We start from the raw sequence: 57,671 nt of genomic DNA, 5'->3' as shown, positions 1-57,671 counted from the left end.
GGCTTCGCCCTGCGTGGGCACGGGATCGAGCTCGGCATGGTTCGGCGATCTGCTCTGCGACACCACCGCGACCTGGGTGCCCGTCCGCTCCTACGCCGGCGCGTGGGAGGAGGTGACCGGAATCCGGGTCACGATCGACTTCACCGCCACGGCGGCCGGGTCGTTCGGCCCTGGCCAGGTGCTGTCGCTGCACTATGAGACGCAGAACGTCCCGGAATCGCCGGAGTATCCGGACCTCGCTCCGATCACCGTCCCCGATGCCGGGGGCTTCGCGTGGAATCAGATGGGCGCGGTGGGCACGGATGCAGGAGGGCGCGAGTACTCCGTGGCCCCCGTGCAGGCCGGGGTCACCCTGCTCGATGGCGACCTCGGGGTGCAGAAGGTGCTGGCCGGCGACACGGGGCGAGCTCCGGACAGCTTCGATTTCCTCGTCGAGTGCACGGTCGCCGGCGTTCCCCTCGTGCTCCCCGCGGGAGGCACCCTCACCGTGTCGAGCGCGGACGACCTTCGCACGCGCCTCGACGGGCTCCCGCTGGGGTCGGTGTGCCGAGTCTCCGAGATCGGCGCGGTCGGTGCCTTCGGAGAGGGGTCGAGGCTCAACGACGGCCAGACCGTCACGATCTCCGCCCCGGCCACCGGAGGCGAGCCGCCGACGTCTCAGAACGCGGCGATCACGAACGTGTACCTGGTTCCACCCCCGGATCCGGCTCCGGACGGCGGCGGCGGCGGCCTCCCGTCCACCGGAGTCGACGGGCCCGCCGTGTCCCTGTTCGCAGGGATCGGGATCCTGCTCATCCTCGCCGGGGGACTCCTGGTCCGCCGTCGACGTCACGCGGTCGCCCTCACCTGACCGTCTCGTCGTCGGGAGGTTCGGTCCGGCTGTTCTGCCGCGGGATCCACACCTTGCGGATGACGATCAGCATCGATGCCGTCAACGGTATGGCGACGAGCGCCCCGAGCAGGCCCAGGAGGGTCGCCCCCACCATCGCACCGATGATCACGAGCACACCGGGCACGGCCGCCGCCTTGCCCATGATCCGCGGCGTGACGATGTAGGCCTCCACCTGGATGTACACGAGGTACGCGACCACGAAGACCACCGCGGCCGTCGGGCTGACGAACAGCGTCGCGACGCCGCCGATGATCAGGAACACGAGAGAGCCGATCATCGGCACCAGAGTGACGAAGAAGGCGATGATCGCCATCACCGCCGGAACCGACGAACCGACCGCGAGTTGGATCACGAAAACGACCAGGGCGTTTATCGCCGACAGGGTGACGCCGCCCGCGACCACGCCGCCGACTGATCGCGTGATCTCCTCCAGCACCTCGGTGAACCGAGCCCGCCGATACAGCGGAACGAGTTGCGCCGCCGCTGCCTTGATGCTCTGCAGCGAGGAGACGAAGTACAGGGTGAGCACGACCACCATGACGAAGCTCGACACGGCTCCGATCACACCGAATCCTGCTTTCAGGACTCCTCCCGAGATCGCCAGGAAGGACGACAGCGTCGTGAGGGAACGAATGCCCTCTGCGATGACGACCGAGAGATCGATCCCGAGGCTCTCCTCGAGGGACAGATACCACCCGCTCTGCTGCACCGCCGCGATGGTCTCCGGGGCCGCCTCGATCGCCGCCGAGATCTGGCGGACCGTCGCCGGTACCAGCAGCAGCAGGATCACCGCGACGACGAGGAGGAAGATCACGGCCACGATCGTCACCCCCGCGGGACGACTCATCCCCCGGCGTTCGAAGGCTCGAACCGACGGGTCGAGACCGAGCGCGAGGAACATCCCGAGGAAGATCGAGATGAGCACGGTCGAGACGCCGGCGACGGTGGCTGCCAGAGCGATCGCGAGAAGGACGCCGACCGCGACGGCGAATCCCGACACCAGCGGCTTCGCGGGCAGCACGAGCTGCAGCCGCGACGACTTCGGTCGGCCCTCTCGTTCCGGATCGGGCGCATCCATGCTCTCGTCCACACGCTGCACGCTACGCGCGCGCAACCGCGCACGCGCGCACCCCTCACCCGTTCCTGATGATCGCCCCGCCCTCTCGCGACGAACCCGTCAGCAGAGCACGGCGTCTTCCGCGATCCTTCACCCCGGCAGGATGAACGAACGCTTCCGTATCCCGCCGGAGAGCACGAGGATCGGGCCATGCCGCAGGAAGCCAGGAAAGAGTCGGTCCGCACGACCCGCGTGCTCGATATCGTGACGGTCGTGCTGCTCTCGGTGACCGCGGTGCTGACGGCGTGGTGCGGGTTCGAGGCCTCGAAATGGGGTGGCGAGATGTCCATCGCGTTCAGCCAGGCGTCCAGCGCCCGTGTGCAAGCCGCCTCCGCGCAGTCGACGGCGCAAGCCGCGCGCCAGTACGACCTCACGCTCTACACCGAGTGGGTGCTCGCCGGGGCCGAGGGACGCGACGACCTGGTCCGGTTCGTCGAGGAACGCTTCACCGAAGAGTTCGCCGTCGCGTTCGACGCGTGGACGGCCGAAGGTCGCACTGCCCGAGGACCCTTCGTGATGAACGAGTACGTCCCGCCGGGTTCGGTCGAGTCCGAAGAGCTGAGCGCCCGCGCCGACGCGAAGTTCGACGAGGCTCTCGCCAACAATCAGCGCGGCGACGACTACTCCCTCCTCACGGTGCTCTTCGCCCTCGTCCTGTTCTTCGCCGCTCTCTCGCAGCACCAGGCGGCTCCATGGCGGCGCTGGGTGTTCCTCGGCTTGAGCGGGGTCATCGTCATCGCGGGGATCGCGACGCTGCTGACCTTCCCCATCAAGATCTGACCTCACGGCCTGAATCTTTGACGAGGGCAACATCACCCAGAACGGGCGACGCCGGCGTTGACGGACCTCGATGCAGCTACCAGCCTCGACGTCGAAGCGACTTGCGTGGGCGGGTCGGAAATCGGAGGCTCAGGTGAGTGCGAACGAGGCAACATCCGCGATTGTGTCGCAGCAGAAGGCACTGCGCGAGCAGCTTCCGTTTGCAGACGAGACTGATTTCGAGAATGCTGACCGAGGGTTCATCGGGACACTCGACGATCCGAAGATTCGGGACGCCGCCGGCAAGGTGGTGTGGGACGCATCGACTTACGACTTTCTCTCCGGGGATGCGCCCGACACAGTGAACCTGAGCCTCTGGCGGCAGTCGAAGCTCGTGACCAAACATGGCTTGTTCGAGGTCGTACCCGGGCTCTATCAGATCCGCGGACTGGACCTCTCCGTGATGTCATTCGTCGAGGGCGACACTGGTGTGATCGTGATCGACCCCCTGATCTCGAAGGAGACCGCTGCAGCGGCGCTCGCTCTCTACCGCAGACACCGCGGGGAGCGACCGGTTACGGCCGTCATCCATACCCACTCACACATCGATCACTTCGGAGGGGTGCAAGGCATCGTTGAGGAGGCCGACGTGGAGGCCGGACGTGTGCAGATCGTCGTGCCGGAAGGCATGGTCGAGCACGCGGTTGCCGAGAACGTGTACGCGGGTACGGCGATGGGGCGCCGGGCCGGGTACATGTACGGCGCAGCGCTCGCGCGTGGCCCCAAAGGCGCAGTGGGTGCGGGGCTCGGCCAGACGACGTCGACCGGAGAAGCGACGTTGATCGCACCCACGCTGGAGATCACGACGACGGGCGAGAAGCACACGATCGACGGGATCGAGATCGAGTTCCAAATGGCGCCCGGCACGGAAGCTCCTAGCGAAATGCACTTCTACTTCGCTAAGTACCGCGCGCTGTGCATGGCAGAGAATGCGACGCACACACTCCACAACCTTCTGACCCTGCGAGGCGCCATCGTGCGCGACCCGCACATCTGGTCCAAGTACCTGACCGAGGCCATCGAGCGGTTTGGCGCTGACGTCGATGTCGTGTTCACTTCCCATCACTGGCCGACCTGGGGCAACGAACAGATTGGGGAGTTCCTCGGCCTGCAACGCGATCTCTACGCGTATCTCCACGATCAGACGCTGCGGCTTCTGAATCAGGGCTTGACCGGAGCGGAGATCGCCGAGGAGATACAGTTGCCCCCGGTTCTGGAGAACGCTTGGCATGCTCGCGGCTACTACGGGTCCGTGAGCCACAACGTGAAAGCCATCTACCAGCGATACATGGGATGGTTCGACGGAAACCCGGCACGCCTGTGGCCGCACCCGCCGAGGGCGCAAGCGATGCGCTACGTCGAAGCGATGGGCGGTATCGAGCAAGTCGTGAACCTGGCGCAGAAGGCGTTCGATGAGGGCGACTTCCGGTGGGCGGCGACGCTGCTCGATCACGCCGTTTTCACTGAACCAGACAACGCTGCTGTGAGGGCTCTGTACGCCGACACATTGGAACAGCTCGGCTATGGCGCGGAGAACGGAACCTGGAGGAACTTCTTCCTCTCAGGAGCAACAGAACTCCGTGAGGGCAATTTCGGCACGCCGACGGTCACGAATGCGCCCGCTATCGTCGCGCAGCTCACTCCCGAACAGCTTTTCGACGCGGTCGCGATCACCATCGATGGTCCCAAGGCGTGGGACCTCGACCTCGTCTTCGACGTGACACTCTCGGATCTGGAGAGGTCCTTCCACGTTTCCCTCCGCAACGGGGTCCTGGTGTACGTGGAGAAAACTCCTGACGGTGAGTCACCGCTACTTACGCTCTCGAAGGAGCGGTTGATCCGACTGGCCGCCGGCGACCGTGATCCCGACGGGATCGAAGGCACAGCCGGGCTCGCTGTCGTTGATCAGCTTCTGGGAGTGCTCTCACCGGGTGACGCGGCCTTCGAGATTGTTATCCCCTAGCGGCAGCCGGTCGAGACGAGTGATTCCACCGATGCACCCGCCGAATGCATGAAGTCCTGAATCCACTTTGCATTCATTTCGAGCGCCCCTCCTCCAAACCTCCACACCACCGCCACCGCCACTGCTCCACCCCCGACGGCGGGGCGGTCCCGGAGGGCGTCGCCGTGAACGTGCGGGGCCGCTCGTTCGCGATCATCGCGGACGTCGAGATCGGCGACGAACCGCAGGTGTGATCTTCGCCCACGGGTCACGGTTCGGCGGCCAGGCGCTTTTCGTCCAGGACGGACGACTACACGAATGTCTGCAACTCCCTCGGCAGCCCGCCGGAGCAGACTTTCGCGCCGGACAGGCTCACCGCAGGGAAACACTCCCTCGGCAGGGATCGCGGAGCAGTCCGCGCGAACCTCTTCGATCCGCGCGGACGATGCTCCCGGTTGCGGGTCGCCCGGCTATCCGAATTCGCGGAGCTCCGATGTCAGCTCACCGCCGGCATCGCCCGTGTTGACGGTGCCCTTCGGCTCGAAGAGGATCGCGTGGACCTCGTGGTCGGCACGCGGGCAGTGCTCGACGCCCTTCGGGACGACGAAGACATCGTTCGGTCCGAGCACGACATCGCGGTCGCGCAGCTGGATCGTCAGCTCTCCCTGCACCACCATGAAGAGCTCGTCGGTATCGGGGTGGGTGTGCCAGACGAACTCGCCGAGCAGTTTGACGACCTTGACGTCGTAGTCGTTGATGCTCGTCAATCGATGGGGCTGCCAGTGCTCGGTGATGCTCGCCAGCGCCGCCTGCACGTTCCGTGTGTCTTCGTCCACCCCGTCAGCCTAGGCCGCCGGGTTTCGCCGGTACTGTCGTCTGAGGGAGAACGGAGCCGGTCATGAACGCGGTCGACGCTGTCGGCACCATCGCCGAGGTCCTCTCGTGGATCGGCCTCGGCATCGGGCTCCCGCTGCTCGCGATCGTGCTCCTGGTGAAACTGCACGACGGCTCCTGGGTGCCGCACGAGGTGGTCATCGTCGAGGACGACGGCGGCCGGGCGCGAGCACGCTGGTTCGCCGCCGGTGACTTCTGGGAGCGTCCGCTGCGCGCGGAGGAATCGGTCCATTGGCACGGGAGGGAAGAAGCCGACGCGTTCCTCAGTGAACGGCACCCGAGCCTGATGCGGTTCGAACCCCGACGGCCCCTGCTGCATGCGTTCCAGGTGCTGGGGATCACGCTGGCCGGGGTCGGCGCGGCCTCCGTCATCCTGTCGATCGTGCTCCTCTTCCTCGGATGAGCGGATGCGGTGTCCGCTGATAGGGATCCCGGGCAGGATGGAGGCATGCCCGAATCCCCGCTCGCCTCCCGACCCTGGCTCGGCTCCTACGCGGAGGGTGTCCCCGCGGAGATCGCGGATCCGTCGCAGACTCTGCCCGAGATGCTGTCGGCGAGTGTGAGGTCGTTCGGGCGGCGCCCGGCGCTGGACTTCTTCGGAGCGGTCACGACCTATCGCGAGCTCGGGGAGCAGGTCGAGCGGGCGGCCGAGGGTCTGCGGCGCCTCGGCGTCGGCCACGGCGACCGGGTGGCGCTGGTGCTGCCCAACTGCCCTCAGCACGTGGTCGCCTTCTACGCGATCCTCCGGCTCGGCGCGATCGTGGTCGAGCACAACCCGCTCTACACCGCGCGCGAGCTGCGGCATCAGTTCGAGGATCACGGCGCCCGCGTCGCGGTCGTGTGGGACAAATCGGTCGACACGGTCGCCGGATTCCCCGCCGATGTCAGGGTCGAGCACATCGTGAGCGTCGACATCACCACGGCGATGCCGCTGTCGAAGCGCCTCGCGCTCCGCCTGCCCCTGCCCCGGGCCCGCGAGGCCAGGGCGAAGCTCACCGGCGCCCCGAAGGCGCGGCACCTGATCGCGTGGAAGAGCCTCGCCGATCACCGACGCCTCTCCCGACGGGTGGCGGGACCGGGCCTGGAAGACATCGCCCTGCTGCAGTACACGAGCGGGACGACGGGTGTCCCGAAGGGAGCGATCCTCACGCACGCGAATCTCCGTGCCAACGCGATGCAGGGGCGGGCGTGGGTGCCGGGTCTCGTCGACGGCGAGGAGACGTTCTACGGCGTGCTGCCGCTGTTCCACGCCTACGGCATGACCCTGTGCCTCACCTTCGCGATGAGCATCGGCGCGCGACTCGTCCTCTTCCCGACGTTCGACCTGGGATTGGTCACCGCGGCGGCGCGTACGACGCCGCCCACGTTCCTTCCCGCCGTGCCGCCGATCTACGACGCGCTCGCACGTGCGGCCGCCCGCGGGACCATCGATCTCTCGACGGTCCGCTTCGCGATCTCCGGCGCCATGAGCCTTCCGGTCGCCACGGTGAAGCGCTGGGAGGAGGCGACCGGCGGTCTGCTCGTCGAGGGCTACGGCATGACCGAGAGCTCACCGGTCGCGCTGGGCAACCCGATGGGCCCGACGCGTCGCCCCGGCACCGTCGGGGTGCCCTTCCCGAGCACGGAGATCCGCGTCGTCGACCCGGCCGACCCTGCGGTCGACCTGCCCGCCGGCGAGCCCGGAGAGCTCCTCATCCGCGGACCGCAGGTCTTCCAGGGGTACTGGGGGCGTCCGGGCGAGACGGCAGATGCCCTGCTGCCGGACGGCTGGCTCCGATCCGGCGACATCGCCCAGGTCTCCTCCGATGGGTTCGTGAGCATCGTCGACCGCCTCAAGGAGCTCATCATCACCGGCGGGTTCAACGTGTCTCCCAGTGAGGTGGAAGACGCGCTGGTCGCCCATCCCGATGTCGTCGCCGCGGCGGTCGTCGGCCTGCCGCGACCCCACGGCGGAGAGGAGGTCGCCGCCGCCGTGGTGCTCCGCGACGGTGCGGCCCTCGACGTGGATGCGCTGCGCGATTTCTGCCGCACCCGGCTCACCCCCTACAAGGTGCCTCGCCGGATCACCGCGGTCGACGACCTCCCCCGGTCGCTCATCGGCAAGGTGCTGCGTCGTCAGGTGCGCGACCGCCTGCTCGCCGACCGCTGACCTCTCGACCCACCCATCAGTTCAGACGTGACGAGCACGAAGCATCTCGGAGCGACGCCCATGTGATCGCCGTTGGTCCTTCAGTTGCCCATCTCCGCCTGGATCCGCCGATCGAGGTCGTCGAGCTCCGCGAGCAGTTCGGCGGCGACCCAGACACGGTCCCGCTTGCGACCGGTGATCTCTTGCACGAATCCTGCCGCTTCGAGCTGGGCGATGGCCTTGTAAGCCTGTTGTTCCGACGAACCTGAGCGCTGCTCGATCTCGCCTGCTGCCATGACGGGGTGATCGTAGAACCCGGGAATCAGCGCGGCGACCGCAGAACCGGCCCGCGGGCGCAGCTCGTTCGCCCACTCGTCCGGAAGACCTTTGATGCGGGCGATGGATTCGCGCGAGCACGAAGCCGCTGCACGAGCCGCCCGGGCGAACAGGGCAATGAGCGGCGACGGCTCACCCAGTCGATAGTCGCCGAGCGCGGCGAAGTACTCGTCCCGTTTGGCGAGAAGCCCGCTCGCCAGGGGAACGACGGCGTTGACGGCAGCGCCACGGCGACGAAGCACGGCTGACACGAGAGCGCGGCCGAGACGACCGTTGCCATCCGTGAACGCATGGATGGACTCGAACTGCGCATGTCCGATCGCCGCCTGCACCATCACCGGGATATCGTCTCGGTTGAGGAAAGTGATCAGGTCGTCCATCAACGCGGCGACTCGTTGCGGCGCCGGTGGCACGTGAAGCGCACCTCGCGGTGAGTGGTCGCTTCCCCCGATCCAGTTCTGCATGTCACGCAAACGACCGGCATACGCCGCTTCGACGGGATCGTCCTTCATCAAGTCGTGATGAGCGATGAGAAGATCCTCGACCGCGAACCGACCTCGGTCGCCGACTCCGGCGACGAGGCCATGCAGCGCCGTGCTCGCCGCCACCATGCTCGTGGCCGACGCGTTCGAACGGTTGCCGGCCAGCGCCCTGGCGTAGTCGGTCGCGCTGGCGGTGATCCGCTCGATCTTCGACGACGCGACGGATTCTGTGTGCATCATGAATCGGCTCAGCGCCGCCGAATGCCCCTCTGCGTCGGTATCCGCTTGCGCGATAGCAAGCAGAGCACCCTCCGAGGCGACGACCGTCGCCGTGGGAGTGGCGAAGTCGAGACCCGCGATCATCGGAGGGATCGTGGCGTCGACGGATGCCAGCGTCCGATCCTCCCGAGTGCCGCCACGGACCTGTTGGCGCCACGGAAGCGTCTCCACGGTATGTGCCGGCCACCCGGTTCCCGGCGTACGTGCATCAGTGTCCACAAAGACGAGTATTGCACTCGTTACTAAGGTTTATATCTATTAAAGACGAGTAATATCGGACTGTTCGCGCTTCTGCTCCCCCCGCCGACGGAAACTTCGTCGCGCGCACCTCCCTGAACCGGGCTCGGCTAACGTCCGGCCGCCGCCGGCCGACAGTCACCCCCGACAGCCCAGGACGGGCCGTCGGGTCCGTGCTCCCCGGAACACGGACGGATCTTTCCAGGATGGAGCCCATGATCGTCCTCACGCGCCTGAACCGTTCGCGGTTCGCGGTGAACCCCGACCTGATCGAACGTGTCCAGGCCACGCCGGACACGACGCTCATCATGGTCGACGGTGCGACCTTCGTCGTCACCGAGACGATGGATGACGTGATCGCGCAGATCACCCGGTTCCGCGCCGGAGTGCTCGCCACGGCCGCCGCTCTGATCAGCACCGCCGGATCGGATTCCGCCGCCCCCGATGCCGAGGTCGGTCTCTGATGGATCCGTCTCTCATCCTCGGACTGGTCCTCGCGTTCGGCGCACTGATCGCCATGATCAACCTCGAGGGCGCCACCATCGGATCGCTGCTGATCCCCGCCCCGATGGTGCTGGTCTTCGGAGCCACGATCGCCGTCGGCATCGCGAGCGGCACGGTGCGCGATGCGCTGCATGCGGTCAAGTCGCTCCCCCGCGCCTTCCGCGGCGAGCGCCGCACCGCGTCGAGCATGATCGACACGGTGGTCGGCTACGCCGAGAAGGCGCGCGCCGAAGGGCTCCTCGCCCTCGAGCAGGGACTCGAGGACGAGAAGGACCCGTTCCTGCGCCAGGCACTGCAGAGCATCGCGGACGGGACCGACGCCGAAGACCTGCGAACACTGCTGGAGGATGAGCTCACCTCGACCGCCGCCCGCAACCGCACCGCCTCACGCTTCTACATGACGCTCGGTGGCTTCGCGCCCACGGTCGGCATCATCGGTACCGTCGTCTCCCTCACGCACGTGCTGGAGAAGCTCGACAAGCCCGACACTCTCGGTCCCATGATCGCGACAGCGTTCGTCGCGACGCTGTGGGGTCTGCTCTCCGCCAACTTCATCTGGCTGCCCATCGGCGGACGCCTCCAGCGTCTCGGCGAGCTCGAGCTCGAACGCATGACCGTGCTCATGGAGGGCATGCTCGCGATCCAGGCCGGCGCACCGCCGCAGTTCGTCGGCGAGCGCCTGCGAGCCCTCGTGTCCGAACGCTCCTCCGCCCGCTCCGGCCGGAAGGCCCGCACCCGAGCAGCCGAGGAGACGGAGCAGGCGTCATGAGCGTCCGTGCCCGTCGCCGCGTGCCGCAGGAGGAGCACAGCGGTCCGGACGAGCGGTGGATGGCGTCCTACATGGACATGGTCACGGTGCTGATGTGCATGTTCATCGTGCTGTTCGCGATGTCGACCGTCGACCAGGAGAAGTTCGAGGCTCTCAGCGCCTCCCTCGCGACCGGCTTCGGGCAGGAGCCCTCGGACGAGATCGACGCCACGACAGGCGTGGTCGTGCCTCCCGAACTGGTCGATGAGAAGGGCGAGGACTTCGCCGACATCGACCTCGCCGCTGCGCAGACCGAATTCAACGAGCTGTCGGCGCTGCGCGAGCGCCTGCGTCAGGTGCTCGCCCAGAACGGTCTCGAAGCCGACGTCACCTTCACGATCGATGAGCGCGGCCTCACGATCGGCCTCGTGAGTGCCGAGACCTTCTTCGACACGAACAGCACGACGCTCAGTGCGAAAGCGCTCCTCGTCCTCGACGCGCTCGGCTCGGTGCTGGTCACCACCGCCAACGAGATCTCGGTCGAGGGTCACGCCGACGTGCGCGGATCGGTCGCCCCGTACCCCACGAACTGGGAGCTGTCCGCCGGACGCTCCACCCAGGTGCTGCGGCACCTCGTCGAGGCCTCGGGGTTGCCGCCCGCGCACCTGAAGTCGGTCGGGTTCGGCGACACGAGGCCGGTCGCCCCAGGCGAATCCCCCGATGCCCTGGCCCAGAACCGACGGGTCGACATCGTCGTCCTCTCCGATGCGAACGAGGAGGTGCGCGCGCTCATCCCCCAGGCACAGGCGGGAAAGCCGTCGTCCTGACCCGCCTTCTCACCTAACGCACGCCGTTCACCGCCCGATAGTCCGGTTCGTGGTGATCGAGGACAGCGTGCGCTCCGACGTGCGCGCGGGAACGGCGACGAAGAGCGCCGACGTCGAGGTGTACGACTTCGGCCGTTCGGCGACCCTCTCGCGCGAGCACACCCGCGCCCTGGAACTGGCCTTCGAGACCTTCTCCCGCCAATGGTCCGCGCAGCTCTCGGCGAAGATCCACGTGCGCGCCACCATCGCGGTCGAGCACGTCGGCATGATGACATACGGCGAGTACGCCCAGTCGCTGCCGACGACGACCACGATGATCGTGTGCGCCCTGCCCGACTCGGAAGAGCGCCTCATCGTGCAGCTGCCGACCTCCGCCGCGACCGCCTGGATCGTGCAGATGGTGGGCGGACGAGCTTCCGCAGCCTCAGAGGACCGCACGTTCACCCCGATCGAGCAGGCCCTGATCCGCTCGCTGATCGTCGACGCGATCGACCACCTCACCGGTGCGCTCGACGGTCTTCTCCCCACCGGGGTCGCCTTCAGCGGCATCCAGTACAGCTCGCAGTTCGCCCAGGTGGCGGCATCCGGCGAACCCGTCATCGTCGCACGGTTCTCGATGCGGCTCGCCGGTCGCACCGTGCCGTCGAGCGTGATGCTGCCGGCCTCCGTGCTCGCCGGTTTCACCGTGCGTCCGTCCGACGACGAGCGCACCGCGGCACCCGCCCGGATCCGTCGCCAGGTCGAGATCGCCCCGGTCGAAATCGCGCTGCGACTCGCACCGCGAGCCGTGCTGCCCCGCGAGGTCCTGGATCTGTCCGTCGGCGACGTCATCGCGTTCCCGCACTCCGCCGATCGTCCGATGGTCCTCTCCGTCGGTGATCAGACCGTCGCCACGGCGGCCGTCGGCAGTGCCGGAGCGCGCCTGGCCTGCGTCGTCACCACCACCGTCCCCGATCCCGCTTTCGCCGAGGAGCCCGCGTGACCAGCACCACCACCTACGAGTCCGCCGTCGCCGCCGCCTTCGCCGCATCGTTGCCGACCGCCTCCCCTCTCGTCGCACGCGCCTCGCAGGTCTCCGGCGACACCGGCGACGCCCTGGTCGTGCAGTTCGTCGGTGAGGCGAGCGCGCAGTTGGCGGTGCAGCTGTTCGAGCCCGAGATCCTGGTCGACGGCCTCGGCGGCACGCCCCTGGCCGACCGGCTGCGCGATGCACTGGAGAGCGCGACCAGCGCGCTCGGTGCCGGTGCCCTCGGCGCAGGCACGGTCGGCGATGCCTCTTCCCTCTTCGCCGACCCGGCCGTGCAGCTCTTCGACCTCCAGGACGACGCCGACCACACGGTCGGCCGGCTCGCCGTCGTCGTGACGCGTGCGCCCGCCGGTGCCTCCTCGTCCTCGCGGCGGCTGCACCGCATCGCGGGCGTCGAGATGGAGCTCACCGTCGAGATCGGGCGCACCAGGATGGCGGTGCGCGATGTGCTCGATCTGGAACCGGGACGCATCGTCGAGCTCGATCGCTCCGCCGGCGCTCCGGCCGACATCAAGCTCAACGGACGCATCATCGCGCACGGCGAGGTCGTCGTCGTCGACCAGGACTATGCGGTGCGGATCACCCGCATCCTCGAGAACGTCGAGGCCTGACCCTGGACGACCTCCTGCTCGGCCTACGGGTCGTGCTCTCGCTCGCCGCAGTGCTCGGGGTGCTGTGGTTCCTGCAGCGACGCGTCGCACGCACGCAGGCGCGTCGCCGCGACAGCGAGGCGATCACGGTGCTCGGGCGCCAGGGGGTCGGCCCGAAGGCGCAGATCGTCGTGATCCAGACGGAGGACGCCCGGTACGTGCTCGGCGTCACCGAGCACGGCGTGAACGTCGTCGACCGGCTGCCGGTCAGACCCGCAGACGAGCCGGAGGAGACCGCACGGTCGACGTGGTCGGCGACGACGTCAGAGGCGGCGTCCGACGCGGAGGAGTTCGACCGCATCCTCGCCGCCACCGCCCTGACCGAATCGGCGGCCGGCCCTCCCGTGACGCCGGCGCCGCAACGCCGGGTGCGTCACCGGAACGACCCGCTGCGTGGCTCCATCCTCTCCCCCGAAACCTGGCGGCAGACCGCCGAGGCCATCCGGCGCACCCGATGAGCATCGCCCGTGGGGTCGTCGACGGGCGCGCGCTGCGGCGAATCGCGCTGATCCTCGCCGCGGCCGCGGTGCTGGTCGTCGTGATGACGCTCCTGTCGGGCACGGCCGCCCACGCACAGGTGACCCCGGACGACCCGGGCGAGGGCGTCACGATCGACATCAACGGCGTCGACGGCGGTCCGTCGGGCTCGATCCTGACCCTGCTGGGCATCACCCTGCTCTCGGTCGCCCCCGCGCTCCTGCTGATGATGTCGTCGTTCACGAAGATCTTCGTGGTGCTGGCGATGACCAGGAACGCCCTCTCGCTGCCGACCATCCCGCCCAACCAGGTGCTGGCCGGCCTGTCGCTCTTCCTGTCGCTGTTCATCATGTGGCCGGTGCTCACCGAGATCAACACGGTGGCGGTGCAGCCCTACATCGACGGCACGCTCACCTTCACGCAGGCCATCGACGTCGGCCAGCTGCCTCTGCAGGAGTGGATGCTCCGCTTCACGCGCGAAGAGGACCTCGCCCTGATGACGCGGATGGCGGGTCAGCCCAACCCCGAGGATCCCTCGAGCGTCCCGATGTACACGCTCATCCCCGCGTTCATGATCTCCGAGCTGCGGGCCGCGTTCATCATCGGCTTCGTGATCTTCGTCCCGTTCCTGGTCATCGACCTCGTCGTGGCCGCGGCGCTGATGTCGATGGGCATGATGATGCTCCCGCCCGTGATGATCTCCCTGCCGTTCAAGATCCTGCTGTTCATCCTCGTCGACGGCTGGGGGCTCATCATCCGGGCGCTGCTCGAGAGTTACGGAGGGGTGGGATGAGTCCCGAAGCCGTCATCGACATCGGAACGCAGGGGCTGCTCATCGCGGCGAAACTCGCCGCGCCCGTGCTGGTCACCGCCCTCGTGGTGGGCTTCGCCATCTCGCTGCTGCAGTCGATCACGCAGGTGCAGGAGGTGACGCTGTCGTTCGTGCCGAAGATCGTCGCCGTCGGGATCGCCCTGCTCATCGCGGGCAACTGGATGATCGCGGAGATGATCGCCTTCACGAACGAGATGTTCGCCCGTATCCCCTCGCTGCTGAGCGGATGACGACGTGTACATCCCTATCGACTTCGCCTGGCTGGAAGCCACGATGCTCACCGCCGTGCGCATCACGGCCTTCATCATGATCGCCCCGCCGTTCTCGTACGGGGCGATTCCGGTGCGGGTGAAGGCGATGCTCGCGATCGGGCTCTCCCTCGCGGTGGGCACGGCCGTGGCCCCCGGCTACGTGAACCTCGACACCGGCCCGTTCCTCGGGGCCCTCGTTCTGCAGCTGGTCACCGGTGCCCTGCTCGGCTTCCTCGTGCTGTTGTGCTTCTCGGCGCTGCAGGCGGCCGGCAGCCTGATCGACGTGTTCGGCGGGTTCCAGCTCGCTCAGGCCTTCGACCCGCACTCGCTCGTGAACGGCGCCCAGTTCACCCGGCTCTTCCACCTGACCGCGCTGACGCTGCTGTTCGCGTCCGGCGGGTATCAGCTGATCCTGGCCGGGCTCGCCCGCAGCTTCGAGGCCGTGCCCGTCGACGGCATGTTCCAGGCGGCGGGACCCGCAGAGCTCCTCGTCGACGGGGTCTCGCAGATGGTGCTCGCCGCCGTGCAGATCGCCGGGCCCCTGGTGCTCGTGCTGTTCCTCGCCGATGTCGGGCTGGGACTCATCACCCGCGTCGCTCCCGCGCTGAACGCGTTCGCGATGGGCTTCCCGGTCAAGATCCTGCTGACGCTGCTGCTCGCGGGCGCCGTCTACGCCGTCCTCCCCGGCATCGTCGATTCCCTCGCCGCGCAGGCCCTGCGCATGATGCAGGGGGTGCACGAATGAGCGGCACGGACAGCGGCGAACGCAGCGAGAAGGCGACGGACAAGCACCTCAGCGAGGCCCGCAAGAAGGGGCGGCTGTCACGCAGCCAGGATCTGACCGCCTGGCTGGGGATCGGCGCGGCGGCCGTCACGATGCCGGCCGCCATCGCCCTGGGGGCTTCGGCGGGAACCGAGCAGCTGCTCACGCTGACGTCCCTGGTCGATGCTCCGACACCGCAGGCGGCTCTGGCGGCCCTCGGGCGCGGTCTCGCCTCCGTGCTCCCGACGCTCACCGTGATGCTGGCCGCGGTCGCGATCGTCACCCTGATCGGCGCGGTCATCCAGGGCGGGGTGCATCTCAAGCCGCTCACCGGCCGTTTCGAACAGTTCAACCTCGTCACCGGGATCCGCCGGGTGTTCGGCATGCAGGCCCTCTGGGAGGGCGCCAAGGCCCTCATGAAGACCGCGGCCATCGGCATCGCCCTCTGGTTCGTGATCGCGAGCCTGATGCCCGTGCTGACCGCGAGCGGCGCGCACTCGATCTCCCGCCTGCTCGGCACCGCGAGCGAGGGCACGACCGCGCTGCTGCAGACCGCGATCGGGGTCGGCCTGGCCCTCGCCGCGATCGACATGTTCGTGGTGATGCGCCGCAACCGCAAGCACACACGCATGACCAAGCGCGAGATCCGCGACGAGAACAAGAACTCCGAAGGCGATCCGCTGATCCGCCAGCAGCGACGTTCGCGTCAGCTCGCCGTCAGCCGCAACCGCATGATCGCGGCCGTCGCCGGCTCCGACGTCGTCGTGGTCAACCCGACGCACATCGCGATCGCCCTGCGTTACGAGCCCGGCCGCGCCGCCCCCAAGGTCGTCGCCAAGGGCAGCGGGGTGATCGCCGAGCGCATCCGCGACGAGGCCGTGCGCGCCGGTGTGCCGCTGGTGCGCGAGATCACCCTCGCCCGGGCCCTGCACGCCGCATGCGAGCTGGGCCAGGAGATCCCCGAAGACCTGTACAACGCCGTGGCACGCGTGCTCGTGTTCGTCGACTCGCTGCGACGACGCGGGGCCGCCCGCGGCATCCACTCCCTTCCCTACCGGAGGACCGCATGAGACAGCTGCTTCCCAAGCTCGGGGTGCCGATCGGCGTCGTGGGCATCATCATGCTCCTCGTCGTGCCGGTGCCGCCGTTCCTGCTCGACATCCTCATCATCCTGAACATCATGTTCGCGCTCGTGATCCTGCTCACGTCGATGTTCGTCAAGAAGCCGCTCGATTTCTCGGTCTTCCCCTCGCTGCTGCTCGTGGCAACGCTGTTCCGGTTGGGACTGAACGTCGCCTCGACCCGTCTGGTGCTCGGCGAGGCGTACGCGGGGCAGGTGATCGAGGCGTTCGGCGCCATCGCGGTCGGCGGCTCGCTCATCATCGGCGCCGTCGTGTTCCTCATCCTGGTCGTCATCCAGTTCGTCGTGGTGACGAAGGGCGCAGAGCGCGTCGCCGAGGTCGGTGCACGATTCACGCTCGATGCGATGCCCGGCAAGCAGATGGCCATCGACGCCGATCTCAACGCCGGACTCATCACCGATGCAGAGGCGCGCGAGCGTCGCGCCGAGGTCGCTGCCGAGGCCGACTTCTACGGAGCGATGGACGGTGCGTCCAAGTTCGTGAAGGGCGACGCGATCGCCGGTCTCGTCATCATCATCATCAACATCGTGGGCGGCATCGCCATCGGCATCGTGCAGCACGGCATGACGATCGACGAGGCCGTGAGCACCTACAGCCTGCTCACGATCGGTGACGGTCTGGTCACGCAGATCCCGGCGCTGCTGATGGCGGTCTCCACCGGCATGATCGTGACCCGTTCCACAGCGGAGGCGGAGATGGGGACGGCGGCATCCGCCCAGCTCGGCCAATCCCGCAACGCGCTCATCATCGCCGGCTGCGCCGCGATCATCATGTCGCTCATCCCGCACATGCCGATGCTGCCGTTCGTCGCGATCGGCGCCCTCCTCCTCCTCATCGCCCAGCGCATCAAGGCGACCCAGAAGCGCGAGGAGGCGGCCGCCGCCGCGCAGAGCCCCTCCGCCGCCCCGGCCGACCAGCCCGAGGAACTCATCGAGAAGATGCGCGTGCATCCGCTCGAGATCCTCCTGGCCCCCGACATCATCGATCTGGTCACCGGCGGACCCGACGATCTGCTCGCGCGTGTGAAGGCCCTCCGACGCCGGATCGCCCTCGATCTCGGGCTCATCGCGCCGCCCGTCCGCACCCGCGACAGCATCGAGCTGCCGCAGGCGACCTACGTCATCCGCATCGCCGGTGTCGAGACCGGCCGCGGCACGGCGCCGGTGGGTTCCGTGCTCGCCCTCGGGCAGGGGCTGGACAGCCTCCCCGGCACCGCGACGCTCGACCCGGTCTTCGGGCTCGAAGGCAAGTGGATCCCGATGGAGATGCGCCACAGCGCCGAGTTCGCCGGTGCGACCGTGATCGACAGGGCGAGCGTGATCATCACGCACCTGTCCAGTGTGATCCACGCCCATGCCGCACGCCTGCTCAGCCGCGAAGACGTGCGCCAGCTCACGGACGCCCTCAAACAGGTCTCCCCCGCTGCCGTCGAGGAGCTCACGCCCGCGCTGATGTCCCTGGCCGAGGTCCAGCGCGTCCTGCAGGGCCTCCTCGCCGAACGGGTGCCGATCAACGACCTCAGCCGCATCTATGAGGCGCTCGCCCTGCGCGCCAGGGTCTCCACCGACCCCGAGGGCCTGATCGAAGCCGCACGGGCCGCGCTCGGCCCCGCGATCGCCGCCCGGTTCGCGGATGCCGGCACCCTGCGCGTGGTGATGATCAACCCGATGCTCGAACAGGCGATGCTCGAGAGCCTGCGCCCGGGCGACGACGGCAGCCAGATCGTGTTCGATCCACAGCGCATGGAGGCGGTGGTGGATTCCGTGAAGCAGGCCGTCGCCTCGGTGCACGAGGGCGGCGAGCCGGTGCTGGTGTGCGCACCGTCGCTGCGGCCGGCCGTGCGACGCCTCGTCTCGGCGCAGACGGACGGCCTCCCTGTGCTCTCGTACACCGAGGCGACCGCGGCCGCCCTCACGATCGAGACCGTCGGTGTCGTACGAGACATCCCCACGCCGTCGGTCGGCGTCGTCCCCGCAGCACTAGGCTGAACGAATGCTGGTTTTGACGAGGCGGATCGGTGAGAGCGTGCGCATCGACGGCGACATCGAGATCACGCTGCTCGAGATCAAGGGCGACAGCGTGCGGATCGGCGTGAAGGCACCGCGCGAGACGCGCATCCAGCGCACCGAGATCATCGAGGCGGTCGTCGCCGAGAACGTGTCCGCGGCCGCGGAGACCGATGCCGAGGCCGAAGGAGCGATCGCCGCCGCCCTCGCCCGCGGCCGGGAATCCCGCCCCGCCTAGCCGGACATCTCCTCAGGCCGACGTGAGATCCGCCGCGGTGGCGCGCTTCCACTGATCGCCGCCGGCATCCCGCGCCCTGACCGCTGCTCTGCCCGCCGCGGCGACGAGGGCGTCGTAGTCGTAACCGACGACCGAGGCGGTCGCCCAGCCGATGCTCGCCGAGGATCGGATCCCGGTGACCGCCGTCTCCCTGTCGATCACCGAGATGCGGGTCAGGATCCCCCGCAGGTGGTGCCGGACCGACTCGTCGCCACCGCGGATGACGACGATCGCGCGACCGTCGGCGACCCGATCGGCGTCGGCCGACGCGGGGAGCCCCTCCTGGATGTCGTGATGGAAACGGTCGACGATCATGGCGAACGCGGAACCCGTCGACGCCTCCCGGAGGTCGGCCGGATCGTCGAGCCGGATGTCGAGGACCGACCACGGCAGGTCGTTCTGCGCCTCGGCCTTGCGGAGCCGGCGACGGGCGCGGTCGGCGATGTCATCGGCGTCCCTCGTCTTCTGCTCCGAACGCACCAGCAGCACCAGGGTGAACGCCGCGCACGTGCTCACCACCACCGTGCCGACGGCATTCATACCGCGCAGTGCGCTCAACTGCGCCTCGGTGCCGGCGCCACCGGAGACCAGGGCGGACACGGCGCTCACGACCGCCACCACGACGAAGCCGCATGAAGCGAGGGCCAGCGGCAGCACGATGTCCCTGACGGCCGGCCTGTCCCGCAGCAGCTCGTAGGCCACCAGGCCTGCGAAGACGGCGCTCCCGAGGAAGACGAGCTGGAACGAGGGCAGATACCAGACGCTGCCGGCCGTGGCCACCAGGAGCGTGGGAGAGACCAGGATGAAGACGACGACCGGCCACCAGCGCGCTCGCCGACCGAGGTGCATCCGCAGGCCGATCCAGACCAGAGGTTCGAAGCAGAGCATCAACGCGGAAGCGGCCCCGCGCAACACCGGTTCTTCGGTCTGCTGGCCCGCGAGCCAGAGGTACGCCGCCAGCATCCCCAGGCCGAAGGCCGCTCCCCAGGTCACCGTCGCCCTGGACGGACGGGCGAGGGTGCACAGGCCCACGACCATCACCGTGAGCACGGTGACGACGGCCACCATGCTCGTCGTGATGTCGACGTTGACGGGGACGAGCGGGTTCATGTCTGCATCTCTTCCGGGGAACGCGGCGGGAAGCGGAGTGTCACCCGGGTGCCGACCCCGATCTCGCTGGAGACGTCGATGCTGCCCTCATGCGCGGCGACGATCTCGCGCACGATCCCCATTCCCAGTCCCGTGCCGCTGATGCCGGCACGCACGGCGCTCTCGGTCCGGAAGTAGGGCTCGAACACACGCGACAGATCCTCCGGGGTCATCCCGAAACCGTCGTCGACGATCGTGACCTCCGCCTGACCCGTCGTGGCCGCCCCGAGACCGATATCGATGCGCCCTCCCGCAGGGGTGTACTTGGCCGCGTTGCTGAGGAGGTTGTCGAGCACCTGCCGCAGCCGGAAGGGATCGCCCGAGATCACCAGGCGTGCGGCGCCGCCGATCCCGAGTTCCTGTCTGTTGCCGGCGATGACGGGTGCGTACGAGGCGGCCGCAGCCTCGACCACCTCGCGCAGATCGACCGGCGCGAACGGCTCCTGCGCGGAGCGGCTCGTCTGCTGCAGGATGCTCGAGACCAGGTCCTGCATCCGCTCACCCGCGTGCGCGATGATCTCGAGCTGCGCCGGCACGCGTCCCGGCAGGTCGTCGCGCTCGCGGAGCAGGTCGACGTGACCGAGGATCGCGGTGAGCGGATTGCGCAGTTCATGGGAGACGACCGCATTGAAGGTGCGTCGTTCCTCGTCGACTTCGAGCAGCGCCGTCACGTCGTCGATCACGACGAGCGTGATGTCCTCGCCCTCTCCCGCGGTGGCCATCGGCTGTGTGCTCACCTCGAGCGCACGCCACTGTCCCGTGCCGTCGAACAGCCACACCCGCTCCGCCTGCAGCCGCTCGCCACCTGCGGCTCGGGCGAGCGAGGTGCGCGATGGCGGAAGCGCCGTGCCACGCCGCGCGTCGTACTCGACCGCGGCCGAGGGCAGAGCAGCACCGAAGCGATCACGACCGTAGAGCGTGCGGTAGGCGTCGTTCATCTGCAGGACGCGCCCACCGGTCGTCACGACCACGAGCGCCACGCTCAGCGCGTCGACGATCTGCGTGACGCGTCGCTGGTTCGCCTCCGCCCGCTCGGCGGCGCGGTTGACCTGCTCGGAGCGTCGCTGCAGGAGGCGGCGCGCGGCGCGGGAGCGCTGTGCGCCGATGCGGACCGTCACCCCGAGGAAGCCCAGAGTGATCACGAGGGTGAGCAGCCGCAGCAGGATGTCGGCCGGGGTGCCGCTCTGATCGGCGAACAGCACGAGTGTGGCGCTGATGAAGGCGATGCCTCCGAGCACCCAGGGCATCGTGAAGTAGCTGGCCAGCCACACGACGGGAAAGACCCAGAGGAACCCGAGGCGGAGGTCGGGCGCGTTGGTCGTGAAGCCCACGGCGAGCGCGTCCAGGAGCGGCACGACGGTCGCGGCGGTGCGCGGGAGCCGGTGCCACGGCAGCGCCAGGGTCATGAGCGTGGTGACGATCACGAGACCGACGCCGGCGACCACCAGTGGATTGGCGAAGGTCTGCGGCTTGAACGCGGTGATCATCACGACGATCGCCACGATGCTCCCGGTGAAGACGAGTTGCCAGCGCCAGATAGACACAGTGCGGACCATCAGCGCTCACCCTCCCCCTCGAACCTCAGCTTTGCCGCAAGATTACTCAAAGATCGATGCAGCCCGCTCTTCAGGCGGCCTCGCACCCCTAGCATTCTGAGTGGGGGCCGATACTGCGACTGGGGAACAACGCAGACGCTGGGGCCACGCGAGTGGGGATTCGCAGGCAACCGGGGCCGTGGTTGGGGAACCACGGCCCCGCCCCGCGGCATTCACGGACCATCGGCCGGCGTGAGGCGATAGCCGACGCCACGCACCGTCTCGATGTAGCGCGGCCGCGTCGTGCTGTCGCCGAGCTTGCGCCGCAGATTGGCGATATGGGTCTCTATCGCCCGTTTGTCCGGCTCGCTCACGTACTCGTTCGAGCCCTCGGGTGCCCCGCGCAGCCCACGCGCGAGATCGGCTTTGCTGCGCACGCGGAGCCCGGCCTCGAGCAGCATCGCGAGCAGGTCGAACTCGGTCGGCGTGAGGTCGATGCGCCGCTGCCCGATCAGGACCATCCGCGTGTCGAGGTCGAGGCTGAGATCCCGGTGGACACGGCCCCGCCAGGTGAGGACGGTGGCACCGTCGGCCGCCGGGTCGGGCTCGACCGCCGCTCGTCCGGTGTCCGGGAGCCGGGGAAGCAGGGAGCGGGGTTCGGAAGGGCGGGGGTCCGAGGGACGGGGATCGGCGACGCGGGGGCGCCGCAGCAGCGCCTCGATGCGCGCACGCAGCTCGCGCGGACGGAACGGCTTCACCAGATACTCGTCTGCGCCGGACGTGAGACCGAGGACCACGTCGGACTCCTCGGAGAGCGCGGAGAGCATGATGATGAAGGTGTCGCTGATCCGCCGGATGCGTCGTGCGACCTCGAAGCCGTCGATGCCGGGGAGATTGATGTCGAGCGTCGTGATCACCGGGTGGTGCTGCTCGATGGCCGCGAGCCCCTCCAACCCGGAACCGGTGAGGATCGTCTCGAAACCGGCGGCGAGGAACACCTCGTCCAGGAGGGATCGCACGTCGGGGTCGTCCTCGACGATCACGGCGACGAGAGCGCGATCCACGGTCGGGGTCATGCGATGCTCTCTCGCACGATCGTGACGATCCTCGGCGCGTCGGCGTCGAGCTCCGACGGGTCCAGATCGGAGGATCCGACCGGGCGCTCCACCTCGACATCCCACCACGAGTCGGCCAGCTCCTCGGCCATACCGCGTCCCCACTCCACCACGACGACCGATCGCTCGAGGTCGAGATCGAGGTCGTCGAGCTCCGCGGCGGAACCGAGCCGGTAGGCGTCGACATGCACGAGTGGCGCACCGCCGACCAGCGAGGGATGCGTGCGAGCTATGACGAAGGTCGGACTCTGCACGGGACCGCGCACTCCGAGCCCCTCGGCGAGGCCGCGGGTGAACGTGGTCTTCCCCGCGCCGAGCGGGCCCGTCAGCACGAGCAGGTCGCCGGCTTCCAGCTGTTCCCCGATCCGCACGCCCAACTGCTCCATCGCGTCGGCGGTCGCGATCTCTCGTCGACCGAGGAACGCAGGGTCCACGCTCACGAGGTCCGCCGGGGCACGCGCGGACCGATGCGGGTGACGATCTCGTAGTTGATGGTGTCGGCGGCATCCGCCCAGTCCGTCGCGGACGGTACGCCGAGGGTGGGATCGCCGAACAGGACCACCTCATCGCCGATCGAGACCGGAGCGTCGCCGACGTCGACGACGAACTGATCCATCGCGATGCGTCCCACATTCACGAACCGGCGTCCACCGATCGAGACCGGGAGCTTTCCCGATGCGTTCCGCGGCACCCCGTCCGCGTATCCGAGAGGCACCAGGACCAACGTCGTGTCGCGATCGGTGCGATGGTCGTAGCCGTAGGAGACGCCGGTTCCGGCGGGCACCCTGCGGACGGCGGCGATCGCGCCGCGGAGCGTCATCGCCGGGCGCAGACCGAGCTGCGCGGAGCTGCGGTCGTCGAACGGCGAGAGGCCGAAGAGTCCGACGCCGATGCGCACCGCGTCGAGGCGCATCTCCGGCAGGTCGATGGCGGCGGCCGTCGCAGCGATGTGCCGGATCTCGGGGCGGATGCCGAAAGCCGCCGCCGCGGCGACGCCTTCCTCGAACTTCGCGAGCGCGGCTCTGTCGTCGTCGGCCGACGTGTTGGAGAGGTGGCTGAACAGCCCGACGATGCGCAGGCGTCCGATGCGCTCGAGGCGCGCGGCCTCGGCCAGCACGCGGCCCCAGTCGGCGGGGGCGATGCCGTTGCGCGACAGCCCCGTCTCGAACTTCAGGTGCACGCCGACCGGACGGTCGACGGCGGCGGCAGCTCCGGCCGCCTCGAGCTGGTCGAACGACGAGATCCCCACCTCGATGTCCTGCGCGGCGGCGTGCTCGAATCGTTCCCCCGGCGCGTGCAGCCACGCCATGATCGGTGCACGCACGCCCTGTCGGCGCAGTTCGAGCGCCTCGGGGATCTCGGCGACGCCGACGCGGGTGGCGCCGGCGGAGAGCGCCGCGACGGCTGCCGCTGCTGCGCCATGGCCGTAGGCATTGGCCTTCACGATGGCGATCACCTCGACCCCGGTGAGTCGGCGGAAGTGCCGCACGTTGTCGGCGATCGCGTCGAGATCGATGGTCGCTTCGCGGAACGGGACGGTCACAGCGGTGCTCCTTCGGCGACGACGAACGCCGCGGCGAGACCGGCGTCGTGGGTGAGTGTCAGATGCAACGTCAGGATGCCGCGTTCCTCGACGACGGCGGCCGTCGAGCCGGAGAGCACGAAGTGCGGGCGACCCGACGGCTCCGACGCGATCTCGATCTCGGTCCAGTGCACGCCGTCCGAGCCACCGAGCGCCTTGATCAGCGCCTCCTTGGCCGCGTAGCGGGCGGCGAGGGAGGGAAGGCGGAGGGTGCGCTCCGACGGGGCGAAGAGCCGTTCGCGCAATCGCGGCGTCCGTGCCATCGTCCGCTCGAATCGCGGGATGTCCACGAGGTCGATGCCGGTACCGATGATCACTCGTTCAGCCTACCCAGCCTGCTTCCGGTCGAGATCGCCCAAATGGCTCCGTTTCCGTGGAAACGAAGCCATTCGGGTACCTCGAAGAAGCTCTACTCGACCGTGACGGACTTGGCGAGGTTGCGCGGCTGGTCGACGTCGAGGCCCTTCGCCGTGGCCAGCGCCATCGCGAAGATCTGCAGCGGCACGACCGCGAGCAGCGGCTCGAACATCGCTCCGGCGAGCGGGATGTGGATGACCTCGTCGGCGAACGGCAGCACGGCGGCGTCGCCTTCCTCGGCGATCACGATCACCCGGGCACCGCGCGCGCGGATCTCCTGGATGTTCGAGACGACCTTGGAGTGCACGAGTGCGGAGTGACGCGGGGAGGGAACCAGCACGAACACCGGCTGCCCGGGCTCGATCAGTGCGATCGGTCCGTGCTTGAGCTCGCCGGCGGCGAAGCCCTCGGCGTGGATGTAGGAGATCTCCTTGAGCTTGAGAGCACCTTCGAGGGCGATCGGGTACCCGACGTGGCGGCCCAGGAACAGCACCGAACGGGTGTCTGCCATCCACCTGGCGAGCTGGGTGACGTGCTCCTGCTCGCGCTCGAGCACCTGGGCGATCTTCTCCGGAAGAGCGGCGAGCTCGGCGACGTCGACCGAGGCGTCGGCGACGGCGCCGCGCACCCGGCCCATGTGCAGGCCCAGCAGCAGGAGCGCGGTGATCTGCGCGGAGAACGCTTTGGTCGAGGCCACGGCGACCTCGGGGCCGGCATGGGTGTACACAACGGCATCCGACTCGCGTGGGATCGTGGCGCCCTGCGTGTTGCAGATCGACAGGGTGCGCGCACCGCGTTCCCTGGCGTACTTCACGGCCATCAGGGTGTCCATGGTCTCGCCCGACTGGCTGATCGACACGACGAGGGTGTCGGCGCCGATCACGGGGTCGCGGTAGCGGAACTCGTGGGCGAGCTCGACGTCGACGGCCACACGTGCCCACTGCTCGATCGCGTACTTGCCCACCAACGCCGCGTAGGACGCGGTGCCACAGGCGGTGATGATGACGCGGTTGATGCCCACGAAGAGCTCGTCCAGTCCGTCGAGCTCGGGGATGACGACCTGACCGTCGTGGATGCGTCCGCGCAGGGTGTTGGCGACGGCCTCGGGCTGTTCTGCGACCTCCTTGGCCATGAAGCTCGACCATCCGCCCTTCTCGGCGGCGGCGGCATCCCAGGACACGTCGAACGGCTCTGGCTCGACGGGCGTGCCGGCGAAGTCCATCACGGTGACCGCGTCGGGGGTGATCGAGACGATCTGGTCCTGGCCGATCGCGAGCGCCTTGCGCGTGTGCTCGATGAATGCGGCGACGTCGGAGCCGAGGAAGTTCTCACCCTCGCCGAGTCCGATCACGAGCGGGGAGTTGCGGCGAGCGCCGACCACGAGACCGGGGTGGTCCTGGTGCATCGCCAGCAGCGTGAATGCGCCTTCGAGGCGGTTCACGACGCTGCGGAAGGCCAGCTGCAGGTCCCCGCCGTTGCCCGCGTACTCCCGTCCGAGGAGTGCCGCGGCGACCTCGGTGTCGGTCTCGCTGCGGAACACCACGCCGTCGGCGAGGAGCTCGTCGCGCAGCGCGGAGAAGTTCTCGATGATGCCGTTGTGGATGACCGCGAGCCTGTCGTCATCGGCGAGGTGCGGGTGGGCGTTGCCGTCCGTCGGACCGCCGTGCGTCGCCCATCGGGTGTGCCCGATGCCGGTCGAGCCGTCGGGGAGGGGCGCATCGGCGAGTGATTCGCGCAGCACGGCGAGCTTTCCGGCCTTCTTGCGCATACCGAGCGATCCGTCGCCGTCGATGACAGCGACCCCGGCCGAGTCGTATCCGCGGTACTCCAGGCGAGCGAGGCCTGCGAGAAGGATGTCCTGGCTGGGGCGCGGGCCCACGTATCCGACGATTCCACACATGCGATCAAGAGTAAGGCGAGATTTTTGCGAGTCGTCCGTACATTCTTTCGCCCCGTCGGGGGCGCGCGCGATGTCAGAGCTTGCGCAGCAGCACCGTCTCGACATCGTGGTCGGCACCCTTGCGCAGCACCAGGCGCGCACGGTGCCTGGTGGGCATCACGTTCTCGACGAGGTTGGGCATGTTGATCTCGTTCCAGTAGCCGAGGGCCGTCGTGATCGCCTCGTCGTCCGTGAGGTGCGCGAACACGTTGAAGTAGGACGAGGGGTTGCTGAAGGCCGCCTGCCGGAGCGCGAGAAAGCGGTCGACGTACCACTTCTCGATATGCGACGTATCGGCGTCGACGAAGATCGAGAAGTCGAACAGGTCGCTCACGGCGACGTCGTTCGGCGCCGGCGGCGGCTGCAGCACGTTCAGACCCTCGACGATGACGACGTCGGGGCGACGCACCACGACGTTCGCGTCCGGCACGATGTCGTAGCGCATGTGCGAGTAGAACGGGGCGCGCACCTCGGTGGCACCGCTCTTGACCTCGGTGAGGAACTCGATCAGCGCGCGGCGGTCGTACGACTCGGGGAAACCCTTGCGGTCCATGATCCCGCGGCGCTCGAGCTCGGCGTTCGGGTACAGGAAGCCATCCGTGGTGACCAGCTCCACCCGGGGCGTCCCCGGCCAACGGCTCATGAGCTCGCGCAGCAGACGGGCGATGGTCGACTTGCCCACCGCCACGGAACCGGCCACGCCCACGACGAACGGCGTCGTGGTGTCGTCCTCCTGGAGGAAAGAGGAGGTCGCCGCCCCCAGCCGCTTCGTCGCCGTGGCGTACAGGCTCAGCAGGCGGCTCAGAGGCAGGTACACCTCGCGCACCTCGGTGAGCGAGAGACGGTCCCCGATTCCGCGGAGCTCGACGACCTCGGTCTCGGTGAGCGGCTGGTCGAGCCCGGCCGCGAGCCGCGCCCATTCCGCGCGTCCGATCTCCCGATAGGGCGACAGCGGCAGTGTGGGGTCGGCGGTGGTCACGGAGTACATCGTATCCGGGGGGCGAGTAGTCTCTTCCCGTGCGCCTGGGAGTCCTCGACATCGGATCCAACACCGTCCACATGCTCGCGGCCGACGTCCGTCCCGGTGGACGGCCGCTCGCGACGACGAGCGACAGGACGGTGCTGCGCCTCATGCGCTATCTCACCCCCGATGGCTCCATCTCAGAGGAGGGCGTCGCCGCCCTCGAGGAAGCGGTCGCGCAGGCACGGCGCGTCGCCGAGAACGAGCGTGTGGACGCACTGCTGGCCACCGCGACGAGCGCGGTTCGCGACGCACGCAATGGCAGCGAGGTCATCGCCCGTATCGAAGCGGCCCTCGGCCAGACGCTGCAGGTGCTCGACGGTGAGACCGAGGCCGAGCTGACGTTCCTCGCGGTGCGGCGCTGGTTCGGCTGGTCGGCCGGTCAGATCCTGCTCCTCGACATCGGCGGCGGCTCGCTGGAGATCGCCGCCGGCGCGGAGGAGATGCCGGACGCGGCCGCGTCCGTTCCGCTCGGCGCCGGACGCATGACGGTGCAGTTCCTGCCGCACGATCCTCCGGGCGAGACCGATGTGGAGCGGCTGCGCGCGCACGCGACGACGACCTTGGCCGATGTGCTGCCGCGGTTCGTCGCCCTCCCCCGCCCCGACCACGTCGTCGGATCGTCGAAGGCGATCCGCTCCCTTGCCCGCTTGGTCGGGTACCCGGTACCGGGATGGTCGGGAAGCGAGCGGATGCTGCTCCCCCGCGCCTCCCTCGGGTCGTGGATCCCGCGCCTCGCGCGCCTTCCCGCCTCCGCACGTCAGGAGCTGCCGGGCATCACTCCAGACCGGACGTTCCAGATCGTGGCCGCCGCGGTCTCTCTCCATACGGCGATGACGGCCCTCGACGTCGACGAGCTCGAAGTGTCGCCATGGGCTCTGCGCGAAGGCGTGCTGCTGAGGTACATCGAACAGCTCAACTGGTCCGCCCCTCGAACCTGAGCGGAGGATGACGCGGCGTGAACACGCCCTGTTGCCGCCTACCTCCCTGCCGGTATCCTCTGACGAAGCGAGCACCTCTCCCGCGGTCGCGGACCGAGGACGGGAGGCACGAGCCCGGCGAGCACCGACCTCATCGTTCGGCGCCGCCCATCGATCATCGGCGTCGGGGGGTGCTGAGTGAGTCCGGGAGAGGCGTTGGTCATCGGTTCGGCCGAACTGATGTCGCACGGTGTACGCGCAGTCGACGTTCCGGCGACGATCCGCGCGACGCGACGGACGCCCGGGCCGGTGATCCTGCTGTCGATGCAGGGCACGGCCACCGAGCTGGCGATCGACACCCCCACCGCGCACCCGGACCACGCCGTCTTCGCCTTCGTGGAGGCGGAGGGAATCTCGGCGAAGGAGCAGCACGGCCCGTGGATGCCGATCGGCAACGGGCTCGTGATCGCCCCACCCGGGATCGACCAGCGCGTCCGGTGTGCCGGCGCCTGGCGCATCACCGCCGCCTATGTTCCCCGCGCCGCGCTCGGGGCGTTCGTCGCGACGCTGCCCGCCACCAGTCGGGTCCTCGAGGAGCGGCGCCCGTTGGATCGCGCCATGCAGGCGTTCGTCGAGCAGGTCCTCACCGTCGACGACGACGCGACGGCGATCGAACGATATGCCATGGAGCATCTGATCGTGGAGATGAGCGGAGCGATCCTGCTCGACCGCGTCGACACGGCGTCCCCACAACGCTCTCCTCATGCCGCGCTGCGCGACCGCGCCATCGCCGTGATCGCGCAGCAGTGCGGAGACCCGGCGCTGAATCCCGACCTCGTCGCCCGCGAGGTGCAGGTCTCCCTCCGCCAGCTCCAGCTGGTCTTCGCCGAGGTGGAGAACAGCGTGGCCGGCGAGATCAGACACCAGCGCGCACGCCTCGCCCGATCGATTCTCCTCGACAGCGGCTTCGACGCGCTGAGCATCGAGCAGGTCTCGCAGCGCTCCGGCTTCCATTCCCCCATCAGCCTCCGTCGCGCGCTCCAGGAGGACTACGGCACCACACCGCGGGCACTGCGCGCCCACCGCGGCACGGGATCTCAGAGCGAAACGGGATCATCGAGCGGCGAACGCGAGACGGCCGATCGCTGAGATCAGCGATCGGCCGTCGTGCGAATCAGGTCGGATCAGAGCGACAGTCGCTCTTGGACCACCTCTGCGAGGCGTCCGGCGTAGGCGTGCACCGATTCCGCATCGGCCGCCTCCACCATCACGCGCACCAACGGCTCGGTGCCGGATTTGCGCAGCAGCACCCGTCCGGAGTCGCCGAGTTCGGACTCGATGTCGCGGACGGCTTGCTGCACGACCTCGTCGTCGGAGACGCGATCCTTGTCCACGTCACGCACATTGATGAGAACCTGCGGGTAGACCGTCATCACCGAGGCGAGCTCGGCGATCGACTTCTTCTGCCGCGCCATCTCGGCCACCAGGTGGAGACCCGTGAGGATTCCGTCACCGGTGGTGGCGTACTCGCTCATGATCACGTGACCGGACTGCTCACCGCCGAGGGCATACCCGCCCTCGTTCATGTCCTCGAGCACGTAACGGTCCCCGACTGCCGTCTGACGCACGGTGATCCCGTGCTCGCGCATGGCGACATGCAGACCGAGGTTGCTCATCACCGTCGCCACGAGCGTGTCGTCGGTGAGGTGGCCGCGCTCCTTCATCGACACCGCGAGGATGGCCATGATCTGGTCGCCGTCGATGTGATTGCCCTCGGCGTCCACGGCGAGGCAGCGGTCGGCGTCGCCGTCGTGAGCGATTCCGATGTCGGCCCCCAGACGCACGACCGCCTCGGCGAGGTTGTCGAGGTGAGTCGAGCCGACGCCGTCGTTGATGTTCCAGCCATCGGGGTCCGCACCGATCACGGTGACCTCTGCTCCGGCATCCCGGAACGTCTCCGGCGAGACACCGGAGGCTGCGCCATGGGCGCAATCCAGCACGACGTGAATGCCGTCCAGTCGATTCGGGAGCGATCCGAGGAGGTGCACGACGTAACGGTCCTCGGCGTCGGAGAACCGGTCGATGCGCCCGACACCGGCGCCGGTCGGCCGCAGCTTGTCGCCGGTCAGCGCCTCTTCGATGCGCAGCTCGACCACGTCGGGGAGCTTGTGCCCTCCGCGGGCGAAGATCTTGATGCCGTTGTCCGGCGCAGCGTTGTGAGACGCCGAGATCATCACGCCGAAATCGGCGTCACGGTCGGCGACGAGGAATGCGAGAGCAGGCGTCGGGATGACTCCCGCCTCGAGCACATCCACTCCGGAAGAGGCGAGACCCGCAGCCACGGCTGCGGCGATGAAATGTCCGGAGACCCTGGGGTCCCGGGCGACCACTGCGGTGAGTCGCTTACCTTCGGCTTTGCGAGCCTCCGCAGTACGGCCCTGGCCCAGGACGACAGCAGTCGCCTGGGCCAGGGTGAGCGCCAGGTCGGCGGTGAGGACGCCATTGGCGAGTCCTCGCACACCGTCCGTGCCAAAGATCGGCATCGGAGCAGTTGACCTTAACGCTTCGAGTACTGAGGCGCCTTACGGGCCTTCTTGAGTCCAGCCTTCTTGCGCTCCTTGACGCGGGCGTCGCGCGAGAGGAAGCCGGCCTTCTTCAGGGTCGGACGGTTGTTCTCCTCGTCGATGCCGTTCAGCGAACGGGCGATTCCGAGGCGAAGCGCACCGGCCTGACCCGAGGGGCCTCCGCCGGAGATGCGTGCGATGACGTCGTACGCACCGGCGAGGTTCAGCACGGTGAACGGGTCGTTGATCAGCTGCTGGTGCAGCTTGTTCGGGAAGTAGTCCTCGATCGTGCGGCCGTTGACCGTGATCGTGCCCGAGCCGGGGACGATGCGCACGCGGGCGATGGCCTGCTTGCGACGGCCGACAGCGGCACCCGGGACGCTGAGGACGGGGCGGGGAGCCGCCTCGACCACGTCGGTCTCGGGAGTCGACGTCGAGAAGTTCTGGGGGGTTTCGGTGGTGTCCTGGATGTCAGCCACGAGTATGTCCTTAAGTCTTTACGGCGCTTACTGGGCGACCTGGTCGAGGGTGTACGGCGTCGGCTGCTGCGCGGCGTGCGGGTGCTCGGCACCGACATACACCTTGAGCTTGGACAGCTGCTGGCGGCCGATGCTGTTCTTGGGGAGCATGCCACGGATGGCCTTCTCGACAGCGCGGACCGGGTTCTTCTCGAGGAGCTCGGCGTAGGTGACCGACTTCAGGCCGCCCGGGTAACCGGAGTGGCGGTAGGCCATCTTCTTCTGGAGCTTCTGACCCGTGAGCGCGACCTTCTCCGCGTTCACGATGATGACGAAGTCACCCGAGTCGATGTGGTTGGCGAAGGTCGGCTTGTGCTTGCCACGCAGGAGCGTTGCGGCGTGCGAGGCGAGACGGCCGAGAACGACGTCAGTGGCGTCGATGACGACCCAATCGCGCTGGACTTCGCCAGCCTTGGGGGTGTAAGTGCGCGTCACGATAGTGCTGCTTTCTTGTGTCGAACGGAGAAGTTCGTGAATCCCACTCCGGGGTGGTTCTTCCCGACAGGGAGGAACACGCCAGTGGAGGGCTCACGTTCGGACGATGCCCTTTCTCCGCGGACGGGGAAAGGCACCAAAGAGAAATCATACGCCACGCCGTGCGTATGCCCAAACCCTGGCCTCAGTCGGGCTTGACCGTGACGAGGATGGGACGGTGATCGCTCGCGCCCTGCGGGAGAGTCGTGATGCGTTCGATCTCGAAGCCGGTCGACGTGGCGAAGTCGTAGTGCCCCCGGAACACGCGGTAGCGCGTGTATGTGTGATCGTCGCTGAGCGACAGCGCATACCCGTGGTCTCGAACGGCCTGACCGAGGTTCTCCTTGAAGATCGGATAGTTGTAGTCCCCGACCATCAGCTGCGGCAGTCCCTCGCCGAGCGCAGCGAGCTCGGTGAGGGCGGCGCGGATCTGGTGACGTCGCAACGAGTTCAACGCGGTCAGCGGCGCGGCATGGAAGGAGGCGACGATGAAGTCCTGGCCATCGTCGATGTCGCGCAACCGTGCGCCGAGGACGCGCTCGTGCGCCGGCTTCGCGATGCGGTCGTGCAACGACTTCTTGAGGCCGAGCATGCGGATGGCCTGCAGATGGAATGTGCTCGCTCGATAGAAGAGCGCGAGCCCGAGACGATTGCCCTGCGTGGCGTCAGCCAGCACGAGGTCGCCGATCTGCGCGGGCAGCTCCGGAACATCGCACTCCTGCAGGCAGAGGACATCGGGGTCGTGCGCGCGCACGAGCGCGGCGAGTTCGCCGGCTGCCCGGTGCTTCTGGAGGTTGTACGAGATGACCTTCATGATCGTTCCCACGCTACTCCCGACCGCTGTGCGTGGGCTCCGCGCAGCCGCCCGACGGCGTGTCCGCGAGGCGATCGGTACCGGCGCCCGCGCCGATGAGGGCGTCGCGGGCCGCACCGTCACCGATCGCTGCGGGGATGGGGAGTTGTCCCCATCGACGGTGGTGTCGGGCTCCCCGTAGGGTGGGTGTTGTTCGGGCCGGAGGGGTCCGGTTCTCTCGATTTGCGGAGGTGTGGACGATGGCCGATTTCGGTGCGTCTTATGCGGAGATGGAGCAGGTGGCGTCGTCGCTGTCGCAGGCTCGTGATGACATTCAGGGGCAGTTGGACACGTTGAAGGGTCAGGTGGACACTCTTCTGGGTGAGGACTTCAAGACGCAGCATGCGTCGGGGAAGTTCGGTGAGGGGTACACGGAGTTGACGACGGGTCTGAAGACCGCGGTCGACGGCATCAACGACATGTCCGAGTCGCTGCTGGGCATGATGCGGGCGATCCAGGACCTGGACCAGCAGCTCGCCGGCAGCTGACACACAGTCTCGAGGAGGGGTCGACGGTTCGCCGTCGGCCCCTTCTTCGTGCCCTCGGGGCCGGGGGCGCTCGGACGGGCTCTCAGCGGGTAGAGGTGTGCACGGCGGCCGCGTCGGCCAGGTGCCGCGCGTCATGATTCAGCACCTTCACGATGATGCCGTGCTTGCGCAGTTCGGCCACGGTGCGGGCACCTTCGTCCGCGTCGAGGCCGAGAGCCTTGATGTTCACGACGACCACCACGTCGCCGATGCGCAGGGTCGAGATGAGGCGCGCGAGGCGGTCGTTCCAGCTCTCCAGGATGTCGGGCGCCGGGTGACGGAATCCTTCGATCGGCACACCGAAACGGGTGAGATCTTCGCGCTGCTCGACTACTGACGGCAGACCTTCGCGGGCGACGACGAGACCGACCAGGCGTGAACCGTCGGGGCGGGCGGTCCAGAAGTTGCGGTTCTGCTGCAACTCGGTGAAGCACTTCGGGCAGGACGCCGCATCGTGCGGCAGGTGCAGGGGACTCGTCAGAGCCTCTTCGACCGATGCCGTGGTCTTCGTGGGATCAACCGTCTCGCTCATCGCGCACCTCCGGCATCCATTCTGCCCTGTCGGCGTGCGTCGCGGTGACCGCATTCACAAGAGGCCGAGGCTCTGCACCGTCTCGCGTTCCTGCTGCAGTTCGGCCACCGAGGCATCGATCCGGGTGCGTGCCCACTCGCTCAACTCGAGTCCCTCCACGACGTGCCACTCACCGTCGATCGACCGCACCGGGAAGGACGAGATCAGGCCCTCCGGAACGCCGTATTCGCCGTGGGAGACGACGCCGGCCGACGTCCAATCGTCGGTGCCCCGCACCCAGTCGCGCACGTGGTCGATGGTCGCACTCGCCGCCGATGCCACCGACGAGGAGCCCCGCACCTCGATGATCTCCGCCCCACGCTTCGCCACGCGGGGGATGAACGTCTGGTCGAGCCAGGCGGGAACATCGCCCACGATCTGCTCGAGCGCCTCTCCCACCGGCCGGCCGCCCACGGTCGCGTGGGAGATGTCCGGGAACTGGGTCGCCGAGTGGTTGCCCCAGATGGGCACGCGGCGAACCGTGTGCACCGGAGCACCCAGCGTCAGTGCGAGCTGAGCCCGCGCGCGGTTCTCGTCGAGCCGTGTCAGGGCGGTGAAGCGCTCGGCGGGCACGCCATCGGCCGAGGCGGCGGCGATCAGCGCGTTCGTGTTGGCGGGGTTGCCGACCACGGTGACGCGCACGCCGGATGCGGCATTCGCCGCGATGGCCGCACCCTGCGGTCCGAAGATGCCGCCGTTGGCCGCGAGCAGGTCGCCGCGCTCCATGCCGGGCCCGCGCGGACGTGCACCGACGAGCAGGGCGAGGTCGCAGCCGTCGAATCCCACTGCAGCGTCATCCGTCACCTCGACGTGCTCGAGCAGTCCGAACGCCCCGTCCTGCAACTCGAGCGCCGCACCCTCCGCGGCACCGAGCCCCTGCGGGATCTCCAGCAGCCGCAGACGCACCTTCTCATCCGGGCCGAGCAGGTCGCCCGCCGCGATGCGGAACAGCAGTGCGTAGCCGATCTGTCCGCCGGCTCCGGTGATGGTGATCGTGGTCGTCATGCCCCGAGCCTACGTCCGTTCGATGGGCCTCCGCTCGGAGTACCCTCGTCCCATGACCTTCAATCCCGATGCCGACATCTCCGGCAACACCACGCGTCGTCGCGGGCGCACGGCAGCGATCGCCGGTGGCGCGGGCGTGGGCGTGCTCGGCATCATCGCGCTCATCGCCGGGCCTCTGCTCGGCATCGACCTGACCGGGTTGCTGGGTGGCGGAGCGCCGAGCGGAGGCAGCGAACCAGCTGGCGGATCGGTCATCGAGAACTGCAAGACCGGTGCGGATGCCAACGCCGATGTCGACTGCCGCATGGCGGGTGCGCAGCTCGCGCTCGACGAGTTCTGGGCGGACAATGTCGAGGGCTATCGCAAGCCGCAGATGATCGTCGTCGACGGATCGACGCCGACACAGTGCGGTACGGCGTCGAACGCCGTGGGGCCGTTCTACTGCCCCCCGGAGGAAGGGGTGTACGTCGACCCGACGTTCTTCCAACTCATGCAACAGCAGTTCGGGGCCTCCGCCGGCAATCTCGCGCAGCTGTACATCGTGGGGCACGAGTGGGGTCACCACATCCAGAACATCACGGGCGATATGGATGCCTACCCGAACAACGGCACGGGTCCGGGAAGCAACGGGGTGCGGATCGAGCTGCAGGCCGACTGCTACGCCGGGGTCTGGCTCGGTCGCATGACCGAGCAGAAGGATGTCGACGGCGATCCGTACCTGCTGAAGCCCACCGAACCGCAGATCGAGGACGCTCTGAACGCGGCAGAGGCCGTCGGCGACGACCACATCCAGGAGCAGTCCGGGTTCTCGAATCCGGAGACCTGGACGCACGGATCCAGCGAGCAGCGACAGCGCTGGTTCGCCGAGGGCTATCAGAACGGGCTGGGCGTCTGCGCGCAGGTGCTGACGCTTCCCGCCGATCAGTTGGACCCGTGATGCCGGGTGGGTCGGCGAACGTCCGCTACCGTTGACGAAGTAGTCAGCACGACCGGCTGGGGGGCCGATGATGAAGAAGACGGATGCACTGTATCCACCGATCGAACCGTACGAGACAGGGGAACTCCTCGTCGGTGACGGCCACCGGGTCTACTGGGAGGTCAGCGGTAACCCCGAGGGCAAGCCGGTGGTGTTCCTCCACGGCGGTCCCGGCAGCGGGACGTCGCCGTGGCAGCGGCGGTTCTTCGATCCGAAGCGCTACCGCATCGTGTTGCTGGACCAGCGCGGCTGTGGGCGCAGCACCCCGCATGCGAGTGCACCCGACGCCGACTTCCGTCACATCACGACGGCCCATCTGATCGCCGACATCGAACTTCTGCGCAAGAATCTCGGCGTCGCGAAGTGGCAGGTGTTCGGCGGATCGTGGGGCAGCGCACTGGCGCTCGCCTACGCGCAGGCGCACCCGGAAGCCGTGACCGAGCTGGTGCTCCGAGGCATCTTCACCCTGCGTCGAGTCGAACTGGAGTGGTTCTACGAGGGTGGTGCCGCGGCGCTGTTCCCCGATCTCTGGGAGAGATTCCTCGCGCCGATCCCCGTGCTGGAGCGCTCGCACATGATCGAGGCGTATCACCGTCGACTGTTCGACCCCGATCCCGCCGTGCACGTGCCGGCGGCGGTCGCCTGGTCCACCTGGGAGGCATCGACCGTCACGCTGACTCCGGATGCCGCGCAGATCGAGGCGATGTCGGATCCGGCGAAGGCCACGGCGTTCGCCCGCATCGAGAACCATTTCTTCGTCAATCGCGGCTGGTGGGAGGAAGGGCAGCTGATCGCCGGTGTCGACGTCATCCGTCATATCCCGACGGTCATCGTGCAGGGACGACATGATGTCGCGACACCGATGATGACCGCATGGGATCTGCACCGCGCCTGGCCCGAGGCGGAGTTCGTCGTGGTCGACGATGCCGGTCACGCGGCCACAGAGCCCGGCACGCAGAAGGCGCTCCGAGCAGCGACCGATCGGTTCGCGCGATCGACGCGTTGACCGTCAGGCCTGCAGCGCCTTCGTCAGCGTCTTCACGAGCCCGGTGATGCTGCCGTCCACCCGGTAGCGGGTCAGCCCTTCGCTGACGGCCGCCCCGGTGCGCGCGGAGACGAACCAGGGCGGCTTCGGCAGGATCGTGAATCGTCCACCGCCGTTCGCGATCGGCAGCGACCGGGGGAACGGGCGGAAAGGGCCGCGCAGCACCGAGCGTTCGACGCCGTCGAGCAGGAGGGCGTTGTGCACCACACCGATGCCGCTGCCGACGTCGCCGATCGTTCCACCAGGGAACGCGCCCCACGTGAGGGTGGGGGTGATGAAGGCGAACGCCGTCCAGCTGTTGATCGCGATGGACCCGTAGTGGAGCGCGGCGATGGCCCGCTCGAAGCCGGCGCCGAGCGACTTCTCGGTCGCGGGGTCGATCACCAGGTTCGCGCCGAGGGTGCCCTGGAGCTTGTCGTTGGCGTGGGTCACGGCGGCGTCCAGGAAGTCCTGGCCCGTGCCCGGCACGGTCACGACGCCCAGCACGGGGGCGAAGTACTCGGTGCTCTCCAGTGCCGTCGGATCGTCGTCGGCATCGATCTCGACGAGCAGCCGGTCGCCCAGCACGAGCGCGTCGGGGTACGCGTCGGTCGCGAGCTCCATCCGCGAGGAGGAACCGGGGTACCAGATCGGGCGCTCCGGGGCGTTGGCGTATGCGCGCCGCAGCGCTGCGCGGAAGGCATCCGCCTGGTCCCAGTCGGACGAGATGATCACGACCTGGCCGGCGATGCAGTTGTGCCCGCAGTTCTGCAGCCGCATGGTCGCGATGTGCTCGGCCTGGTAGGTGAGGTCGGCATCGGTCCAGGCGCCGGGCACGACGATGATGGGGGAGACGCCGCCGAGCTCAGCCGTGATGGGCTTCTTCAGCTGGGGGCGATCCTCACGACGTCGTCGCTTCGTCGCCGCCGCGCCCTCGCCCTTCGACGGACCCCAGACGATGGTGTCGAACGTCGCCGCCGAGCCGGTGATGTGCACGTGCACGAGTCCGGGGTGGCCCGTGAGGTAGGCGCCGACCTCGGGCCCGCCGCGGACGATGCGCAGGAACCCGGGCTCGATGAGCGGCGCGAGTGCGCGCTTGTAGACCGGCACCAGCGCATCCTGTGTCGGATTCACCTTGAGCAGAGCCGTGCGGTTATGGGCGAGCAGCTCGTAGAGCACGTCGAGCACCGGGATCGACGTCACGTTCCCCGCCCCGAGCACGAGGCCCACGCCGCCCGACTCGGTGGGCGTGCGTTGCGCGAGGCCGGCCGCTGCGCGCGCGGAACCGGGGGTGATCCCCGGTTCCAGCCAGACCTCGCCAGTGAAGCCCGACAACAGGAACCCGTCGATGCCGGTGAGGGGGAAGGCGTGCACGCGGGTGCGTCCTCCGGGCGCGCGATCGATCGCGATCCCGTCGAGCGGGTTCACACCGTTCGCCAGGCGCGAGAGGGTCTCGACATAGGCGTCGAGCGCGCCGAGCACGCTGTACGGTCCGCTGAGCCACTCTTCACCGCGCAGGGGGTGCCGCGCGTCGAGGCCCTTCGAGGCGGCGGCCGTGTGCGCCCAGTCCTCCGCGGTGGCGGCGACGCTCGTGCGCACCGCGCGCAGCAGCGTCGCCCGTTGGGCGACGGTGAGGGCAGACCAGGTGCGCGTTCCGGTCTGAAGGGCATCGACCGCGGCGTCGAGCCGTTCTCTTTCCCCTTCGCCCAGCTCGGGGGCTGCGCTTCCCGACGCGCGCTTCGAGGTCGGAGCGGAGGTGGCTGTTGTGCTCGCAGAAGTCATCGACGTCTCCTTCGGACGGGATCCCAGCTTAGGCGTCGAAGGGCTCGAGGGCATCGATGTCCGCTCGGCGCAGGTGGTAGTGGCGGAGGGTCAGCAGACTCCCGGCCATCAGCACGGCGGGCAGCGCGCTGAAGCTGAGCACGATGCCCGTGACGGCCGCGTCCGGCTGTTCGACCGTGGCGCCTGCGACGGTCGAGATGTAGCCGGTGGCCGCGAGGGTCAACGACACTGCGGTCGCACCGAGTGCGAAGCCCACGGTCTCGCCCGCGGTCCAGATGCCGGTGAAGGTGCCGGCCTGTCCCGCTCCGCTGGTGCGTTCGTCGTGCGAGATCACATCGGGCAGCATGGCCATCGGCAGCGACTGGAGTCCTGCGTAAGCGACGCCGGCCACCGCGACGGAAACGTAGATCCAGGCACCGGGTGACCAGACGGCGAAGACGAGCGATGCCGCGGCCGCGGTGAACAGCACGCTGGCCATCGCGAACGCCCGCTCCTTGCCGACCCGTCGCGCGATCACGGTCCATCCCGGGGTGGCGAGCAGTGCCGGGCCCACCAGCGCGACGAAGACGAAGGTGACCGCGTCCTCCGACCGCAGCACCCAGGTCGCCACGTACTGCGCGCCGGCGAGCATCGTTCCCGTTGCGAGCGCCTGCAGCACGAACGTCCCCAGGAGTGCACGGAAGGGCTGGCTGCGTCCGAGTGCGCGGAAGCCCGACATGTACTGGTGCCGCCAGGTCGAAGCGACGGCGGCGGCAGCGTCAGCGGTGGTGACGGGGGAGACTGCGGTGCGCTTCGCCGCCACATCCGCCGTCCGGGAGGCGATCAGCATGCCGATGCCGATCGCGATACCCGAGGCGATGCCCATCAAGAGGTAGCCCCGCACAGGGTCGTCGCCGGCATTGCGCAGTGCGGGGCCACCGGCGCCGAACAGCAGGATGGCTGCCGTCAGCACGACCACGCGCCACCCGAGCAGGCGCGTGCGTTCGTCGTAGCTGCCGGTCAGTTCCGCGGGCAGGGCGACGTACGGCACCTGGAACAGGCTGAATGCCGTCGCGGTCGCCAGGAAGGCCAGCAGCACGCTGATCGCTCCGACGACCGGTCCCCAGGAAGGCGGTACGGCGAAGGTGAGGGCGAAGAAGAGGGGCAGAGCGAGCGCACCGGTCACCATGAACCCGCGGCGCGACCCGGTGCGGGCGAGCTGGTGATCGGACGCGGCCCCGATCAGCGGGTCGATCAGCACGTCCCAGATCTTCGCCGCCGTGACGATCAGACCGGCGGCGAGGGCAGCGACACCGAGATTGTCGGTGAGGAAGTAGGTCAGCACGAGGCCCGGCAGTGTCGCATAGCCGCCAGTTCCGAGCGAGCCGATCGCGTACAGCACGATCGTTCGCGGAGAAAGACGGACGGGCGCTCGTTCGGGCCGAGCCTCGGTGCTCATCGCGCCAGTGTAGTGGCGCGATGCCGCGGGGTCAGATCAGTGAGAGCTCGCGCAGCTTCGACTCGACATCGGCATTCGACGGCTCGACGTGGTGCGAGGCATCGGGGTACACGACGACGGGGATGTTGGTGCGGCCCGAGATCTCCTTCGCCACGTCTGCGGCTGCGGGCTCGGCGACCAGGTCGACGTACGTGTACTCGACACCGAGCGCGTCGAGCTGCTTCTTGGTGCGGATGCAGTCGCGGCACCAGTCGGCGCCGAACATCGTGATGGTGTCGGAAGCAGGAGAAGTCATGCATCCAGCCTACGGCCGCGCGGATGAGGTGGCGCTGAGTGCCGGCTGGGCACACGGTGGGGCATTCCGGACTCATCCCTTGTAAGTAAGGGTGCCCTAACTTAGGCTGGGGCCATGAGTGGCGCATGCGAGCATCTGGAGGATCCCGATTGGGACGACATCGAGGGTGCCGTGCTCATCGCCGGCGACGCCGCCGACGCCGGCTTCATCGCGAGCATCGCCGCGCGGTTGCCGTGGGACGCGCAGGGCGTCGTCATCCTCGAAGCGGCGGCACGCATCCAGTTCCGACACATCGACGTCCCCGACGGGGTGTCGGTGCGCTGGCTCGTGCGTGGAGACGGAACGAGGGCGCACACGCGCGGCGAACGGCTCGCGAACGCCGTGCACGCGTGGTGTGTGGAGTGGGCATGTAGTGAGCCGCCGTCGCAGTGGACGGTGTGGCTCGGGCCGCATACTCCGCCGCATGTGGCGCGCATGGCGCGCAGTCTGCTCGGCGTCGCCAACTGACCTCACGTCGGCGGGTGGCGCACCGAACGGGTGACGATGGGCTGCTCGGGGTCTCAGCGCACCGAGGCGACGGCGGGAGCGTTCGCGCCCGCGGTGATCGCGTCGAGTGCGCGACGCAGCGACGAGCTCGACGTGTGCGCCGTGTACGGGAAGTACACGACCTCGACGCCGACCTCGGCGAACTCGCGCTCCAGGCGCAGACCCTTCTCGGTGCCGCGCCAGTCGTCGCCCTTGAAGAAGTGCGTGAACTGCACGTCGCGCCACGAGTCCATCTTCGACGGCGTCGTCTCGACGTAGACGTCATCGACGAACGAGATGTGCTTCACGATCTCCGCCCGCTCGGCCGTCGGGATGACGGGCTCGATGCCCTTCACCTGACGCAGCATCTCGTCGCTGACGACGCCAGCGATCAGAATGTCGCAGTGCTGCTTGGCGTGACGAAGAAGGTTGAGATGCCCGACGTGAAACAGGTCGAAAGCACCAACGGCATAGCCGATACGCGTCCCCATGATCTCCCCAGATCAGTAATTCCCCAGTAAGCGGATCCCCATCCGCTTCGCGACTCCCACAGCCGCGGTTCGAAAGTCTAGCAGGTCCGGGTTTCCTCCCGCATAGGAACCCGTGGAACGATGGAGGCCGCACGCGATGCGCGTGGGGGACAGGGGGCGGACGTGGGGACACCGGTCACGGTCATCGTGCCGACGTTCAACGAGCGCGACAACATCGCCGAGCTCGTGGCACGGACTGCGGTCGCGCTCGAGGGGTGGGGCGCCGAGATCCTGTTCGTCGACGACAGCACCGATGACACGGCGGCCGAGGTCGCGCGGGTGGCAGCAGATGCTCCGCTCCCCGTGCGCGTGATCCACCGCTCCGAGAACACGGGTGGACTGGGCGGCGCCGTCGTCGTCGGACTCGAGGCCGCGGCCTTCGACATCTGCATCGTGATGGACGGCGACCTGCAGCATCCGCCCGAACTCCTCCCCGCCCTGCTCGCACGATATGCGCAGGGAGACGCCGATGTCGTCGCCGCGTCCCGCTACATCGGCGGAGGGGACACGAGCGGCCTCGGCACCGCTGTGCGCTTCGGCGTCTCCCGCGTCGCGACGTGGCTGACGCGGGCGATGTTCCCGATCCGTCTCGCCCGCAGCACCGACCCGATGACCGGGTTCTTCCTGGTCGATCGCGGTCGTCTCGACCTCTCGACGCTCCAACCCCGGGGTTTCAAGATCCTCCTCGAGATCCTCGCTCGCAACGATCTGCGCATCGCCGAGGTGCCGATGGAGTTCGCCGAACGTCGACACGGCACGTCCAAGGCGAGCATGCGTCAGGGGGCGATGTTCCTCGAGCACCTCGCGCGCCTGCGCTTCGGCAAGATGTCGTTGTTCGCACTGATCGGCGCGATCGGCGCCGCGGCCAACCTCGGGATCATGTGGGCGCTGACCGCCGCAGGGGTCCCGTACATCTGGGCGGCGATCATCGGTGCCGAGGTCACGATCATCGGCAACTTCGTGCTGCAGGAGCGCTTCGTGTTCGCCGACATGCGGACCGACGCGCGCGCCCTCGGCATCCGCTTCGCCAGCTCCTTCGCGTTCAACAACATCGAGGCCGCACTGCGGATCCCGGTGATGGCTCTGATGGTCGAGTCGTGGCACATCTCGAGCGTCGTCGCGACCGGCCTCTCGCTCATCGTGGCGTTCTTCGCCCGCTTCCTGTTCCACTCGCTCGTCGTGTACGCGCCTCAGCGGCGACGCAAGGGTGAGGGCGATGGCGCCGAGCCCCCGACGGACACCGCGGCCCAGCGCGTGATCCGTGCCATCGATGCCGAGGTGATGAAGCCCGGCGAGCTCTGAGGGCGGGGCTCCTTCCGGAGCCGGTTTCGAGGGCGCTCGGCAACTCCTCTCTTGCCAGGACGGGCGAGGAGGTCCATAGTGGGCTCGTGGAATTCGAGGGCGGTCCCTCGCTGTCTCTCACCTGGGCGCATCGTGTCGAACAGTCGGCGCGCACCTGGGAGCAGAGCCACGCCAGGGGAGAGGTGCCCAGCATCTGGCCGTACGGTCTCGATGCACTGCGTGACCACGCGGCGGTCGAGGTGATCGACCTCGCCCCGCCGGGCCGCGTCGCGCGAGCTCGTGCGCGATTTTCCATGGGGCCGCGCCCCGTCGACGGTCTCACGCTGACGTGGGATGAGAACACGGCCTATCGGATGCAGACGACCCACCCGCGGACCCGATTCGCCACCGGGGTGATCTGGCTCACGGATATGGCCGAGACCGGGGAGGCACCGGCACGGATGGTCGCGATGCTCGGCAGGGCAGAGGCCGCCTGGGTGCTCAGCGACGCACAGGTCGAACCCCTGCGAACGATGCTCGGGCACGGACCGACGCGCGTGTTCGCTGTCCCTTTCGGCATCGACAGCGCGTTCTTCGTCCCGAGGTCCTATCCGGACCGGCCGCGCATCGTGAGCGTGGGGAACGACCGCGACCGCGACCCCGCCACCCTCTATGCGGCGCTCGCCCGGGTCCTCGCCATCCGTCCGGAGACCGAGGCGGTGGTTCAGACGCGGTCGGATCTCGACCCGCCGGAGGGGGTCCGGGTCGTGCGGCACATGCCGCATGCCGACCTCCGCGACCTCTACGCCACCGCGAGCGTGGTCGTCATCCCGACCCGGCCGAACCTCCATGCCTCCGGGATGACGGTCGCACTCGAAGCGCTCGCGACGGCGCGTCCTGTCGTCGTCACCGATACCCCGGGGATGGAGCAGTACGTGAGCGAGGGGCGCACCGGCCACCTCGTTCGTCCGGAGGATCCCGCCGAGCTCGCCCTCGCGCTGCTCCGGCTGCTCGACGATCCGGGACATGCCGCCGAGCTCGGGCGGAACGGCCGGATCGAGGTGGAGCGGCGTTTCACGACGCAGATCATGGTCGCATCTCTCGTGCGAGGGCTGCTGGCCCCCGCCTGACGATGCGCCGGGTGCTGCCGAGGCGCCCTAGCGCTTGGCGCCGCGTCGCTTGACCCTCACGGCGGCGCGGAACGCGTCCGCGTGAGCGCGGCCGGCGTCGGCCCAGTCGCGGCGGGAGAGATCGGGCGAGCCCGTCAGCGTGGTCGCGGACCGCCACGCCTCGACGACGGTCGGCGCATCGAGATCGCCGTCGTACATCAGCACCCACTCCGGTCCGACTTCGCGTCCGAGAGCCTCGTTCGCCTCGTTGCGGGGGACGAGGACCGGTCGGTCCATCGACAGGGCGGCGAGGACGCTGCCTGAGTTGTGCATGAAGCGGTAGGCCAGCACGATCAGGTCGGAAGAGGTCGCGAGCTGGACGAGTTCCGCATCGCTCAGGAAGTCGAGGTGGAGGTCGACGCCCGGGAGATCCGCGGTCCGCGCCCGGAGGTCGTCGCCGAGCTCAGGGGTGGACGGCCGCCCGCCGATCCGCAGGCTCAGCGTCGGCTCGACCGTCACGGCCTCGGCATAGGCGTCGATGAAGCCCTCCAGACCCTTGTAGCGACGGATGCCGCCGAACGACCCGAGCTGCCCCGTCACCCGCTCCGCCGAGGGGAACTTCGCGTACCAGCCGCGGTAATCGCCGTGCAGGATCAGGCTGTGCGGGGTGCCGGGGGTGAGCGGAGTGGTCTCGTTGATGACGATCCGGTAGTCGGTGTGGCGATCGATGAAACGCAGCAGCCACAGCCGAGGCGCGTTGTCGTCGGGGAGTTCGATGTTGTGCACGGTGCGCACCACGGCGATGCGACGAGAGAGGCGGTGTCGGAACACGAGCGCCGTCGTGAGGAGGAACTTGCCCGTGGACTTCCACCACGTGGAGCCGTGCAGCTTCGCCTCCGGCCAATGCCAGTGGAAGGCGTCGTAGCGCCCGAACAGAGCCGTCCCCCAGGAGAACCGCAGGCGAGTCAGGCCCTCCGTGGATCCGAGCGCCTCATCGAGCATCTTGTTGTACGGGTTCGTCGTCGGACGGGGGGCGCCCAGCGATTGCATCACGCGGATGCTCGATGCGGTGTCGGTCATGGTCGTGTCATCCTCCGATGGGCGACGGTACTCGTCATAGCGGCGGCCGAGGGCGGCGGCGATGGTGCCGCGGCCGCGGTGCACGAGGCGTGTTCCTCTGGCGTGGTGGGTGATGTTCGAGGTCAGGGTTCCGAAGATCCTGCGCAGGCCGCCGACGACGATCCGGGCCACGCCGCCCACCAGGGCCTTCAACCGCAGGATGCCGCGACGGATCTTCCCGTCGGTCAACGTCAGCTGGATGCGGGTGCCGGCGTTCGCGGAGCTGTATGCCCGTTGCGCCGCCCAGGCGCGGCTCAGGCGCGACGCGACGACGAGATCCTCTGTCTCCGATTCGTTGCACCACACGATCAGGCCGCCCCGACGTGCGAGCTGCCGCGAGAAGAGCGTGTCCTCCCCACCGCCCAGGCCGAGGGAGGGATCGAAGCGCAGCCCGAGTCGACGCACGGAACGGAGGTCGAGCAGCAGGTTGCCCGCGGCGGCCACCTGCAGCACGGTGCCCGTCCGTCTCGGCGGTCGCCGGAACGTGCCGGACGCGAGCAGCCACGGGTCGACGTCCTCGTCGAAGACCGAGATCACGCGGCCCATCACGGCGTCCGCACCGTGTTCGCGCCAGACCTCGATGAGCGAGGAGAGCCACGCCTCCCGAGGGATCTCGTCGTCGTCGATGAAGGCGAGGAGATCGCGATCGGCGCTTTCATCCAGGATGCGGTTGCGCGCGGCGACGATCCCCGGTGCGGGTTCGACGACGTAGCGGACAGGGAGATCCGCGTCCGCGGCGATGCTCCGCGCAGAACCCGCGGGGTCGTTGTCGACGACCAGCACATCCACCGCGACTCCGAGGTCGGCGCATTCGGCGATGCGTGCGGGGAGCGTGCGGAGCAGAGCCGCGAGAAGCTCGGGCCTCCGGTACGTGGGTACGCCGATCGTCACAGTGATCATGTCGTTCGATTCCGGTCCCCTGGTCATCCGCCCCATCCCCATGGCAGTATCGCGCCTCGACTCCGACGCCGGCTCATCGTATCGTGAACCCCCTGATACCGATCTGCGGGGGCTGCTCTCGCGTATAGTCGTTGTCCTGGGAGTCGACGTCGGTCGCGACTCTGGGGAATTCGACCGACGACCCGAGGCGATCCGTGACCCGGATCCGGGGGGAGGATCGCGTGTCAATCGAGCACGGACGGCTTGCCGTCGTCGTCGTCAACTACGCCTCGGCGCGGCTTCTGCAACGCAATCTGGTGACCGTGGAGCGCGAAGCGCGGGCGATCGACCCCGACGTGCTCGTCCTCGTCGTCGACAACTGGTCGAACGCCGACGAACGGCGTGCCGCCGGCGAAGTCGCCGACGCGCACGGCTGGCTCCTGATCGAATCGGAATCGAACTCGGGTTTCGGCGGCGGCGTCAACATCGGTGTCACGCGCGCGCTCGCCGAGGGGGCGACTGACGTGCTCGTCATCAACCCCGATGCGCACATCGACCGCGATTCCCTGCGTCGACTCGCTTCCGTCACCGCAGCCTCACGCACCACGCTCGCTTCGCCGGTCATCACGGACTCCGATGGAAGAACCTGGTTCGCCGGCATCGACCTCCTGCTCGACGACGGCACCATGCGCGCACGTCGCAAGCGCGTCGACGGCGATGCGCAGCCGTTCGAACCTTGGCTGAGCGGGGCCTGCCTGTGGATCACGCGCGAAGTATGGGAGCTCGCCGGCGGTTTCGACGACGACTACTTCCTGTACTGGGAAGACGTCGACTTCTCTCGCCGCGTGGTGTCCGCCGGTGGCTCGCTGATGCTCGTCGAAGACGCCAATGCGGTGCACGATGAGGGCGGCACGCAGCGCGCCGAACCCGAGACCTCCCGGGCGAAATCCGAGGGCTATTACTTCTACAACATCCGAAACCGGATGCTGTACGCGGTGCGTCATCTCGACGATGCCGCGGTGCAGCGCTGGCGCCGGTCCATCCCCCGCACGGCCAGAGAGGTCATCCTCCGAGGTGGGCGACGTCAGCTGATCCAGTCGGCCGCACCGATCCGGGCCTATCTTCGCGGTGTCCGCGAGGCCCGTCGGATCGCGCGGACCCACGCAACGGTCCAGAAGGGCAGGAAATGGTCGTAGACGCATATCACCGTCTCGCGCGTGCGCAGAAGGGGCACGCCCGAGGGGCACCCGCGTACTCGGTGTACGTCAACCGTCGTATCGGGCGGGTGCTCGCCGCCGTGGCCTACCGGATCGGTCTCACCCCCAACCAGGTGTCGATCATCAGCGCGGTGCACTCTTTCGTCGCGATCGGACTGATCGCGTTCGGTCCCGTGAACGTGCCCATGGGGCTGCTGATCGCCCTCCTTCTGGTGCTCGGGTATGCCTGGGATTCCGCAGACGGCCAGGTCGCACGTCTGCGCGGCGGGGGAAGCCCCCAGGGCGAGTGGCTCGATCACTTCATCGACACGATCAAGATCGCCTCGCTCCATCTCGCCGTGCTCGTCGGGCTCTACCGCGTCCTTCCCGAGACGCCTCTGCTGCTGTTGATCCCGATCGTGTTCAGCATCGTGGCCACGACCACGTTCTCCGGAATGCTCCTCAACGACCTGCTCAAGGGAAAGCACGCGGTGGCGTCGACCCATGAGCGCGGCGGCGGGACCCTGCTGCGGTCTCTCATCCTCCTGCCGACCGACTTCGGTCTCGTGTGCCTCGTGTTCGTCCTGTGGGGATGGACCCCGGCGTTCCTCGTCGGCTACGGCGCGCTCTGCGCGGCCGCCGTCCTGTTCCTGGCGCTCGCCGCGGTGAAGTGGTTCCGCGAGATCGGAAAGCTCGGGGAGGCCGCATGACCGACGAGAAGATCCTCGTGGTCTGCGCCGCCAACGTCTGCCGGTCGCCTCTGGCCGAACTCGCGTTGAGGCGGGGGCTCGGGGCGGATTCGCCCCTCTCGGTGAGCAGCGCGGGCATCCGAGCGAACGCGGGCGACCCGATCTGCGCGGTCGTGGCGTCGCTGCACGACGACGAGGAGTGGCAGACCCAAGCCCGGGCGCACCGGGCGCGACCGGTCACGGTCGAGCAGATCGAGCAGGCGAGCATCGTGCTCACGGCTTCGCGTGACATCCGTGGCGAGCTGGTGCGACTGGCACCGCGGTCGCGTGACTGGATGTTCACGATCAAGGAAGCCGCCCACCTCGGTGAGGGATTCGCGTCGTCTGCTCCGGATCGGGTGGCGGAATATGTCGCCCACCTCGACCGGGGTCGATCGAGAGCCGTTCCGTTGGCCGCGTCCGGAGGTGTCGGGACCCGCCTGCGGCAGCTCTTCGGCGGCCGCACGACCGTCGACCCGACGAGCATCGCCGATCGCCACGGAAGCCGCGGACACCTGGAGACGATCTCGGAGGTCGAGGCCTCCGTCGCGACCATCCTGGCGCAACTCGGAGGACATCGGCGACACTCTTCTTGAGCGAACACTTGCGATATTCCGGTCCTCGCACTACGATTAGCCGACGCCGCGTTCTACGCGGTTGAAGGGGACCCGAAGCCGAGGGGGCTTTGGGAACGGGGAATCTGGGTTCTGGGGAGCTGCAGTGTTCAAAGTTTCATCATGCCGTTCTGGGGACGGCTCTTCGCGCTCACTACGAGCGATGGTCGTCGCGCCGTTGGTGGCGCTCGCACTCGTCACGGCCGGCTGCACCGCAGCGCCTGGCGCGTCCGAGACGCCGGCGCCCGAAGGCACCAGCACCACCGACTGGACGCCGCCTTCCGACACGGAGACCGAAGGGCCCACCGAGGCTCCGGCGCTCACCGAGCAGAGCGGGGCGCTCGACGCACCGATCGCGCTCTCCACCGACATGGTGGTCACGATCGACAAGATCTCGACGACGACCATCAAGCCCGAGACGCCCGGCGAGTACGCCGGTTCCGCAGTCGTCGTCACGCTCTCCGTGTCCAACGACTCGAAGCGCGCGCAGAGCGTCGATTCCGCCGTCGTCAGCCTCGTCACGGACGACGGCGACATCGGCGTCTCGACCACCGCCGGTCCGAACGAGCCCCTGCAGGGCGAGCTCGCCGCCGGCGCGAAGGCCACGGGGACCTACGTCTTCATGCTCGACCCGACTCAGGGCCGCTCGGTGAAGATCAGCGTCAACTACGCCGCAGGAGAGCCGGTGGCGACGTTCGCCGGCCAGCTCTCCTGACGCGCACGCATTCTTTCGCATCACTTTCGGTCATTCATCGCACTAACTCATTTTCGAAGAAGAAAACTGGCGGCTGGGGAGTCACTATGGGGAACACATCGACCACGAGGCGGGCGCTGAGCGCGCTTGCGTCTGTCGTGACAGCGGCATTGCTCGTCGCCGGCATGACGACATTGGGTGTGCAGGCGGCGTCGGCAGACGTCCCGTCGACCCCACCGCCCCTGCTGCAGCGCGACGACAACGTCGTCACGTCGGACCCGATTCCGACCGTGCAGATCGACAACGGCTACGTCTGGTCTCAGACGACCATCGGTTCGACCGTGTACGCGGTGGGCAAGTTCGACAACGCCCGTGCGCCCCTGGCTGCCCCGGGAACGAGCCTGACGGCGCGTTCGAACGTTCTCGCCTATGACATCAACACCGGCCAGCTGCTGTCGTTCGCGCCGCAGGTGAACGGCGTGATCAAGGCCGTCGCCGCCTCGCCCGACGGAAGCCGCATCTACATCGGCGGCTCCTTCAACTCGGTCAACGGTCAGGCGCGCTGGAACTTCGCGGCCCTCGACGCCGTGACCGGTCAGCTCGTCCCCGGATTCTCGCCGTCCATCGGCGGCAGCGGCGTCTACGCGCTGGCCACCTCGGGATCGAGCGTCTACGTCGGCGGCCTGTTCACGCAGGGCAACGGAACGGCTCGCAAGAACCTCGCCGGCTTCAACGCCGCCAACGGTGCCCTGCTGAGCTGGGCACCGCAGACCGACCTCCAGGTCGACGCGATGGTCATGGACCCCGCGGGTCAGAACGTCATCGCCGCCGGCCGCTTCTCGCAGGTGAACGGCGACCTGACCATGCGCGGCACCGTCGCGCTGGACAAGACGACCGGTGCCGTCGACTCGTCGTGGGCGCTCCCGCAGACGGTCAAGAACGGCTCCAACACGGGCAGCAACTCGGGCAAGGCCGGCATCTTCGGACTCGCCGCCGATGCCACGGCCGTCTACGGCACCGGCTGGGTCTACGCCGACGCCGCCACGGGAAACCTCGAGGGCACGTTCGCGGCGGAGGCCGGAACCGGACAGGTCCGCTGGATCGCCGACTGCCTCGGCGACCACTACGGCGTCTACTCGACCGGCAAGGTCGTCTACACGACCAGCCACACGCACGCGTGCGGCACGATGAACCTGCACCCCGAGCAGAACCCGCGCACGCACCGCTACTCCGAGGCGTACACGGCCGATGCCCGCGGTTCGCTGGGCAACCAGCCCGCAGCCGGCGGCACCTATAAGAACTGGGCGGGCACCCCCGCGCCGTCTCCCTACGCCTGGACGCCCGACTGGGCCGTCGGCGTGACGACGGGCCTGGGTCAGGCCGGACTCTCCATCACCGGTGCCGGCAACATGATCTCGATCGGCGGCGAGTTCCGCTCGGTCAACAACGGTCGATTCGAGGGCCTCGTGCGCTTCTCGACGAACCCTCCGGGCGGAGCCAAGGACGGACCCCGCCTCGCCGCGGCCAACTGGACAGGCACTGCGCAGTCGTTCATTCCGGGTCGCGTCCGCGTCTCGATCCCGGCCAACTGGGACCGCGACGACCTGACGCTCACGTATGAGCTCCGTCGCACGGGCACGGCGACCCCTGTCGCCACGACCACGGCGAACGGAACCTGGTGGAACCGACCGGCCGTCATACTCGAAGACAAGACCGCCACGCCGGGGTCGCAGCAGGAGTACACGGTCGTCGCGAAGGACGGCAACGGCAACACCGTGAGCAGTCAGGCGATGTCCGTGACCGTCGCATCGGGCACGGTCTCGAGCTACACCAACGCGGTCATCACGGATAACCCGCAGCTGTACTACCCGTTGGGCACCGCGCCGCAGGACTGGGCGGGGGCGAACCCGCCGGTGTTCGGCTCGGGCGTGACGTCGTCGACCTCCGGTGTCGAGAACACCGCCACCGGCGCGTCGACCTTCTCCGGGACGAGCACGGGACGAATCTCGTCGACCGACAAGATCGCCGCTCCGACGGAGTTCTCGACCGAACTGTGGTTCAAGACGAACACGACGAACGGCGGGAAGCTTCTCGGCTACGGGAACGCGGCATCGGGTGACTCCACGAGCTACGACCGTCATCTCTACATGACGAACAACGGTCGGCTGGTCTTCGGCACGTACAACGGCAGCACGCAGACCGTACAGAACTCCACGGCGTTGAACAACAATGCGTGGCACCACGCTGTGGCCACGCAGAGCGCTGCCGGCATGAAGCTGTACATCGACGGCGCACTCGTCTCATCGGCGGCCGGTGCGACCACTGCCGAGAACTACGTCGGCTACTGGCGCGTCGGCGGGGACAACCTCAACGGCTGGCCGTCCGCGCCGAGCTCGATCAACTTCAAGGGTGCGCTCGACGAGGTCGCGGTCTACCCCTACGCGCTGACCGCTGCACAGGTGCAGACGCACTACGGCATCGGCAAGGGCTTCCAGCCGCCGACCGCCGCCTTCACCGCGACGCCGACCGATCTCGCGGTGGCGTTCGACGCCAGCGCATCCGCGCCGACCGGCTCGGCCACGATCACCGGCTACAGCTGGGACTTCGGTGACGACTCGGCGACGGCCACCGGCCAGACGGTCTCGCACACCTACACCGCTGCGGGAACCTACACGGCCAAGCTCACGGTCACGGACAGCAACGGGCTGGCCACCACGACCGAGAACCCGGTCGTGGTCCAGGCGGCGAATGTGCTGCCCACCGCCTCCTTCGAGGTCTCGGGCACCGGTCTCTCGGTCTCCGCCGATGCCTCCGCCTCCACCGACTCCGACGGCACGATCGCGTCGTACGACTGGAACTGGGGCGACGGATCGACGTCGAGCGGCCAGGTCGCCAGCCACGTGTACGCCTCGGCGGGCACGCGCACGGTGACCCTGACCGTCACCGACAACCGTGGTGGCACGGCGACCACCACGCGTGAGGCCGTCACGACCCATGCGAACCCGGTCGCGACGTTCACATCGACCGCGTCGGGGATGAACGTCGACGTCTCGGCCGCAGGGTCGAGCGCGTCCGACGGGGCGACGCTCTCCTACTCCTGGAACTGGGGCGACGGAACGCCTGCGGGTACAGGGGCGACCGCTGGTCACACGTACACCCAGCCGGGTGCGCATGACATCACCCTCACGGTCACCGACAGCCTCGGCGGTTCGGCGAGCGTCACGAAGTCCGTGACCGTTCAGGCGCAGGTGTTCGCAGCATCCGACTCGTTCGGTCGCGTCGTCTCGAGTGGCTGGGGTGCGGCTGATGTCGGCGGCACCTGGGCGCCCATGAGCGGTTCGGCCGCCGTCACCTCCGTCGCAGACGGCGTCGGCAAGGTGAATCTCACCCCGGGCGAGACCCGCGAGATGCTGTTGCAGGGCACGTCGCTCCTCGACACGTCGGCGCGGATCACCTACTCGCTGGCCTCCGGACCGTCGACGGGTGTCGCGTACGAGGGACTCGGTGCACGTCGCTCCGGTTCGAACGGCTACCGTGCGCTCGCATGGCACCGTGCGGACGGCACCACGTGGCTCGTGATCCACCGCAACGGAACGGCCATCGCCAGCACCGCGGTCGCCGGTCTCACGTGGACCGCGGGAAGCACGTTCAACCTCGCCATGGAGACCACGGGTTCCGGAACCACGACGATCCGCGCGAAGCTGTGGGCGGCCGGCGCTGCAGAGCCCGCCAACTGGCAGCTCTCGACCACGGATGCGACGCCGGCCCTCCAGGTCGCCGGAGCCCCGACGGTGTTCTCGTACCGAGCCGGCAGCGCGACCGGCACCAACCTCGCGAGCTTCGACGACTACACGCTGAAGAACCTCGGAGCCGCGACACCGCAGCCCGAGCCGCAGCCCGAGCCTCAGCCGACGAACGTCGCGCCGACCGCCGCGTTCACGGCGACGGCCACGGGCCTGACCGTCAACGTCAACGGCGGAGCGTCGACCGACTCGGACGGCACCATCGCCTCCTACGCCTGGAACTTCGGAGACGGAACGACAGGCACCGGAGCGACGAGCTCGCGGGCGTACACGGCGGCGGGCACCTACACGGTGACCCTCACTGTGACGGACGACAAGGGCGCGACCAACACCGCCACCCAGCAGGTCACGGTCACGGCACCTCCTGTCGAGCCGCAGCCTGAGCCCAACCCGGCAGCGCTGGCGAGCGATGAGTTCGACCGCACCGCTGGTCCCGGCTGGGGGAGCGCGGTCACCGGCGGTGCCTGGAGCATCGCCGGAGGCTCGCAGGCGGCGGCGACCGTCGCCGACGGCCAGGGCAAGCTGAGCCTGGTCGCCGGAGACACCCGTCACGCGACGCTCAACACGACGTCGATCGGTGATGCCCTCCTCGAGACGCAGTTCCGCGTCGATCAGGCTCCCGCCGCCGGGGGCGCCTACATCGGAGTCATCGCCCGTCAGACGGCCGCGGGGAAGTACTTCGCCCGCGCGTGGCTCCGTCCCGACGGAACCGTGTGGCTCGTGGTCCACCGTGAAGGGACCGTGGTGCTCACGCAGGCCGTGCCCGGGCTGGTCTGGGCGGCGAACACGTCGTACAGCCTGAAGGTGTCGGTCACCGGGTCGACCTCGACCGCCATCTCGGCGAAGATCTGGGCGACGGGTACCACCGAGCCGGCGAACTGGCAGATCAACGCGACGGATGCGACGCCGCTGGCTGCGGGAGCGGTCGGCCTCAGCGGCAACCGGTCGGGCAGTTCGACGGCGCCTCTGAACGTCTCGTTCGATTCGTTCCGCGTCACCGCGCCCCAGTAAGATCCTGACGCATGGCCACTGCTGTTCCGATCGCGCTCCTCGCCGTCGGAGGAATCGCAGCAGTGGCCATCGTCGTGTTCGTGCTCCGGCTGATGCCGCGCACCGCTTTCGTGGCCTGGGCGTGCGTGCTCTTCTTCGTGCCGCTCTGGGTCGGCGTCAACGTCGGCTTCTACTGGGCGGCGATCACGCTGCTCACGGCTTTGATGATCATCGTGAACTGGTCCGTCGTCCCTCTGCGGGCCGCGGATGCCTGGGTCGTGGCGTTCATCATCGTCATCGTCGGACTCTACGGCTTCGGCTCGGTGGACCTCCCGTCTCTCGTCGCCGCGCTGCTCGAGTGGGTCATTCCCTACCTCTGGGGGCGCGTCGTCCTCGCCCGCATCGCGCCGGGGTGGGTCACGTCGACGATCGCCGTGGTCGCGATCATCGCCGCAGTCCTCGGCATCGTCGAGTTCTTCACGTCGTTCAACCCGTTCGTGCTGATCCCGGGATCGGGCGTCATCTACGACACCTGGAGCCCTCTGCAGGAACGCGGTGGGGTCTTGAGGGTCGAAGGCGCCTTCGGGCATTCGATCGCCCTGGGAGCGGCCCTGGCGATGTCGTCGGCGTTCATCGTGGCGACGAAGTGGCGTCTGGTCCCGAAGATCGGCGGCGTCGTACTCATCGCCGTGGCGACGGTCCTGACGTTCAGTCGCGCGGGCCAGCTCACCCTCGTGCTCACTCTGGTGCTGTCCACGTTCCTGATCGTCGGGGTGTCCACCCGGTTCCGGGTCGCGATCGTCACCGCCGGCGTCATCGGCACCGTCATCGCGATCCCGATCATCGACTCCGTCTTCGGGGCGGCGGGCGACGAGGCCGACGGCAGCGCGGACTATCGGACCGACCTCCTCGTGCTTCTCCAGCAGGTGCAGCTCTTCGGCAATCCGGGGGACTGGCATTCGCTCGTCTCGGGTGACTACTATCTGGGCTACTTCGCGCGCTCCGTCGACAACGCCCTCGTCCTCACCCTGCTCCGCTACGGCTACGTGCCGACCCTGCTCATCATGGCGGCGATCGTCTGCGCGGCGATCATGACCGTGCGACGTTCGACCCGGAGCCCGGCGTCCATCGCCGTCGTCGGGCAGTTGCCGAGCCTCGTGGTGGTCGCGCTGATCACGCAGTACAGCATGTTCCTCTGGTTCTGCGTGGGGCTCGCGATCACGTGGGCCCGCGATGCCGACGCGCTCGGCGGAGTGCACGAGGGACCTGCGGAGATACGGCGGGGATCGCTCGAGCCTTCGCGCCCGCCCCGTGGCACCGTGGAGCGCCCTGCACAGTCATGAAGTCGTGGAATCGAACACTCCTCTAGAATCGAAGTCTGAGGGGGAATGGGGAGTCATGGGCGAGAGCCGGGTGAGTCTGCGCGTCATCGCCAGCTCGTTGCGCAAGTTCTGGTGGATGGTCGTGCTCTTCGGGGTCGTCGGGGCCGCGGGTTCCTACGGTTACGCCTCGCTGCAGACCCCGCTCTTCCAGGCGACGACCTCGCTCTACTTCGCTCTCAATCAGGGCACCAGTGCCTCCGACCTCAACCAGGGCTCTGTGTACACGCAGAGCCAGATGCTCTCCTTCGCGCAGCTCGCGACGAGTTCACGGGTGCTCGATCCCGTCATCGAGGAGCTCGGCCTCGACACGACGCCGCGCGCTCTCGCGCGTGACATCGAGGTCACGATCCCGCAGAGCACCGTGACGCTGCGCATCACGGGGATCACCGATGATGCGAAGGCGGCCGCCGAGCTGGCCGACGCCGTGGCCGAACAGCTCATCATCGTGGTCAAGGATGTGGCACCGAAAGACCCGCAGGGCGAATCCACGATCACCGCTCAGGTGATCGATGACGCCGTCGTGCCCGAGTTCCAGTTCACGCCGAGCAAGCCTCGCGACGCCCTCCTCGGAGGGTTCCTCGGTGGCGTCCTCGGACTCGCCATCGCGGCGTTGATCGGTGTGCTCGACACCCGCATGCGCACCGAGGAGACGCTGACCGAGGCGGGCGGCGACCCTGTGCTGGGCGTGGTCTCGAAGTCTCCGTTGTTGGCCATGCGAGGTATCGCTGTGGCCCAGGAGCCACTGGGCCACACCTCCGAGGAGTTCCGTCGCATCCGCTCGGCGCTCGCCTACGCGAACGTCTCCTCACGGGTGAAGGTGTTGCTGGTGACGTCGGGCATGCCGTCCGAGGGCAAGTCGACAATCTCGGTGAATCTCGCCATGACACTCGCCGGGCTGCGCAACTCCGTCCTGCTGATCGACGCCGACATGCGGCGGCCGCGGGCTCACGAGCATGCCGGCATCGACGGCTCGATCGGACTCACGAGCGTGCTGCTCGACGAGGTCGAGTTCGAGGTGGCCAAGCACAGCGTGGCAGACAGCACACTCGACATCCTCCCCGCCGGCACCATCCCGCCGAATCCTGCGGAGCTGCTCACCTCCGCTCGCATGGCGCAGCTGCTCGACTTCGCTGCGGCGGAGTACGACTACGTCGTGATCGATTCTCCGCCGATCCTGAGCGTGGCGGACGCGAACCTCTTCGCCACCCAAACCGACGGCGTGATCCTCGTGGTCGATGCGACCAAGACCCGTCGCGCCGCCCTCGCGAAGAGCGTCAAATCGCTCGAATCGGGTGGCGCGCGCATCCTCGGCACCGTCCTGAACCGTGCTCGTCCGGATCGACACCGCAGCGAGTACTACAGCGACTGACGCGATGCCTCGACGCGGAGACACCGCGCAGGCGACGGAGTATATCGGTGTGGCGCTGTGTTCGTTTGTCTTTGCCCCGGCAGCCGGGTATTCTTCATGAGTTGCGAGGGGGACTCGCTCTTTGCTGCCGGGGTCTAAACTGCGGCGGAGATGCGGGGTGATCGTGAATCTGCCCCAGAAGACGGTGACATCGTGTCCACTCCGTTCCTCGATCTCGCATCACGCGAGTCCGCGACTCCGCCTCGGCGACGCTCTCGAAAGCTCCTCGCGGGTGCACTGACGGCCACCCTTGCGCTCACTGCCGCGCTGACAACCGTTCCGTCGTCGGCATTGGCCGACGACGCCGTGACTCTCGCACAGTCCCAGGTATCGGCGGACACTCCGGTCATCGACGATGATATGGATCGCGCCGTCGGCTCCGGATGGGGCTCGTCGCCCGAGGGTGCCTGGCGCGTCGTGGAGGGAACGGCGAGCGTGACCGGCGCGCAGGCCCTGCTCGCGAGTCGTAAGCCCGGGATCACCGCTCGAGCGACCGTCGACGGTGTCGCCGCGACCGACGTGGACAGCCGCTTCTCACTGACCGTCCCCGAGCTTCCGGTCGGAGGGCCGCTCTACCTCTCCCAGGCTGTCCGCGTGTCCGGTGCCGACTCCTATGGGGTGCGTGTGCGCGTGCATCCTGACGGCTCGGCCTATGTGTCGATCGTGCGCCTCACTGACCTCATGCGCGTGCAGCATCTCAGTGAGCGCAGGCTCCCGCTCATGGTGACGGGCGACACGACGTTGATCGTGGCGCTCAGCGTCACCGGCACGAGCCCGGTGGAGTTGGGCGCCAAGGCCTGGGAATCGGGCGCTGCGGAGCCGACTGACTGGCTGGTGACCTACTCCGACGATTCGGCTGACCGGATCCAGGCAGCGGGTGGCTACGCCTTCTCGCTCTACACGTCTTCGGGTGCTCGGACCGCCGTTCCGGTCGGAATCGACGACGTCTCGGTCACCACGCCCACCACGGTGCCCGAACCTTCCACCGAGCCCACGCCGGAGCCGACGCCCACGCCGGAGCTGACGCCTGCGCCGGAGCCGACGCCTGCGCCGGAGCCCACGCCTGCGCCGCAGCCGACACCTGCGCCGGAGCCCACGCCGGAGCCGACACTATCCCCGTCGCCCGAGCCGACGGCCT

Annotated in this window: 54 protein-coding genes and 1 pseudogene (1 of these 55 running past the window's edge); 33 read left to right on the top strand and 22 right to left on the bottom strand. The window is 68.4% G+C overall.

Annotated elements, in window-relative coordinates; translation table 11 throughout:
• Positions 1–850: the 3' end of an LPXTG cell wall anchor domain-containing protein gene (locus B2869_RS06505; protein ID WP_292764058.1), read on the top strand. The gene continues 5,117 nt to the left of window position 1, outside the view; the window shows 850 of its 5,967 coding nt (coding positions 5,118–5,967); its start codon lies off the left edge, out of view; its stop codon occupies positions 848–850.
• Here B2869_RS06505 and B2869_RS06500 read toward each other — a convergent pair.
• Positions 843–1,982, bottom strand: coding sequence for an AI-2E family transporter (locus B2869_RS06500; RefSeq protein WP_292764055.1), 1,140 nt, complete (start codon positions 1,980–1,982; stop codon positions 843–845). The genes B2869_RS06505 and B2869_RS06500 overlap by 8 nt on opposite strands.
• Before the next feature lie 177 nt (positions 1,983–2,159).
• Between B2869_RS06500 and B2869_RS06495 the strand changes: the two genes are divergently transcribed.
• Both B2869_RS06495 and B2869_RS06490 read left to right on the top strand, forming a co-directional pair.
• On the top strand, positions 2,160–2,789 hold the full coding sequence (locus tag B2869_RS06495) for a hypothetical protein (protein WP_021198943.1): 630 nt from the start codon (positions 2,160–2,162) through the stop codon (positions 2,787–2,789).
• Positions 2,790–2,922: 133 nt separating this feature from the next.
• Positions 2,923–4,791: an alkyl/aryl-sulfatase gene (locus B2869_RS06490; protein ID WP_292764051.1), complete on the top strand. Its 1,869-nt coding sequence runs from the start codon at positions 2,923–2,925 to the stop codon at positions 4,789–4,791.
• 449 nt (positions 4,792–5,240) lie between these two features.
• Here B2869_RS06490 and B2869_RS06485 read toward each other — a convergent pair whose 3' ends face one another.
• Complete coding sequence (locus B2869_RS06485; protein WP_292764048.1) at positions 5,241–5,606, bottom strand: cupin domain-containing protein; 366 nt, start codon at positions 5,604–5,606, stop codon at positions 5,241–5,243.
• 62 nt (positions 5,607–5,668) lie between these two features.
• Here B2869_RS06485 and B2869_RS06480 point away from each other — a divergent pair, with 62 nt between their 5' ends.
• Positions 5,669–6,067 carry a hypothetical protein gene (locus B2869_RS06480; RefSeq protein WP_021198946.1) on the top strand — a complete coding sequence of 133 codons (399 nt, stop codon included), beginning with the start codon at positions 5,669–5,671 and terminating at the stop codon, positions 6,065–6,067.
• Between the two features lie 45 nt (positions 6,068–6,112).
• Positions 6,113–7,813, top strand: a complete 1,701-nt coding sequence (locus B2869_RS06475) for a long-chain-fatty-acid--CoA ligase (RefSeq protein WP_292764042.1) — start codon at positions 6,113–6,115, stop codon at positions 7,811–7,813.
• Positions 7,814–7,893: 80 nt separating this feature from the next.
• Here the strand turns inward: B2869_RS06475 and B2869_RS06470 are convergent, their stop codons facing one another.
• Positions 7,894–9,108, bottom strand: a complete 1,215-nt coding sequence (locus B2869_RS06470) for a Fic family protein (RefSeq protein WP_292764039.1) — start codon at positions 9,106–9,108, stop codon at positions 7,894–7,896.
• A 233-nt stretch (positions 9,109–9,341) separates the two neighbouring features.
• On the opposite strand from B2869_RS06470, the gene B2869_RS06465 reads away from it, so the two are divergent.
• The 12 genes from B2869_RS06465 to csrA are packed head-to-tail and all read left to right on the top strand — an operon-like array spanning position 9,342 to position 18,591.
• Positions 9,342–9,590 carry a flagellar FlbD family protein gene (locus tag B2869_RS06465; RefSeq protein ID WP_021198949.1) on the top strand — a complete coding sequence of 83 codons (249 nt, stop codon included), beginning with the start codon at positions 9,342–9,344 and terminating at the stop codon, positions 9,588–9,590.
• On the top strand, positions 9,590–10,399 hold the full coding sequence (locus B2869_RS06460) for a motility protein A (protein ID WP_021198950.1): 810 nt from the start codon (positions 9,590–9,592) through the stop codon (positions 10,397–10,399). Before B2869_RS06465 ends, B2869_RS06460 begins: the two co-directional genes overlap by 1 nt.
• Positions 10,396–11,205 carry an OmpA/MotB family protein gene (locus tag B2869_RS06455; RefSeq protein ID WP_292764031.1) on the top strand — a complete coding sequence of 270 codons (810 nt, stop codon included), beginning with the start codon at positions 10,396–10,398 and terminating at the stop codon, positions 11,203–11,205. The genes B2869_RS06460 and B2869_RS06455 overlap by 4 nt, the downstream gene beginning before the upstream one ends.
• Before the next feature lie 49 nt (positions 11,206–11,254).
• Positions 11,255–12,187 carry a flagellar motor switch protein FliM gene (locus B2869_RS06450; RefSeq protein ID WP_292764028.1) on the top strand — a complete coding sequence of 311 codons (933 nt, stop codon included), beginning with the start codon at positions 11,255–11,257 and terminating at the stop codon, positions 12,185–12,187.
• Positions 12,184–12,843, top strand: a complete 660-nt coding sequence (gene fliN, locus B2869_RS06445) for a flagellar motor switch protein FliN (protein WP_021198953.1) — start codon at positions 12,184–12,186, stop codon at positions 12,841–12,843. Before B2869_RS06450 ends, fliN begins: the two co-directional genes overlap by 4 nt.
• Before the next feature lie 32 nt (positions 12,844–12,875).
• Positions 12,876–13,340, top strand: a complete 465-nt coding sequence (locus B2869_RS06440) for a FliO/MopB family protein (RefSeq protein ID WP_021198954.1) — start codon at positions 12,876–12,878, stop codon at positions 13,338–13,340.
• Positions 13,337–14,152, top strand: a complete 816-nt coding sequence (gene fliP, locus B2869_RS06435) for a flagellar type III secretion system pore protein FliP (protein WP_292764023.1) — start codon at positions 13,337–13,339, stop codon at positions 14,150–14,152. Before B2869_RS06440 ends, fliP begins: the two co-directional genes overlap by 4 nt.
• The gene (fliQ, locus tag B2869_RS06430; protein WP_021198956.1) at positions 14,149–14,421 is read left to right on the top strand and encodes a flagellar biosynthesis protein FliQ; all 273 of its coding nucleotides are present in this window, start codon (positions 14,149–14,151) and stop codon (positions 14,419–14,421) included. Before fliP ends, fliQ begins: the two co-directional genes overlap by 4 nt.
• Before the next feature lie 4 nt (positions 14,422–14,425).
• On the top strand, positions 14,426–15,187 hold the full coding sequence (locus B2869_RS06425) for a flagellar biosynthetic protein FliR (RefSeq protein WP_021198957.1): 762 nt from the start codon (positions 14,426–14,428) through the stop codon (positions 15,185–15,187).
• A complete protein-coding gene (locus tag B2869_RS06420) occupies positions 15,184–16,275 on the top strand; it encodes an EscU/YscU/HrcU family type III secretion system export apparatus switch protein (RefSeq protein WP_021198958.1) in 1,092 nt (363 codons plus the stop codon). The genes B2869_RS06425 and B2869_RS06420 overlap by 4 nt, the downstream gene beginning before the upstream one ends.
• Positions 16,272–18,335, top strand: coding sequence for a flagellar biosynthesis protein FlhA (locus B2869_RS06415; protein ID WP_292764015.1), 2,064 nt, complete (start codon positions 16,272–16,274; stop codon positions 18,333–18,335). Before B2869_RS06420 ends, B2869_RS06415 begins: the two co-directional genes overlap by 4 nt.
• A 4-nt stretch (positions 18,336–18,339) precedes the next feature.
• Positions 18,340–18,591 carry a carbon storage regulator CsrA gene (csrA, locus tag B2869_RS06410; RefSeq protein ID WP_029258637.1) on the top strand — a complete coding sequence of 84 codons (252 nt, stop codon included), beginning with the start codon at positions 18,340–18,342 and terminating at the stop codon, positions 18,589–18,591.
• A gap of 12 nt (positions 18,592–18,603) precedes the next feature.
• On the opposite strand, the gene B2869_RS06405 is transcribed toward csrA, so the two are convergent.
• The 8 genes from B2869_RS06405 to coaA all read right to left on the bottom strand — a co-directional run bounded on the left by B2869_RS06405 (position 18,604) and on the right by coaA (position 27,295).
• Complete coding sequence (locus tag B2869_RS06405) at positions 18,604–19,740, bottom strand: hypothetical protein (protein WP_292764010.1); 1,137 nt, start codon at positions 19,738–19,740, stop codon at positions 18,604–18,606.
• Positions 19,737–21,335, bottom strand: a complete 1,599-nt coding sequence (locus B2869_RS06400; protein WP_292764007.1) for a sensor histidine kinase — start codon at positions 21,333–21,335, stop codon at positions 19,737–19,739. The genes B2869_RS06405 and B2869_RS06400 overlap by 4 nt, the downstream gene beginning before the upstream one ends.
• A gap of 212 nt (positions 21,336–21,547) precedes the next feature.
• Positions 21,548–22,390, bottom strand: coding sequence for a response regulator transcription factor (locus B2869_RS06395; protein ID WP_292764004.1), 843 nt, complete (start codon positions 22,388–22,390; stop codon positions 21,548–21,550).
• A complete protein-coding gene (gene tsaE, locus B2869_RS06390) occupies positions 22,387–22,869 on the bottom strand; it encodes a tRNA (adenosine(37)-N6)-threonylcarbamoyltransferase complex ATPase subunit type 1 TsaE (protein WP_373695402.1) in 483 nt (160 codons plus the stop codon). Before tsaE ends, B2869_RS06395 begins: the two co-directional genes overlap by 4 nt.
• Positions 22,866–23,972: an alanine racemase gene (gene alr, locus B2869_RS06385; protein WP_292764001.1), complete on the bottom strand. Its 1,107-nt coding sequence runs from the start codon at positions 23,970–23,972 to the stop codon at positions 22,866–22,868. Before alr ends, tsaE begins: the two co-directional genes overlap by 4 nt.
• Positions 23,969–24,328, bottom strand: a complete 360-nt coding sequence (locus B2869_RS06380; protein ID WP_029258643.1) for a holo-ACP synthase — start codon at positions 24,326–24,328, stop codon at positions 23,969–23,971. The genes alr and B2869_RS06380 overlap by 4 nt, the downstream gene beginning before the upstream one ends.
• A gap of 92 nt (positions 24,329–24,420) precedes the next feature.
• Complete coding sequence (gene glmS, locus B2869_RS06375; protein ID WP_292763997.1) at positions 24,421–26,268, bottom strand: glutamine--fructose-6-phosphate transaminase (isomerizing); 1,848 nt, start codon at positions 26,266–26,268, stop codon at positions 24,421–24,423.
• 73 nt (positions 26,269–26,341) lie between these two features.
• Positions 26,342–27,295, bottom strand: coding sequence for a type I pantothenate kinase (coaA, locus tag B2869_RS06370; protein ID WP_292763994.1), 954 nt, complete (start codon positions 27,293–27,295; stop codon positions 26,342–26,344).
• Between the two features lie 29 nt (positions 27,296–27,324).
• Between coaA and B2869_RS06365 the strand changes: the two genes are divergently transcribed.
• Entirely contained in the window at positions 27,325–28,269 is a 945-nt protein-coding gene (locus B2869_RS06365; protein ID WP_292763991.1) for a Ppx/GppA phosphatase family protein, read from the top strand.
• Positions 28,270–28,446: 177 nt separating this feature from the next.
• On the top strand, positions 28,447–29,397 hold the full coding sequence (locus B2869_RS06360) for a helix-turn-helix domain-containing protein (RefSeq protein ID WP_292763988.1): 951 nt from the start codon (positions 28,447–28,449) through the stop codon (positions 29,395–29,397).
• A 35-nt stretch (positions 29,398–29,432) separates the two neighbouring features.
• On the opposite strand, the gene glmM is transcribed toward B2869_RS06360, so the two are convergent.
• The 4 genes from glmM to B2869_RS06340 form a co-directional block, all read right to left on the bottom strand.
• Positions 29,433–30,791: a phosphoglucosamine mutase gene (glmM, locus tag B2869_RS06355; RefSeq protein WP_292763985.1), complete on the bottom strand. Its 1,359-nt coding sequence runs from the start codon at positions 30,789–30,791 to the stop codon at positions 29,433–29,435.
• A gap of 14 nt (positions 30,792–30,805) precedes the next feature.
• The gene (rpsI, locus tag B2869_RS06350; protein ID WP_017828210.1) at positions 30,806–31,291 is read right to left on the bottom strand and encodes a 30S ribosomal protein S9; all 486 of its coding nucleotides are present in this window, start codon (positions 31,289–31,291) and stop codon (positions 30,806–30,808) included.
• A gap of 27 nt (positions 31,292–31,318) precedes the next feature.
• A complete protein-coding gene (gene rplM, locus B2869_RS06345) occupies positions 31,319–31,765 on the bottom strand; it encodes a 50S ribosomal protein L13 (protein ID WP_017828209.1) in 447 nt (148 codons plus the stop codon).
• 184 nt (positions 31,766–31,949) lie between these two features.
• On the bottom strand, positions 31,950–32,618 hold the full coding sequence (locus tag B2869_RS06340; RefSeq protein ID WP_292763978.1) for an endonuclease/exonuclease/phosphatase family protein: 669 nt from the start codon (positions 32,616–32,618) through the stop codon (positions 31,950–31,952).
• 239 nt (positions 32,619–32,857) lie between these two features.
• Between B2869_RS06340 and B2869_RS06335 the strand changes: the two genes are divergently transcribed.
• On the top strand, positions 32,858–33,145 hold the full coding sequence (locus B2869_RS06335) for a WXG100 family type VII secretion target (protein WP_028501988.1): 288 nt from the start codon (positions 32,858–32,860) through the stop codon (positions 33,143–33,145).
• Positions 33,146–33,227: 82 nt separating this feature from the next.
• Here B2869_RS06335 and B2869_RS06330 read toward each other — a convergent pair whose 3' ends face one another.
• A complete protein-coding gene (locus B2869_RS06330) occupies positions 33,228–33,716 on the bottom strand; it encodes a dehydrogenase (RefSeq protein ID WP_292763966.1) in 489 nt (162 codons plus the stop codon).
• A gap of 54 nt (positions 33,717–33,770) precedes the next feature.
• Positions 33,771–34,760, bottom strand: coding sequence for a malate dehydrogenase (locus tag B2869_RS06325; RefSeq protein ID WP_292763964.1), 990 nt, complete (start codon positions 34,758–34,760; stop codon positions 33,771–33,773).
• A 52-nt stretch (positions 34,761–34,812) separates the two neighbouring features.
• Between B2869_RS06325 and B2869_RS06320 the strand changes: the two genes are divergently transcribed.
• Together B2869_RS06320 and pip are read left to right on the top strand one after the other, a co-directional pair.
• Complete coding sequence (locus B2869_RS06320) at positions 34,813–35,697, top strand: KPN_02809 family neutral zinc metallopeptidase (protein WP_292763961.1); 885 nt, start codon at positions 34,813–34,815, stop codon at positions 35,695–35,697.
• 67 nt (positions 35,698–35,764) lie between these two features.
• Entirely contained in the window at positions 35,765–36,742 is a 978-nt protein-coding gene (pip, locus tag B2869_RS06315) for a prolyl aminopeptidase (protein WP_292763958.1), read from the top strand.
• A gap of 3 nt (positions 36,743–36,745) precedes the next feature.
• Here the strand turns inward: pip and B2869_RS06310 are convergent, their stop codons facing one another.
• From B2869_RS06310 to B2869_RS06300, 3 genes are read right to left on the bottom strand one after another with little or no spacing between them, the layout of a single operon-like run.
• Positions 36,746–38,542 (bottom strand): aldehyde dehydrogenase family protein, encoded by a 1,797-nt coding sequence (locus B2869_RS06310; RefSeq protein WP_292763955.1) that lies wholly within the window; start codon positions 38,540–38,542, stop codon positions 36,746–36,748.
• Between the two features lie 28 nt (positions 38,543–38,570).
• Complete coding sequence (locus tag B2869_RS06305; RefSeq protein WP_292763952.1) at positions 38,571–39,980, bottom strand: MFS transporter; 1,410 nt, start codon at positions 39,978–39,980, stop codon at positions 38,571–38,573.
• Positions 39,981–40,011: 31 nt separating this feature from the next.
• Positions 40,012–40,275: a glutaredoxin family protein gene (locus B2869_RS06300; RefSeq protein WP_017831447.1), complete on the bottom strand. Its 264-nt coding sequence runs from the start codon at positions 40,273–40,275 to the stop codon at positions 40,012–40,014.
• A 114-nt stretch (positions 40,276–40,389) separates the two neighbouring features.
• Between B2869_RS06300 and B2869_RS06295 the strand changes: the two genes are divergently transcribed.
• Positions 40,390–40,782, top strand: a complete 393-nt coding sequence (locus B2869_RS06295) for an SIP domain-containing protein (protein WP_017831448.1) — start codon at positions 40,390–40,392, stop codon at positions 40,780–40,782.
• Between the two features lie 53 nt (positions 40,783–40,835).
• Here B2869_RS06295 and B2869_RS06290 read toward each other — a convergent pair whose 3' ends face one another.
• Positions 40,836–41,291 (bottom strand): adenylyltransferase/cytidyltransferase family protein, encoded by a 456-nt coding sequence (locus tag B2869_RS06290; protein ID WP_021198753.1) that lies wholly within the window; start codon positions 41,289–41,291, stop codon positions 40,836–40,838.
• 120 nt (positions 41,292–41,411) lie between these two features.
• Here B2869_RS06290 and B2869_RS06285 point away from each other — a divergent pair, with 120 nt between their 5' ends.
• Positions 41,412–42,632, top strand: coding sequence for a glycosyltransferase (locus B2869_RS06285; protein WP_292763940.1), 1,221 nt, complete (start codon positions 41,412–41,414; stop codon positions 42,630–42,632).
• Positions 42,633–42,718: 86 nt separating this feature from the next.
• The gene (locus B2869_RS06280) at positions 42,719–43,741 is read left to right on the top strand and encodes a glycosyltransferase family 4 protein (protein ID WP_292763938.1); all 1,023 of its coding nucleotides are present in this window, start codon (positions 42,719–42,721) and stop codon (positions 43,739–43,741) included.
• A gap of 27 nt (positions 43,742–43,768) precedes the next feature.
• Here the strand turns inward: B2869_RS06280 and B2869_RS06275 are convergent, their stop codons facing one another.
• Positions 43,769–45,766 carry a glycosyltransferase gene (locus B2869_RS06275; RefSeq protein WP_292763935.1) on the bottom strand — a complete coding sequence of 666 codons (1,998 nt, stop codon included), beginning with the start codon at positions 45,764–45,766 and terminating at the stop codon, positions 43,769–43,771.
• A gap of 194 nt (positions 45,767–45,960) precedes the next feature.
• Here B2869_RS06275 and B2869_RS06270 point away from each other — a divergent pair, with 194 nt between their 5' ends.
• From B2869_RS06270 to B2869_RS06235, 8 genes and pseudogenes are all read left to right on the top strand, one after another.
• Complete coding sequence (locus B2869_RS06270) at positions 45,961–46,914, top strand: glycosyltransferase family 2 protein (RefSeq protein WP_292763933.1); 954 nt, start codon at positions 45,961–45,963, stop codon at positions 46,912–46,914.
• Positions 46,905–47,624 carry a CDP-alcohol phosphatidyltransferase family protein gene (locus tag B2869_RS06265; RefSeq protein WP_292763929.1) on the top strand — a complete coding sequence of 240 codons (720 nt, stop codon included), beginning with the start codon at positions 46,905–46,907 and terminating at the stop codon, positions 47,622–47,624. Before B2869_RS06270 ends, B2869_RS06265 begins: the two co-directional genes overlap by 10 nt.
• Positions 47,621–48,238 carry a hypothetical protein gene (locus tag B2869_RS06260; protein WP_292763926.1) on the top strand — a complete coding sequence of 206 codons (618 nt, stop codon included), beginning with the start codon at positions 47,621–47,623 and terminating at the stop codon, positions 48,236–48,238. Before B2869_RS06265 ends, B2869_RS06260 begins: the two co-directional genes overlap by 4 nt.
• Before the next feature lie 181 nt (positions 48,239–48,419).
• Positions 48,420–48,971 (top strand): DUF4352 domain-containing protein, encoded by a 552-nt coding sequence (locus B2869_RS06255; protein WP_021198746.1) that lies wholly within the window; start codon positions 48,420–48,422, stop codon positions 48,969–48,971.
• 86 nt (positions 48,972–49,057) lie between these two features.
• Positions 49,058–53,764: a PKD domain-containing protein gene (locus B2869_RS06250; RefSeq protein WP_292763921.1), complete on the top strand. Its 4,707-nt coding sequence runs from the start codon at positions 49,058–49,060 to the stop codon at positions 53,762–53,764.
• Positions 53,765–53,775: 11 nt separating this feature from the next.
• Positions 53,776–55,086: a hypothetical protein gene (locus B2869_RS06245; RefSeq protein ID WP_292763918.1), complete on the top strand. Its 1,311-nt coding sequence runs from the start codon at positions 53,776–53,778 to the stop codon at positions 55,084–55,086.
• Positions 55,087–55,141: 55 nt separating this feature from the next.
• The gene (locus B2869_RS06240) at positions 55,142–56,494 is read left to right on the top strand and encodes a polysaccharide biosynthesis tyrosine autokinase (protein ID WP_292763915.1); all 1,353 of its coding nucleotides are present in this window, start codon (positions 55,142–55,144) and stop codon (positions 56,492–56,494) included.
• Positions 56,495–56,686: 192 nt separating this feature from the next.
• Positions 56,687–57,671 (top strand): annotated as a pseudogene (locus tag B2869_RS06235) (hypothetical protein); the annotation flags it as partial.

It is taken from the genome of Microbacterium sp. UBA3486 (genome assembly GCF_002377845.1).
Classification (GTDB): Bacteria; Actinomycetota; Actinomycetes; order Actinomycetales; family Microbacteriaceae; genus Microbacterium; species Microbacterium maritypicum_A.
This window is presented reverse-complemented; position numbering and strand designations above follow the sequence as displayed.

Coding starts and splice junctions, on each gene's coding strand:
- B2869_RS06495 (WP_021198943.1), top strand. CDS start 2,160: ATGCCGCAGGAAGCCAGGAAAGAGTCGGTCCGCACGACCCGCGTGCTC.
- B2869_RS06480 (WP_021198946.1), top strand. CDS start 5,669: ATGAACGCGGTCGACGCTGTCGGCACCATCGCCGAGGTCCTCTCGTGG.
- B2869_RS06475 (WP_292764042.1), top strand. CDS start 6,113: ATGCCCGAATCCCCGCTCGCCTCCCGACCCTGGCTCGGCTCCTACGCG.
- B2869_RS06465 (WP_021198949.1), top strand. CDS start 9,342: ATGATCGTCCTCACGCGCCTGAACCGTTCGCGGTTCGCGGTGAACCCC.
- B2869_RS06460 (WP_021198950.1), top strand. CDS start 9,590: ATGGATCCGTCTCTCATCCTCGGACTGGTCCTCGCGTTCGGCGCACTG.
- B2869_RS06455 (WP_292764031.1), top strand. CDS start 10,396: ATGAGCGTCCGTGCCCGTCGCCGCGTGCCGCAGGAGGAGCACAGCGGT.
- fliP (WP_292764023.1), top strand. CDS start 13,337: ATGAGCATCGCCCGTGGGGTCGTCGACGGGCGCGCGCTGCGGCGAATC.
- fliQ (WP_021198956.1), top strand. CDS start 14,149: ATGAGTCCCGAAGCCGTCATCGACATCGGAACGCAGGGGCTGCTCATC.
- B2869_RS06420 (WP_021198958.1), top strand. CDS start 15,184: ATGAGCGGCACGGACAGCGGCGAACGCAGCGAGAAGGCGACGGACAAG.
- B2869_RS06415 (WP_292764015.1), top strand. CDS start 16,272: ATGAGACAGCTGCTTCCCAAGCTCGGGGTGCCGATCGGCGTCGTGGGC.
- csrA (WP_029258637.1), top strand. CDS start 18,340: ATGCTGGTTTTGACGAGGCGGATCGGTGAGAGCGTGCGCATCGACGGC.
- B2869_RS06405 (WP_292764010.1), bottom strand. CDS start 19,740: ATGAACCCGCTCGTCCCCGTCAACGTCGACATCACGACGAGCATGGTG.
- B2869_RS06400 (WP_292764007.1), bottom strand. CDS start 21,335: ATGGTCCGCACTGTGTCTATCTGGCGCTGGCAACTCGTCTTCACCGGG.
- B2869_RS06395 (WP_292764004.1), bottom strand. CDS start 22,390: ATGACCCCGACCGTGGATCGCGCTCTCGTCGCCGTGATCGTCGAGGAC.
- glmS (WP_292763997.1), bottom strand. CDS start 26,268: ATGTGTGGAATCGTCGGATACGTGGGCCCGCGCCCCAGCCAGGACATC.
- coaA (WP_292763994.1), bottom strand. CDS start 27,295: ATGTACTCCGTGACCACCGCCGACCCCACACTGCCGCTGTCGCCCTAT.
- glmM (WP_292763985.1), bottom strand. CDS start 30,791: ATGCCGATCTTTGGCACGGACGGTGTGCGAGGACTCGCCAATGGCGTC.
- B2869_RS06340 (WP_292763978.1), bottom strand. CDS start 32,618: ATGAAGGTCATCTCGTACAACCTCCAGAAGCACCGGGCAGCCGGCGAA.
- B2869_RS06335 (WP_028501988.1), top strand. CDS start 32,858: ATGGCCGATTTCGGTGCGTCTTATGCGGAGATGGAGCAGGTGGCGTCG.
- B2869_RS06330 (WP_292763966.1), bottom strand. CDS start 33,716: ATGAGCGAGACGGTTGATCCCACGAAGACCACGGCATCGGTCGAAGAG.
- B2869_RS06325 (WP_292763964.1), bottom strand. CDS start 34,760: ATGACGACCACGATCACCATCACCGGAGCCGGCGGACAGATCGGCTAC.
- B2869_RS06320 (WP_292763961.1), top strand. CDS start 34,813: ATGACCTTCAATCCCGATGCCGACATCTCCGGCAACACCACGCGTCGT.
- pip (WP_292763958.1), top strand. CDS start 35,765: ATGATGAAGAAGACGGATGCACTGTATCCACCGATCGAACCGTACGAG.
- B2869_RS06310 (WP_292763955.1), bottom strand. CDS start 38,542: ATGACTTCTGCGAGCACAACAGCCACCTCCGCTCCGACCTCGAAGCGC.
- B2869_RS06305 (WP_292763952.1), bottom strand. CDS start 39,980: ATGAGCACCGAGGCTCGGCCCGAACGAGCGCCCGTCCGTCTTTCTCCG.
- B2869_RS06300 (WP_017831447.1), bottom strand. CDS start 40,275: ATGACTTCTCCTGCTTCCGACACCATCACGATGTTCGGCGCCGACTGG.
- B2869_RS06295 (WP_017831448.1), top strand. CDS start 40,390: ATGAGTGGCGCATGCGAGCATCTGGAGGATCCCGATTGGGACGACATC.
- B2869_RS06290 (WP_021198753.1), bottom strand. CDS start 41,291: ATGGGGACGCGTATCGGCTATGCCGTTGGTGCTTTCGACCTGTTTCAC.
- B2869_RS06285 (WP_292763940.1), top strand. CDS start 41,412: ATGGAGGCCGCACGCGATGCGCGTGGGGGACAGGGGGCGGACGTGGGG.
- B2869_RS06275 (WP_292763935.1), bottom strand. CDS start 45,766: ATGACCAGGGGACCGGAATCGAACGACATGATCACTGTGACGATCGGC.
- B2869_RS06265 (WP_292763929.1), top strand. CDS start 46,905: ATGGTCGTAGACGCATATCACCGTCTCGCGCGTGCGCAGAAGGGGCAC.
- B2869_RS06260 (WP_292763926.1), top strand. CDS start 47,621: ATGACCGACGAGAAGATCCTCGTGGTCTGCGCCGCCAACGTCTGCCGG.
- B2869_RS06255 (WP_021198746.1), top strand. CDS start 48,420: ATGGTCGTCGCGCCGTTGGTGGCGCTCGCACTCGTCACGGCCGGCTGC.
- B2869_RS06250 (WP_292763921.1), top strand. CDS start 49,058: ATGGGGAACACATCGACCACGAGGCGGGCGCTGAGCGCGCTTGCGTCT.
- B2869_RS06245 (WP_292763918.1), top strand. CDS start 53,776: ATGGCCACTGCTGTTCCGATCGCGCTCCTCGCCGTCGGAGGAATCGCA.
- B2869_RS06240 (WP_292763915.1), top strand. CDS start 55,142: ATGGGCGAGAGCCGGGTGAGTCTGCGCGTCATCGCCAGCTCGTTGCGC.